At 73.5% G+C, this 56,426-nt stretch carries 50 protein-coding genes and 1 pseudogene (1 of these 51 running past the window's edge); 39 read left to right on the top strand and 12 right to left on the bottom strand.

Features of this window, described 5'->3' with window-relative positions; translation table 11 throughout:
• From ACFYXE_RS37140 to ACFYXE_RS37095, 10 genes are all read left to right on the top strand, one after another.
• Positions 1-231 carry the end of a histidinol-phosphate transaminase gene (locus ACFYXE_RS37140; RefSeq protein ID WP_361179651.1) on the top strand. 915 nt of this gene lie to the left of the window's left edge, so 231 of the gene's 1,146 nt are visible here — the last part of the coding sequence; the start codon falls outside the window, past its left edge; the stop codon is at positions 229-231.
• A complete protein-coding gene (gene hisB, locus ACFYXE_RS37135; RefSeq protein ID WP_362992372.1) occupies positions 228-821 on the top strand; it encodes an imidazoleglycerol-phosphate dehydratase HisB in 594 nt (197 codons plus the stop codon). The genes ACFYXE_RS37140 and hisB overlap by 4 nt, the downstream gene beginning before the upstream one ends.
• 3 nt (positions 822-824) lie before the next feature.
• Complete coding sequence (locus ACFYXE_RS37130) at positions 825-989, top strand: hypothetical protein (RefSeq protein ID WP_055563286.1); 165 nt, start codon at positions 825-827, stop codon at positions 987-989.
• 17 nt (positions 990-1,006) lie between these two features.
• Entirely contained in the window at positions 1,007-1,651 is a 645-nt protein-coding gene (gene hisH, locus ACFYXE_RS37125) for an imidazole glycerol phosphate synthase subunit HisH (protein ID WP_361179658.1), read from the top strand.
• On the top strand, positions 1,648-2,373 hold the full coding sequence (gene priA, locus ACFYXE_RS37120) for a bifunctional 1-(5-phosphoribosyl)-5-((5-phosphoribosylamino)methylideneamino)imidazole-4-carboxamide isomerase/phosphoribosylanthranilate isomerase PriA (protein WP_361179660.1): 726 nt from the start codon (positions 1,648-1,650) through the stop codon (positions 2,371-2,373). The genes hisH and priA overlap by 4 nt, the downstream gene beginning before the upstream one ends.
• Complete coding sequence (locus tag ACFYXE_RS37115) at positions 2,370-2,765, top strand: RidA family protein (RefSeq protein ID WP_389320625.1); 396 nt, start codon at positions 2,370-2,372, stop codon at positions 2,763-2,765. The genes priA and ACFYXE_RS37115 overlap by 4 nt, the downstream gene beginning before the upstream one ends.
• Positions 2,762-3,517 carry an imidazole glycerol phosphate synthase subunit HisF gene (gene hisF, locus ACFYXE_RS37110; RefSeq protein ID WP_361179665.1) on the top strand — a complete coding sequence of 252 codons (756 nt, stop codon included), beginning with the start codon at positions 2,762-2,764 and terminating at the stop codon, positions 3,515-3,517. The genes ACFYXE_RS37115 and hisF overlap by 4 nt, the downstream gene beginning before the upstream one ends.
• Before the next feature lie 253 nt (positions 3,518-3,770).
• Positions 3,771-4,646, top strand: coding sequence for an alpha/beta hydrolase family protein (locus ACFYXE_RS37105; RefSeq protein WP_389320654.1), 876 nt, complete (start codon positions 3,771-3,773; stop codon positions 4,644-4,646).
• An 866-nt stretch (positions 4,647-5,512) separates the two neighbouring features.
• On the top strand, positions 5,513-6,715 hold the full coding sequence (locus ACFYXE_RS37100; RefSeq protein ID WP_389320621.1) for a LuxR C-terminal-related transcriptional regulator: 1,203 nt from the start codon (positions 5,513-5,515) through the stop codon (positions 6,713-6,715).
• Positions 6,716-6,860: 145 nt separating this feature from the next.
• Positions 6,861-8,108 (top strand): PucR family transcriptional regulator, encoded by a 1,248-nt coding sequence (locus ACFYXE_RS37095; RefSeq protein WP_389320618.1) that lies wholly within the window; start codon positions 6,861-6,863, stop codon positions 8,106-8,108.
• 54 nt (positions 8,109-8,162) lie between these two features.
• Here ACFYXE_RS37095 and ACFYXE_RS37090 read toward each other — a convergent pair whose 3' ends face one another.
• Entirely contained in the window at positions 8,163-8,798 is a 636-nt protein-coding gene (locus tag ACFYXE_RS37090) for a TIGR03085 family metal-binding protein (protein WP_389320615.1), read from the bottom strand.
• 115 nt (positions 8,799-8,913) lie between these two features.
• Between ACFYXE_RS37090 and hisI the strand changes: the two genes are divergently transcribed.
• The 11 genes and pseudogenes from hisI to lgt form a co-directional block, all read left to right on the top strand.
• Positions 8,914-9,309, top strand: coding sequence for a phosphoribosyl-AMP cyclohydrolase (gene hisI / locus ACFYXE_RS37085; protein WP_361179571.1), 396 nt, complete (start codon positions 8,914-8,916; stop codon positions 9,307-9,309).
• An 11-nt stretch (positions 9,310-9,320) separates the two neighbouring features.
• A complete protein-coding gene (locus tag ACFYXE_RS37080) occupies positions 9,321-10,829 on the top strand; it encodes an anthranilate synthase component I (RefSeq protein ID WP_389320612.1) in 1,509 nt (502 codons plus the stop codon).
• Positions 10,830-10,836: 7 nt separating this feature from the next.
• Entirely contained in the window at positions 10,837-11,484 is a 648-nt protein-coding gene (locus ACFYXE_RS37075; RefSeq protein ID WP_389320609.1) for a TIGR02234 family membrane protein, read from the top strand.
• Positions 11,485-11,590: 106 nt separating this feature from the next.
• A complete protein-coding gene (locus ACFYXE_RS37070) occupies positions 11,591-11,812 on the top strand; it encodes an HGxxPAAW family protein (protein WP_361179578.1) in 222 nt (73 codons plus the stop codon).
• A gap of 153 nt (positions 11,813-11,965) precedes the next feature.
• Entirely contained in the window at positions 11,966-12,391 is a 426-nt protein-coding gene (locus ACFYXE_RS37065) for a DUF2752 domain-containing protein (protein WP_389320605.1), read from the top strand.
• A 140-nt stretch (positions 12,392-12,531) separates the two neighbouring features.
• On the top strand, positions 12,532-13,341 hold the full coding sequence (trpC, locus tag ACFYXE_RS37060; protein ID WP_361179582.1) for an indole-3-glycerol phosphate synthase TrpC: 810 nt from the start codon (positions 12,532-12,534) through the stop codon (positions 13,339-13,341).
• 8 nt (positions 13,342-13,349) lie between these two features.
• Entirely contained in the window at positions 13,350-13,508 is a 159-nt protein-coding gene (trpM, locus tag ACFYXE_RS37055) for a tryptophan biosynthesis modulator TrpM (RefSeq protein WP_389320601.1), read from the top strand.
• Positions 13,509-13,647: 139 nt separating this feature from the next.
• Positions 13,648-14,934, top strand: a complete 1,287-nt coding sequence (trpB, locus tag ACFYXE_RS37050; protein WP_389320598.1) for a tryptophan synthase subunit beta — start codon at positions 13,648-13,650, stop codon at positions 14,932-14,934.
• Positions 14,931-15,746 carry a tryptophan synthase subunit alpha gene (trpA, locus tag ACFYXE_RS37045; RefSeq protein ID WP_389320595.1) on the top strand — a complete coding sequence of 272 codons (816 nt, stop codon included), beginning with the start codon at positions 14,931-14,933 and terminating at the stop codon, positions 15,744-15,746. Before trpB ends, trpA begins: the two co-directional genes overlap by 4 nt.
• 63 nt (positions 15,747-15,809) lie before the next feature.
• Positions 15,810-16,589 carry a DsbA family protein gene (locus tag ACFYXE_RS37040; RefSeq protein ID WP_389320592.1) on the top strand — a complete coding sequence of 260 codons (780 nt, stop codon included), beginning with the start codon at positions 15,810-15,812 and terminating at the stop codon, positions 16,587-16,589.
• 87 nt (positions 16,590-16,676) lie between these two features.
• Positions 16,677-17,544, top strand: a pseudogene (gene lgt / locus ACFYXE_RS37035) (prolipoprotein diacylglyceryl transferase); the annotation flags it as partial.
• 219 nt (positions 17,545-17,763) lie between these two features.
• Here lgt and ACFYXE_RS37030 read toward each other — a convergent pair.
• The 7 genes from ACFYXE_RS37030 to ACFYXE_RS37000 are packed head-to-tail and all read right to left on the bottom strand — an operon-like array spanning position 17,764 to position 25,463.
• On the bottom strand, positions 17,764-18,597 hold the full coding sequence (locus tag ACFYXE_RS37030; RefSeq protein ID WP_389320589.1) for an HpcH/HpaI aldolase/citrate lyase family protein: 834 nt from the start codon (positions 18,595-18,597) through the stop codon (positions 17,764-17,766).
• A complete protein-coding gene (locus tag ACFYXE_RS37025; RefSeq protein WP_389320586.1) occupies positions 18,594-19,820 on the bottom strand; it encodes a CaiB/BaiF CoA transferase family protein in 1,227 nt (408 codons plus the stop codon). Before ACFYXE_RS37025 ends, ACFYXE_RS37030 begins: the two co-directional genes overlap by 4 nt.
• Positions 19,817-20,734: a ribokinase gene (gene rbsK, locus ACFYXE_RS37020; protein ID WP_389320583.1), complete on the bottom strand. Its 918-nt coding sequence runs from the start codon at positions 20,732-20,734 to the stop codon at positions 19,817-19,819. Before rbsK ends, ACFYXE_RS37025 begins: the two co-directional genes overlap by 4 nt.
• On the bottom strand, positions 20,731-22,068 hold the full coding sequence (locus tag ACFYXE_RS37015) for an ADP-ribosylglycohydrolase family protein (RefSeq protein WP_389320580.1): 1,338 nt from the start codon (positions 22,066-22,068) through the stop codon (positions 20,731-20,733). The genes rbsK and ACFYXE_RS37015 overlap by 4 nt, the downstream gene beginning before the upstream one ends.
• Positions 22,065-23,255 (bottom strand): ADP-ribosylglycohydrolase family protein, encoded by a 1,191-nt coding sequence (locus ACFYXE_RS37010; protein WP_389320577.1) that lies wholly within the window; start codon positions 23,253-23,255, stop codon positions 22,065-22,067. Before ACFYXE_RS37010 ends, ACFYXE_RS37015 begins: the two co-directional genes overlap by 4 nt.
• Complete coding sequence (locus ACFYXE_RS37005; RefSeq protein ID WP_389320651.1) at positions 23,230-24,531, bottom strand: ADP-ribosylglycohydrolase family protein; 1,302 nt, start codon at positions 24,529-24,531, stop codon at positions 23,230-23,232. The genes ACFYXE_RS37010 and ACFYXE_RS37005 overlap by 26 nt, the downstream gene beginning before the upstream one ends.
• Positions 24,438-25,463 carry an ADP-ribosylglycohydrolase family protein gene (locus tag ACFYXE_RS37000; RefSeq protein ID WP_389320574.1) on the bottom strand — a complete coding sequence of 342 codons (1,026 nt, stop codon included), beginning with the start codon at positions 25,461-25,463 and terminating at the stop codon, positions 24,438-24,440. The genes ACFYXE_RS37005 and ACFYXE_RS37000 overlap by 94 nt, the downstream gene beginning before the upstream one ends.
• A gap of 316 nt (positions 25,464-25,779) precedes the next feature.
• On the opposite strand from ACFYXE_RS37000, the gene ACFYXE_RS36995 reads away from it, so the two are divergent.
• From ACFYXE_RS36995 to ACFYXE_RS36955, 9 genes are all read left to right on the top strand, one after another.
• Entirely contained in the window at positions 25,780-26,511 is a 732-nt protein-coding gene (locus tag ACFYXE_RS36995; RefSeq protein ID WP_361180339.1) for a VIT1/CCC1 transporter family protein, read from the top strand.
• Between the two features lie 308 nt (positions 26,512-26,819).
• A complete protein-coding gene (gltB, locus tag ACFYXE_RS36990; protein WP_389320570.1) occupies positions 26,820-31,397 on the top strand; it encodes a glutamate synthase large subunit in 4,578 nt (1,525 codons plus the stop codon).
• A complete protein-coding gene (locus ACFYXE_RS36985) occupies positions 31,390-32,850 on the top strand; it encodes a glutamate synthase subunit beta (RefSeq protein ID WP_361180337.1) in 1,461 nt (486 codons plus the stop codon). The genes gltB and ACFYXE_RS36985 overlap by 8 nt, the downstream gene beginning before the upstream one ends.
• Positions 32,851-33,155: 305 nt before the next feature.
• Entirely contained in the window at positions 33,156-34,457 is a 1,302-nt protein-coding gene (locus ACFYXE_RS36980) for a sugar ABC transporter substrate-binding protein (RefSeq protein ID WP_361180336.1), read from the top strand.
• A 149-nt stretch (positions 34,458-34,606) separates the two neighbouring features.
• A complete protein-coding gene (locus tag ACFYXE_RS36975; RefSeq protein WP_389320565.1) occupies positions 34,607-35,599 on the top strand; it encodes a carbohydrate ABC transporter permease in 993 nt (330 codons plus the stop codon).
• Complete coding sequence (locus tag ACFYXE_RS36970) at positions 35,596-36,429, top strand: carbohydrate ABC transporter permease (RefSeq protein ID WP_389320562.1); 834 nt, start codon at positions 35,596-35,598, stop codon at positions 36,427-36,429. The genes ACFYXE_RS36975 and ACFYXE_RS36970 overlap by 4 nt, the downstream gene beginning before the upstream one ends.
• A gap of 149 nt (positions 36,430-36,578) precedes the next feature.
• Positions 36,579-36,806, top strand: coding sequence for a hypothetical protein (locus ACFYXE_RS36965; RefSeq protein ID WP_389320558.1), 228 nt, complete (start codon positions 36,579-36,581; stop codon positions 36,804-36,806).
• A 26-nt stretch (positions 36,807-36,832) separates the two neighbouring features.
• The gene (locus ACFYXE_RS36960) at positions 36,833-37,933 is read left to right on the top strand and encodes a hypothetical protein (RefSeq protein WP_389320555.1); all 1,101 of its coding nucleotides are present in this window, start codon (positions 36,833-36,835) and stop codon (positions 37,931-37,933) included.
• A gap of 282 nt (positions 37,934-38,215) precedes the next feature.
• Positions 38,216-38,575: a hypothetical protein gene (locus ACFYXE_RS36955; RefSeq protein ID WP_361181296.1), complete on the top strand. Its 360-nt coding sequence runs from the start codon at positions 38,216-38,218 to the stop codon at positions 38,573-38,575.
• A 21-nt stretch (positions 38,576-38,596) separates the two neighbouring features.
• On the opposite strand, the gene ACFYXE_RS36950 is transcribed toward ACFYXE_RS36955, so the two are convergent.
• Positions 38,597-39,340: an SDR family NAD(P)-dependent oxidoreductase gene (locus ACFYXE_RS36950; protein ID WP_389320551.1), complete on the bottom strand. Its 744-nt coding sequence runs from the start codon at positions 39,338-39,340 to the stop codon at positions 38,597-38,599.
• 169 nt (positions 39,341-39,509) lie between these two features.
• Here ACFYXE_RS36950 and ACFYXE_RS36945 point away from each other — a divergent pair, with 169 nt between their 5' ends.
• Complete coding sequence (locus ACFYXE_RS36945) at positions 39,510-40,232, top strand: VWA domain-containing protein (RefSeq protein WP_389320548.1); 723 nt, start codon at positions 39,510-39,512, stop codon at positions 40,230-40,232.
• A gap of 9 nt (positions 40,233-40,241) precedes the next feature.
• Here the strand turns inward: ACFYXE_RS36945 and ACFYXE_RS36940 are convergent, their stop codons facing one another.
• Complete coding sequence (locus tag ACFYXE_RS36940) at positions 40,242-41,189, bottom strand: tyrosine-protein phosphatase (RefSeq protein WP_389320545.1); 948 nt, start codon at positions 41,187-41,189, stop codon at positions 40,242-40,244.
• Positions 41,190-41,611: 422 nt separating this feature from the next.
• Here ACFYXE_RS36940 and ACFYXE_RS36935 point away from each other — a divergent pair, with 422 nt between their 5' ends.
• The 3 genes from ACFYXE_RS36935 (at position 41,612) to ACFYXE_RS36925 (ending at position 44,882) form a co-directional block, all read left to right on the top strand.
• Positions 41,612-41,815 (top strand): cold-shock protein, encoded by a 204-nt coding sequence (locus ACFYXE_RS36935; protein WP_030362889.1) that lies wholly within the window; start codon positions 41,612-41,614, stop codon positions 41,813-41,815.
• Positions 41,816-41,957: 142 nt separating this feature from the next.
• Entirely contained in the window at positions 41,958-43,616 is a 1,659-nt protein-coding gene (locus tag ACFYXE_RS36930; RefSeq protein ID WP_361181300.1) for a DEAD/DEAH box helicase, read from the top strand.
• A gap of 351 nt (positions 43,617-43,967) precedes the next feature.
• Positions 43,968-44,882 carry a pentapeptide repeat-containing protein gene (locus tag ACFYXE_RS36925; RefSeq protein WP_389320540.1) on the top strand — a complete coding sequence of 305 codons (915 nt, stop codon included), beginning with the start codon at positions 43,968-43,970 and terminating at the stop codon, positions 44,880-44,882.
• A 71-nt stretch (positions 44,883-44,953) separates the two neighbouring features.
• On the opposite strand, the gene ACFYXE_RS36920 is transcribed toward ACFYXE_RS36925, so the two are convergent.
• A complete protein-coding gene (locus tag ACFYXE_RS36920; RefSeq protein WP_389320537.1) occupies positions 44,954-45,868 on the bottom strand; it encodes a hypothetical protein in 915 nt (304 codons plus the stop codon).
• 226 nt (positions 45,869-46,094) lie between these two features.
• On the opposite strand from ACFYXE_RS36920, the gene ACFYXE_RS36915 reads away from it, so the two are divergent.
• A complete protein-coding gene (locus ACFYXE_RS36915) occupies positions 46,095-46,892 on the top strand; it encodes a serine protease (RefSeq protein ID WP_361181526.1) in 798 nt (265 codons plus the stop codon).
• Between the two features lie 275 nt (positions 46,893-47,167).
• Positions 47,168-50,263 (top strand): endo-alpha-N-acetylgalactosaminidase family protein, encoded by a 3,096-nt coding sequence (locus ACFYXE_RS36910; protein ID WP_389320532.1) that lies wholly within the window; start codon positions 47,168-47,170, stop codon positions 50,261-50,263.
• 64 nt (positions 50,264-50,327) lie between these two features.
• On the opposite strand, the gene ACFYXE_RS36905 is transcribed toward ACFYXE_RS36910, so the two are convergent.
• Positions 50,328-52,073 carry a glycoside hydrolase family 35 protein gene (locus ACFYXE_RS36905; RefSeq protein ID WP_389320529.1) on the bottom strand — a complete coding sequence of 582 codons (1,746 nt, stop codon included), beginning with the start codon at positions 52,071-52,073 and terminating at the stop codon, positions 50,328-50,330.
• Between the two features lie 172 nt (positions 52,074-52,245).
• Here ACFYXE_RS36905 and ACFYXE_RS36900 point away from each other — a divergent pair, with 172 nt between their 5' ends.
• The 3 genes from ACFYXE_RS36900 (at position 52,246) to pepN (ending at position 56,216) form a co-directional block, all read left to right on the top strand.
• Positions 52,246-53,154 carry a helix-turn-helix domain-containing protein gene (locus ACFYXE_RS36900; RefSeq protein ID WP_389320526.1) on the top strand — a complete coding sequence of 303 codons (909 nt, stop codon included), beginning with the start codon at positions 52,246-52,248 and terminating at the stop codon, positions 53,152-53,154.
• A gap of 11 nt (positions 53,155-53,165) precedes the next feature.
• Entirely contained in the window at positions 53,166-53,519 is a 354-nt protein-coding gene (locus tag ACFYXE_RS36895; RefSeq protein ID WP_361180946.1) for a chorismate mutase, read from the top strand.
• A gap of 111 nt (positions 53,520-53,630) precedes the next feature.
• Complete coding sequence (gene pepN, locus ACFYXE_RS36890; protein ID WP_389320522.1) at positions 53,631-56,216, top strand: aminopeptidase N; 2,586 nt, start codon at positions 53,631-53,633, stop codon at positions 56,214-56,216.
• Positions 56,217-56,426 lie beyond the last annotated feature (210 nt).

Here is a 56,426-nt window from a genome sequence, read left to right as displayed (position 1 = left end):
CTGCGCGCGATGGGCTACGAGGTGACCGACTCCGACGCCAACTTCGTGCAGTTCGGCCGATTCACCGGAGAGGGCGCCGCGCACGCCGTGTGGCAGCGGATCCTCGACCGGGGCGTCCTGGTCCGGGACAACGGAGTGCCGGGCTGGCTCCGGGTCTCCACCGGAACCCCCGCAGAAAACGACGCGTTCCTCGATGCGGTACGCGAACTGAAGAAGGAGCAGAGCGCATGAGCCGCGTAGGACGGGTCCAGAGAACGACCAAGGAGACGTCGGTCCTCGTCGAGATCGACCTCGACGGCACCGGCAAGGTCGACGTGTCGACCGGGGTCGGCTTCTACGACCACATGCTCGACCAGCTCGGCCGCCACGGCCTCTTCGACCTGACGGTCAAGACCGAGGGCGACCTGCACATCGACTCGCACCACACCATCGAGGACACCGCCCTCGCGCTCGGCGCCGCCTTCAAGCAGGCCCTCGGCGACAAGGTCGGCATCTACCGCTTCGGCAACTGCACCGTGCCGCTGGACGAGTCGCTGGCCCAGGTGACCGTCGACCTCTCCGGCCGCCCCTACCTCGTGCACACCGAGCCCGAGAAGATGGCGCCGATGATCGGCGAGTACGACACGACGATGACCCGGCACATCCTGGAGTCCTTCGTCGCGCAGGCGCAGATCGCCCTGCACGTGCACGTCCCCTACGGCCGCAACGCCCACCACATCGTGGAGTGCCAGTTCAAGGCGCTGGCCCGCGCGCTGCGCTACGCCAGCGAGCGCGACCCGCGCGCGGCCGGCATCCTGCCCTCCACGAAGGGCGCGCTGTAACCCATGACCGGCCTCAACACCATCCTCATCGTCGTCGGTCTCTTCCTGATCGGCGGCATCATCTCCTTCGTCAAGCAGGGCATGCCGAAGAGCCTGATCACGCTGCTCTCCATCGGCGCCGCGATGTGCCTGGCCGCGGGCATCCTGCGGCTCGACTACTGGAACTGACGGGAGGCGTACGCGAGATGAGCACCCCCCGCAAGAAGGTCGTCGTCTTCGACTACGGCTTCGGCAACATCCGCTCCGCCGAGCGCGCCCTGGCGCGCGCCGGGGCCGACGTCGAGACAACGCGCGACTACGACACCGCGATGAACGCCGACGGCCTGCTCGTGCCCGGCGTCGGCGCCTTCGCCGCCTGCATGCGCGGTCTGACCCAGGCGCGCGGCGACTGGATCGTCGGACGCCGCCTGGCCGGCGGCCGCCCGGTGATGGGCATCTGCGTCGGCATGCAGATCCTCTTCGCCCGCGGCATCGAGCACGGCGTGGAGACCGAGGGCCTGGACGAGTGGCCCGGCACGGTCGAGCCGCTGAAGGCCGACATCGTCCCGCACATGGGCTGGAACACGGTGCGGGCCTCGGCCGGGTCCCCGCTCTTCAAGGGCCTGGACGACGACGCGCGCTTCTACTTCGTGCACTCCTACGCCGTGCACGACTGGTCCCTCGAAGTCGTCAACCCGGTGATGCGCGCCCCGTACGTGCACTGGTCCACGCACGGCGAGCCCTTCGTGGCGGCCGTCGAGAACGGCGCGCTGAGCGCCACCCAGTTCCACCCCGAGAAGTCCGGCGACGCCGGCGCCCAGCTCCTCACCAACTGGATCGGAACCCTGTGAGCATCCTCGAACTCCTTCCCGCCGTCGACGTCCGCGACGGCCAGGCCGTACGCCTCGTCCACGGCGAGTCCGGCTCGGAGACCTCCTACGGCTCCCCGCTGGAGGCGGCCCTCTCCTGGCAGCGGTCCGGCGCCGAGTGGCTGCACCTGGTCGACCTGGACGCGGCGTTCGGCACCGGCGACAACCGCGCCCTGATCGCCGAGGTCGCGGGCGCCATGGACATCAAGGTCGAACTGTCCGGCGGCATCCGCGACGACGACACCCTCGCCGCGGCCCTCGCCACCGGCTGCACCCGCGTCAACCTCGGCACCGCGGCCCTGGAGACCCCGGAGTGGGTCGCCAAGGTCATCGCCGAGCACGGCGACAAGATCGCCGTCGGCCTCGACGTGCGCGGCACCACGCTGCGCGGCCGCGGCTGGACCCGCGACGGCGGCGACCTCTACGAGACCCTGGAGCGCCTCGACGCCGAGGGCTGCGCGCGCTACGTGGTCACCGACATCGCCAAGGACGGCACGCTGCAGGGCCCCAACCTGGAGCTCCTGAAGAACGTCTGCGCGGTCACCGACCGCCCCGTGGTCGCCTCCGGCGGCGTCAGCAGCCTGGACGACCTGCGGGCCATCGCCGAGCTCGTCCCGCAGGGCGTCGAGGGCTCGATCGTCGGCAAGGCGCTCTACGCCAAGGCGTTCACGCTGGAGGAAGCACTGGAGGCCGTGGCGCGATGAGCGGCGTACGACGAGTGCAGAGCGGCAGCCCCTGGGAGGAGGCCTTCGGCTTCGCCCGCGCGGTCGCCGCGGGCGACCGGGTCGTGGTCGGCGGCACCACGTCCTTCAAGGGCGACGTCCTGTACGGCGAGGGCGACCCCTACGAGCAGGCGCGGGTCGCCATGGCCAACGCCCTGGAGGCGATCGCCGGGTTCGGGCTCGGCGCCGACGCGGTGATCCGCACCCGGATGTTTTTGACCCACGCGCGGGACGCCGACGCGGTGGGCCGGGCGCACCAGGAGGTCTTCGGCGCCGCGCGCCCGGTGACGACCCTGGCCGTCGTCTCCGGCTTCGTCGACCCGCGCATCCTGGTCGAAGTGGAACTGGAAGCCTTCCGAGGAGCCGGCGCATGACGCTCGCGGTACGCGTGATCCCCTGCCTCGACGTGGACAACGGCCGCGTCGTGAAGGGCGTCAACTTCCAGAACCTGCGCGACGCGGGCGACCCCGTCGAGATGGCCAAGGTGTACGACGCCGAGGGCGCCGACGAGCTCACCTTCCTGGACATCACGGCGTCCTCCGGCAACCGCGAGACGACGTACGACGTGGTCCGCCGCACCGCCGAGCAGGTCTTCATCCCGCTCACGGTCGGCGGTGGCGTGCGCACCGCGGAGGACGTCGACAAGCTGCTGCGCGCGGGCGCGGACAAGGTCGGCGTGAACACCGCGGCCATCGCCCGCCCGGACCTGATCCGGGAGATCGCCGAGCGCTTCGGCCGCCAGGTCCTCGTGCTGTCCGTCGACGCGCGGCGCACCGAGGCGGGCTCGTTCGAGGTCACGACGCACGGCGGGCGCCGCTCCGCCGGGCTCGACGCGGTCGAGTGGGCGCACCGGGCCGCCGATCTCGGCGCGGGCGAGATCCTGCTCAACTCGATGGACGCGGACGGCACGAAGGACGGCTACGACATCGAGATGATCGAGGCCGTCCGCAAGCACGTGTCCGTGCCGGTGATCGCGTCGGGCGGCGCGGGCCGCCTGGAGCACTTCGCGCCGGCCGTCGCGGCGGGCGCGGACGCGGTGCTCGCCGCGTCCGTCTTCCACTTCGGCGATCTGCGGATCGGCGAGGTGAAGGGCTCGCTGCGCGGGGCGGGGTATCCGGTGCGGTAGCGCGTCCGCCGGGTCGGGCGGAGGGGGCTGCTCGGCCGGTGGGTTGCCGGGGGCGGGTCCTTCGCGGCCGGCCGCGCAGTTCCCCGCGCCCCTGAACGGCCGCGGCTTCGCCGCGGCCCCGGGTTTCTCGTGAGGCCGGTGATTTCGCCGATGCGCGGGGCCCCGGATGCCCGCACCGTGGTCGCTGTCAGCGACCACGGTGGCGCTCCGGGACGGGCGCCGCCCTCCCCGAGAGGAACGCATCGTGCTGAAGATGCGAACCCGCCTGATCCGTACGGGACTTGCCACGCTCCTGGCCGTCGGCGGCCTGGTGACCTCGCAGTCCGTGGCCGCGCGGGCCGCCGACAACCCCTACGAGCGCGGCCCCGCCCCGACGCAGTCGAGCATCGAGGCCGCACGCGGCCCGTACGCCGTCTCCCGGACCACCGTGTCCGCCCTGAGCGTGAGCGGGTTCGGCGGCGGCACCATCTACTACCCGACGTCCACGGCCGACGGCACGTTCGGCGCCGTCGCCATCTCCCCGGGCTACACCGCCTCCCAGTCGTCCATCGCCTGGCTCGGCCCGCGCCTGGCCTCGCAGGGCTTCGTCGTCTTCACCATCGACACCACCACGACACTGGACCAGCCGGACAGCCGGGGCCGTCAACTCCTCGCCGCCCTCGACCACCTGACGCAGCGCAGCGCCGTGCGCGGGCGTATCGACGCGAACCGGCTCGGTGTGATGGGGCACTCCATGGGCGGTGGCGGCACCCTCGAAGCGGCCAGGAGCAGGCCTTCGTTGCGGGCCGCGATCCCGCTCACCGGCTGGAACCTCGACAAGAGCTGGCCCGAGCTGAGGACGCCGACCCTGGTCGTCGGGGCCGACGGCGACACCGTCGCACCCGTCGCCACGCACTCCGAGCCGTTCTACGAGAGCCTGCCGGGCACGCTCGACAAGGCGTACCTGGAGCTGAACGGCGCCACGCACTTCACGCCGAACTCGTCCGACACGACGATCGCGAAGTACAGCCTGTCGTGGCTGAAGCGGTTCGTCGACGACGACACCCGCTACGAGCAGTTCCTGTGCCCGCTGCCCCGGCCGGGCCTGACCATCGAGGAGTACCGCGGCAACTGCCCGCACGGATCGTGACGTCGCCGCGTCGCGCGGCCGCTGTGCGGGGCCACAGAGTCCCGGGGCGCCGGCTGGGTTCCTGCCCAGTCGGCGCCCCGCACGCGGTGGTCCGCGCCTACCGTGACGCGGGTGACCGGGATGAGCGTCCTGCTGCTGACCGCCGCCGCGTACGAGAGCGACCCCGAGGGGCCGGGTCCGGCTGCCGGGCCCGTGCTGCGGGCCGCCGCGCGGGCCGGGCTCGGCGCGGCCGCCCTGGACCGTGCCGAGCGCGCGGGACTGGGCCGCGCCCCCGGTGGCGGCCTGCACCTGCCGGAGCGGCGGGCGGTCTACGCGGCGGCCCCGCCCGCCGTGCGCAGGGCGGCCCACCGGCTGCTCGCGGCGCAGGTGCCGGGCGGTCCCGCGCACCTGCTGCACCGGACGCTCGGGTCGGCCTGCCCGGGGGCGCGGGCCGGGGACGCACTGGCCGCCGCCGCGCAGGACCCGGCGGCCCCGCACGGCGAGCGCGGCGCGGCCCTCGCGCACGCGGCGGCGCTGAGCGCGGACCCGGCGGTGCGCGCCGGGCGGCTGGTGGCCGCGGCGGACCACGCCCGGCTCGCGGGCCGCCCGGAGCGGGCCCGCGAACTGCTGTCCCAGGCCCGGCAGGTGCCCCTTCCAGGGTCGGTGCGGGGCCGCGCCGAGCGCGTCCACGGCCTGCTGGCCCTGCGCGACGGGCCGGTCGCCGACGCGCGGGAGTCGCTCCTCCTGGCGGCCCGCCTGTGCGCGCCGGACGACGCGCCCGGCCTGCGCCTCGCGGCGGCGGAGGCCTGCTGGGCGCTGGGGGACGCACAGGCGTACCGGGAGGCGGTGGGGGAGGGGCCGACGCGGTCCGTGACTACGGCGCCGGGATGTCCGCCGCGCTCGGCGGCAGGACCGCGGCCGGGCGCGCCGCGCTGCTGCGGGTGGCCGCGGGCCCCGGCGGGGACGGGGAGCCGGACGCGCCGGCCAGGTCCTGTGCCGCCGCGCTGGTCGCCGGGGACCCGGCGGCCGCGTGCCGCCTGGGGAGCCGGGCCCTCGCCGCGGCCCGCGCCGGCGGGGTCGCCGCGCTGCCGCGCGCCCTGGAGCTGCTCGCGTACGGCGAGCTGCGGGCCGGTCGGCACGCGCGGGCCAGGGCGCACGCCGAGGAGGGCGTCCGGGCCGCGCACGCCGCGGGGCAGCGCAACCTGCTCGCCCACCACCACGCGGTCCTCGCCCTGGTCGCCTCCCTGGACCGCGACGCGGCCGCCGTCGCCTGCCACGCCGGGGCCGCACAGGAGATCGCCGACCGGCACGGCCTCGCCCAGGCGGCCACGCTCGCCCAGTGGGCGCTGGCCCGCGCCGACCTGGCGCGCGGCAGGCCGGCCGAGGCGGCGGCCCGGCTCGGCCCGCTCGTCGGCACCGGGCCCCGGCGCGGGCACTTCGCGGTGCGGATGCTCGCCGTGCCGTGCTTCGTGGAGGCGGCCGTGGGCGCGGGGGAGCCCGGGGCGGCCCGCGCCGCCGTCGCGGAGTTCGCCGAGTGGGCGGCGCGGGGGCTCGATCCGCAGGCACCGGCGCAACTCGCCCGCTGCCGGGCGATGCTGCTGTCCGCGGGGGACGACCGGCCCGCGGTGGAGGCGCGCTACGCCGAGGCGCTGGCCCGCCACGACCGCGCCGGCGGCGACTTCGAGCGGGCCCGCACGGCGGCCCTCTACGGCAGGTGGCTGCGCCGCGCCCGCAGGACGGCCGCCGCCCGCGCGCTGCTGCGCGACGCGCTGGTCGCCTTCGAGCGGTGCGGTGCCGCCGTCTGGGCCGCCCGGGCGGCGGCCGAGCTGCGCGCCACGGGGGCCGCCGGTACGGCCCTGCCCGGCGGTGTGCCGCCGGGCAGGCTGGCCGAGCTGACGCCGCAGCAACTGCGCATCGCGCGCTGCGTCGCCGAGGGCGCGACCAACCGCGAGGTCGCGAGCCGCCTCTCGGTCAGCCCCCGCACCGTCGACCACCACCTGCGCAACGTCTTCGCGCGGCTCGGCGTCCGCTCCCGGCTGGAGCTGGCCCGCCTGGTCGACCACGCGGAACGCACGCCGACGGCCTCCTGAACGGCCCCCGGTCCGCTCCTCCCCGCGCCCCGCCGCCCGCCCGGTTCTGCCCGAAGGCTGGAGACCGACCAGACGGTATGCCATTCTTCGGGCGCCGGGACGGGGAGCTCGCGTCCCGGCGGCAGCCGACCCGTGGAGGACCGTGATGTCCGCGCACCTGGTACGTCCCCGCTCCCGTTCCCGGACCGGCGGTGCCCCCGCGGGGCCCGACGCGGTCGCCGTCCTGCGCCGCGCCGCCCTGCCGCTCCTCGAACGGCTCCCCGAGCTCACCGACCGGCTGCTTGCGGAGCTGCGGGAGCAGGAGCCCGCCTACCGGGCCGCGATCGAGGCGGACTGCCCCGACGTGCGCCGGGAGGTCCAGCGGTCCCTGGGACACAGCGTCGCCTCCCTCCTGGACCCCGCGCGCTCCCGCGAGGCCGCCCGCGCCTGCTCGGCGCGGATCGGCGCCGAACGCGCGGCCCGCGGCACCCCGCTGGACGCCCTGCTGCACGCCTTCCGGCTCGGCGGCTCACTGGTCTGGCAGGCGCTCGTCGACGAGGTGACCGGCCGCAGCCCCGAGGACGCGCGGCTGCTCGTCCATCTGGCCGCCGACGTCTGGGACTTCGTCGACGAGCACTGCATCTGCGTGGCCGAGGCCTACCGGCGCGCCGAGCGCGAACTGACCTGGCGCCGCGAGAACCGGCGCCGCCTGCTCGCCGCGGCCCTCCTGGCCGGCGCGACCCGCATCGCCGAACTGCCCGACGTCGCCGCCGCGCTCGGGCTGCCCGAACGCGGCCGGTACGCCGTGGTGCTCGTCGCGGGCGGGCGCGGGGTCCCGCCCGCGCTGCCGGGCGGCCTGCGCGCCGTGTGGCACGGCGGCCCGCACGCCGAGCACGGCATCGTCGCGCTCGACGACCTGGGCGACCGCGACGGCCTCGGCATCGCCCACCTCGCCGCCGTGTTCCGGGACATGACGGACCGTACGGCGGGCGCACGCGTCGGCATCAGCCCCGCCGTCGACGGGCTTGCCGCGGTCGGCGGGGCCCGCGGGCTCGCCGAGACCGCCCTGCGCATCTGCCCCGCGCGCGGCGGCACCGTGCTCCTGGCGGAGGAACTGCCCGCGGCGCTCGTCGCGGCCGCCCCCGCGCTCGGCGGCCTGCTCGCCGACCGGGTCCTCGGCCCGCTGCTCGCCCTGCCGCCCGCCGACCGGGCCCTGCTGCTCGACACGCTCACGGCGTGGCTGGAGTGCGAAGGATCGGCGCAGCGGGCCGCCGCCCGCCTCTACTGCCACCGCAACACGGTGCTCAACCGCCTCCGCCGCTGCGAGCAGCTCACCGGCCGCGGCCTCACCCGCCCCACCGACCTCGTGGAACTGACCCTGGCCCTGACGGCCCACCGGCTCCAGCACGCCTGAGAAGAGGTGCCGCGGGCGCCGCGACGGCGCCCACGGCGGCGGGCCCCGCGCGCTCTACAGGCCGAGTTCCTTCGTCTCGTGCAGGCGGGCGATCGCCTCCTTGTCGCCGTCCAGCGTGACGTCGGCGACCTCCTGCCTGCCGTACGCGTACAGCAGCAGCTCGGACGGTTCGCCGGTCGCGGTGACCACCGGGGTGCCCCGGTGGGCCACCGCCGTCTGGCCGTCCGGGCGGCGCAGCACCAGGCCCACCGGCGCCTTGCGGCCCACCAGGCGCGCGGTGCGCTCCAGGCGGGACCACAGGGCGTCGGCGAAGACCGGGTCCAGCTCGCGGGGCGTCCAGCCGGGGCGCGCGCGGCGCACGTCCTCGGTGTGGACGTAGAACTCGACGGCGTTCGACGCCTCGTCGATCTGCTTCAGGGAGAAGGGCGAGAACCGCGGCGGGCCCGTCCGGATCAGCTGGACCAGTTCCTCGTAGGGCTTGGCGGCGAACTCGGCCTGCACCCGCTCCAGGCGCCCGGCGAGCTGCTTGATCAGGAGCCCGCCCGCCGCGTCCGCCCGGCGCTCGCGCACCACCACGTGGGCCGCGAGGTCCCGGGTCCGCCAGCCCTCGCACAGGGTCGGCGCCTCGGGGCCCTCCGCCTCCAACAGGTCGGCGAGAAGAAGTCGTTCACGCTTCGCATGGGTCGACATGCCTGCCAGCCTACGACCGCGGCCCCCGTCCGCCCACCCGTCGCCCGCCCGCGCCCCGGTTCTCATCCCCTGGACGCCCGTCGGGACGCCACCACCGGGGCGGCACAATGGGCCCATGACCAGCGTGCCCCCGCCCCGCAGCAACCTCGCCCCGGAGATCGCCGCGCGCCTCAAGCGCAGCGCCGACGGCCTCGTCCCCGCCATCGCCCAGCAGTACGACACCGGTGAGGTGCTGATGCTCGGCTGGATGGACGACGAGGCGCTGCACCGCACCCTCACCACCGGGCGCTGCACCTACTGGTCGCGCAGCCGCCAGGAGTACTGGGTCAAGGGCGACACGTCCGGGCACTTCCAGTACGTCAAGGAGGTCGCCCTCGACTGCGACGCGGACACCGTCCTCGTCCAGGTCGACCAGGTCGGCCCCGCCTGCCACACCGGCACCCGTACCTGCTTCGACACCGACGTGCTGCCCGTCCAGCCCCTGCCCGGCGCGCCCGCGCCCGGTCAGTAGGGTCTGCTGCCATGGACCTCGAGACCTTCCGCAAGCTGGCGGCCGACCGCCGCGTGCTCCCCGTCAGCCGCAGGCTCCTGGCGGACGGCGACACCCCCGTGGGCCTCTACCGCAAGCTGGCCGCCGAACGCCCGGGCACCTTCCTCCTGGAATCCGCGGAGAACGGCCGTTCTTGGTCCCGGTACTCCTTCGTCGGCGTCCGCAGCGAGGCCGCCCTCACCGTCCGCGACGGCGAGGCGCACTGGCTGGGCACCCCGCCCGTCGGCGTGCCCACCTCCGGCGACCCGCTCGCCGCGCTGCGCGCCACCATCGGCATACTGCACACCCCCCGCGACGTGGTCAGCGCCGACGGCCTGCCGCCCTTCACCGGCGGCATGGTCGGCTACCTCGGCTACGACATCGTGCGCCGCCTGGAGAAGATCGGCCCCGGCGAGCGCGACGACCTCGGCCTGCCCGAGCTGACCATGCTGCTCACCAGCGACCTCGCCGTCCTCGACCACTGGGACGGCTCGGTCCTGCTGATCGCCAACGCGATCAACCACAACGATCTCGACACCGGCGTCGACGAGGCCTACGCCGACGCGGTCGCCCGCCTCGACGCCATGGAGGCCGACCTCTCCCGGCCCGTCTCGCAGCCCCCGGCCGCCCTGCCGCCCTCCGAACTGCCGCCGTACACCGCCCTGTGGGGCGGCCCCCAGTACCAGGAGGCCGTCGAGGACATCAAGGAGCGCATCCGGGCCGGCGAGGCCTTCCAGGTCGTGCCCTCGCAGCGCTTCGAGACCCCCTGCACGGCGAGCGCCCTGGACGTCTACCGCGTGCTGCGGGCCACCAACCCCTCGCCGTACATGTACCTCTTCCGCTTCGACGGGTTCGACGTCGTCGGCTCCTCGCCCGAGGCGCTCGTCAAGGTCGAGGACGGGCGCGCCATGGTCCACCCCATCGCCGGGACCCGGCACCGCGGCGCCACCCCGCAGGAGGACCAGGCGCTCGCCGACGAGCTGCTCGCCGACCCCAAGGAGCGCGCCGAGCACCTGATGCTCGTCGACCTGGGCCGCAACGACCTGGGCCGGGTCTGCGAGCCGGGCTCCGTCGAGGTCGTCGACTTCATGTCCATCGAGAAGTACTCGCACGTCATGCACATCGTGTCCACGGTCACCGGCCAGGTCGCCGACGGACGCACCGCCTTCGACGTGCTCACCGCCTGCTTCCCCGCGGGCACCCTCTCCGGCGCCCCCAAGCCCCGCGCGATGCAGATCATCGACGAGCTGGAGCCGTCCCGGCGCGGCCTGTACGGCGGCTGCGTCGGCTACCTGGACTTCGCGGGCGACTCCGACACCGCCATCGCCATCCGCACCGCCCTGCTCCGCGACGGCACGGCGTACGTGCAGGCCGGGGCCGGTGTCGTCGCCGACTCCGACCCCGTCGCCGAGGACACCGAGTGCCGCAACAAGGCCGCCGCCGTGCTGCGCGCCATCCACACGGCGAACCGCCTGCACGACCCGGCCGGGCGTGAGGGATAGTGGACGGGTGACTTCTGCCGTACCTCCGCCCCGTACCGAGGCACCGTCCGAGAGCCGGGCCCAGCGCAGCAGCCGGCGCAGCATCGGCGTGGCGCTGCTGCTCGGCGCCGTGGGCGCGGCCCTCGCCCTGCTCGCGTCCCGCCAGGCCTGGGCCCACGGCGCCGCGTCGGTGGCCGGCGGCGAGCTGCCGCTGACCGCCAAGGGCAGCGACGTCACGGGCGTGCCCGCGGCGCTCGCGATAGTGGGCCTGGCCGCCCTCGTCGCCGTCTTCGCGGTCCGCCGCACCGGCCGCTTCCTGGTCTCGCTGCTGCTCACGCTCAGCGGCGCCGGGATCGTCGCCGCCGCCCTGCTCGGCGCGGACGACAGCGCCGCGCTGGACGAGAAGGCCGCCACGGCCGCCGGTGACAGCGCCGCCACCATCGGCGACCTGTCCCACACCGGCTGGCCCTACGCCGCGGCCGCCGCGGGCGTGCTGATCCTGCTCGCGGGCCTGCTGGCGCTCACCTACGGCCGCTCGTGGCCCGCGATGTCCGGCCGCTACGAGCGCGACGGCACGCCGACCCCGCGCAGGCCCCGCCGCGCGCCCGACCCGGACCGCCCCGAGGAGCTGTGGAAGGCCCTCGACCGCGGTGAGGACCCGACGCGCGAAACGTGACCCCGCGCTCACGGCACCCGCACCGGTCAGGGACAATGTCGGCGAGCGTCCGACGCGTGGCGGGCTCCCGCCCAGGACCACGCACAGAGCAACGAGGAGCAGAACAATGGCGGACCACGGACACACCCCGGCCGCGTGGACCGGTGTCATCATCGCCTTCATCGGCTTCTGCGTCGCCGGTGCCTTCATGGTGATGGCGAACGTCCCCGGGTTCTGGGCCGGCATGGCCATCATCGTCGTCGGTGGTCTCGTCGGCGGCGCCATGCGCCTCGCGGGCATGGGCCAGGCCAAGCGCCCGCAGCCCCAGGTCGCCCGCTCCGAGGGCTGATCTTCGCCGTACGAGCCGTACGAGCCGTACGAGCGAGTCGTACGCGCCGCACGGCGGGAGGCGGTCCGGCAGGTGCCGGGCCGCCTCTTCCGTTTCCCGGCCCACCGGCCGGGCCACCGGGCGACGCGCCCGGGCGCGCGGCAGAATGCACGGGTGACCGCCGAACCCCGGAGCGCCGCGCCCACCGTCCTGACCCGCCTGCTCGTCCCCGCGGGACTGCTCGCCTCGGTCGCCACCGCCTTCGCGTACGTCGGCGCCGTCGACCCGAACGAACCCGGCCACTACCCCGCCTGCCCGCTGCTGCGCCTGACCGGCGTCTACTGCCCCGGCTGCGGGGGCCTGCGCAGCGCGCACGCCGTTGTCCACGGGGACTTCGCCGCGGCCCTGGGCGCCAACGCGCTCGCCGTGGCGGGCTACGCACTCTTCGCGGTCCTGTGGACCGTCTGGGTGATCAGGGCGGTGCGCGGCCGGCCCGTGCGGATCGAGTTGGGGCCCGTCCCGCTGTGGGGTTTCGGGGTCCTGGTGGCGGTCTTCACCGTGGTCCGCAATCTGCCGTTCGGGTCATGGCTGCACCCCTGAAAGCGCAGGCGGCACGGTGTCCGGATGTCCAGTTCCTGGGACGGGCGTCAACCGGATGCGGGGCCTGCGCCCTCCTGCGGATACCATCGCAGTGACCAGCTTGAACGTCAGCTCAACCGTCAGGGAAGGGGGCCGCTCGCGTGAGTGTGCTCGACGAGATCATCGACGGAGTCCGTGCCGACCTCGCGGAGCGGCAGGCGCGCGTCAGCCTCGACGAGCTCAAGGAGCGCGCGGCCAAGGCTCCCGCGGCCAAGGACGGCGCCGCGGCCCTGCGCGGCGACGGCGTGAAGGTCATCTGCGAGGTGAAGCGCTCCAGCCCCTCCAAGGGCGCGCTCGCCGCGATCGCCGACCCGGCAGGACTCGCCGCCGACTACGAGGCGGGCGGCGCCGCCGTCATCTCCGTGCTCACCGAGGAGCGCCGCTTCGGCGGTTCGCTCGCCGACCTGGAGGCCGTCCGCGCCAAGGTCGAGATCCCGGTGCTGCGCAAGGACTTCATCGTCACCTCGTACCAGCTGTGGGAGGCCAGGGCGTACGGCGCCGACCTCGCGCTGCTGATCGTGGCCGCCCTGGAGCAGCCCGCCCTGGAGTCCCTCATCGAGCGCGCCGAGTCGATCGGCCTCACGCCGATCGTCGAGGTGCACGACGAGGACGAGGCCGAGCGGGCCGTGGACGCCGGGGCGCGGGTGATCGGCGTCAACAACCGCGACCTGAAGACCCTCAAGGTCGACCGCTCCACCTTCGAGCGCGTCGCGCCGGAGCTGCCGGACGGCGTCGTCAAGATCGCCGAGTCCGGTGTGCGCGGCCCGCACGACCTGATCGCCTTCGCCAACGCGGGCGCCGACGCGGTGCTCGTCGGCGAGTCCCTGGTCACCGGGCGCGACCCGAAGGGCGCGGTCTCCGACCTGGTCGCCGCGGGCGCGCACCCGGCCCTGCGCCACGGACGGAGCTGACCCTCCCCATGACCGCCTTCGCCCGCCTCGCCCCCGGCTGCCGCCCCCGCGGCTGCCGGGCGCCCGCGCGGCGCGTGCGGGGGCGCAGGGTGCGGTACCACATCGGTGCGGAGCCGGGGCAGATCCCCGGGATGCGATGGCGATGCGGCGCCTTGAGCGCCGCCTGAACTGAGGGACCTTCGCCGTTGCCGGTCAGGGTTCCATCGCGACTGCGGCCCGGCTCGGGCTGGTCGCGCAGTTCCCCGCGCCCCTGTCGGGGCGCGGCCAGCGTCCATCGCCATCGCCGTTCCTGACAAGGATTCCGCCATGCCCAGCCAGTTCTTCATCCCCGACCCGGAGGGTCAGGTCCCCACCGCCGAGGGCTACTTCGGCGCGTTCGGCGGCACGTTCATCCCCGAGGCCCTCGTCGCCGCCGTGGACGAGGTCGCCGTCGAGTACGACAAGGCCAAGAACGACCCCGGGTTCGCCCGCGAGCTCGACGACCTCCTGGTCCACTACACCGGCCGCCCCAGCAGCCTCACCGAGGTGCCCCGGTTCGCCGAACACGCCGGTGGCGCCCGGATCTTCCTCAAGCGCGAGGACCTGAACCACACCGGCTCGCACAAGATCAACAACGTGCTCGGCCAGGCCCTGCTCACCCGGCGGATGGGCAAGACCCGCGTCATCGCCGAGACCGGCGCCGGACAGCACGGCGTCGCCACGGCGACCGCCTGCGCGCTGTTCGGCCTCGAATGCACCATCTACATGGGTGAGATCGACACCGAGCGCCAGGCCCTGAACGTGGCCCGGATGCGCATGCTCGGCGCCGAGGTCGTCGCCGTGAAGTCCGGCAGCCGCACCCTCAAGGACGCCATCAACGAGGCGTTCCGCGACTGGGTCGCCAACGTGGACCGCACGCACTACCTGTTCGGCACCGTCGCGGGCCCGCACCCCTTCCCCGCCATGGTGCGCGACTTCCACCGCGTCATCGGCGTCGAGGCCCGCCGCCAGATCCTGGAGCGCGCCGGACGCCTGCCCGACGCCGCGATCGCCTGCGTGGGCGGCGGCTCCAACGCGATCGGCCTCTTCCACGCCTTCATCCCGGACGCGGACGTGCGCCTCATCGGCTGCGAGCCCGCCGGGCACGGCGTGGAGACCGGCGAGCACGCGGCCACGCTGACCGCGGGCGAGCCGGGCATCCTGCACGGCTCCCGCAGCTACGTCCTGCAGGACGAGGAGGGCCAGATCACCGAGCCCTACTCGATCTCCGCCGGACTCGACTACCCGGGCATCGGCCCCGAGCACGCCTACCTCAAGGACAGCGGCCGCGGCGAGTACCGCGCGGTCACCGACGACGCGGCCATGCAGGCCCTGCGCCTGCTCTCGCGCACGGAGGGCATCATCCCGGCCATCGAGAGCGCCCACGCGCTCGCCGGTGCCCTGGAGGTCGGCAAGGAGCTCGGCACGGACGGGCTGATCGTCGTCAACCTCTCCGGCCGCGGCGACAAGGACATGGACACGGCCGCACGCTACTTCGGCCTGTACGACACGGACGCCACCGTGGAGGCGGACGCCGCCGCCACCGGCGCGGAGATCGAGGGGGACGCCAAGTGAGCGGCAACATCCGGCTGTTGGACGACACCCTCGCGGCCGCCAGGGCCGAGGGGCGCTCCGCCCTCATCGCCTATCTGCCCGCGGGATTCCCCACCGTCGACGGCGGCATCGCGGCCGTCAAGGCCGTCTTCGACGGCGGCGCCGACGTGGTCGAGGTCGGCCTGCCGCACTCCGACCCGGTGCTCGACGGCCCGGTCATCCAGACCGCCGACGACATCGCGCTCAAGGCGGGCCTGAAGATCGCCGACGTGCTGCGCACGGTGCGCGAGGCCCACGAGGCCACCGGCAAGCCGGTGCTCGTCATGACGTACTGGAACCCGATCGACCGCTACGGCGTGGAGCGCTTCACCGCCGAGCTCGCCGCGGCGGGCGGCGCGGGCTGCATCCTGCCCGACCTGCCCGTCCAGGAGTCCGCGCTCTGGAGGGAGCACGCCGCCAAGCACGACCTGGCGACGATCTTCGTGGTCGCGCCGAGCAGCAAGGACGAGCGGCTCGCCACGATCACCGCGGCGGGCTCCGGCTTCGTCTACGCCGCCTCGCTGATGGGCGTCACCGGCACCCGCGTATCGGTCGGCGAGCAGGCGCAGGACCTGGTGCGCCGCACCAAGGCCACCACCGGACTGCCGGTCTGCGTCGGCCTCGGCGTCTCCAACGCCGACCAGGCCGCCGAGGTCGCGGGCTTCGCCGACGGCGTGATCGTCGGCTCCGCGTTCGTCCAGCGGATGCTGGACGCGCCGGACGAGGCCGCCGGCCTGGCCGCGGTGCGCGCGCTCGCCGCCGACCTCGCGAACGGCGTACGCGGCAAGGCGTAACCCGTACGGGTGGATGTGGGACCGGGGAGGCATGCTCGTGCCTCCCCGGTTCGTTGGCGGGGTGTGAGCGAGAAGAACCGTGAGGGAAAGCGATCGGCCCGCGAGCGGCTGGCGGAAGAGCGAGAGCGGCAGAAGGGCCGGGACAAGCAGCGCCGTGCGCTGGTGGTCGGCGCGGCGGTGGTCGGGGTCCTCGGCCTCGCCGCCGTGGTGGGGCTGCTCGCCGCCAATTCCGGCGACGACAAGAGCGACACATCGGGCCCGGTGTCCGTGCCGGCGGGCGCGGTCGGCAAGGACCAGCTGGCCCTGCCCGCGGGCAAGGAGAACGCCAAGGCGACCCTCACCATCTGGGAGGACTTCCGCTGCCCGGCCTGCAAGCAGTTCGAGGACACGTACCGCTCGACCATCCACGAGCTGACCGACAAGGGACAGCTCAAGGTCGAGTACCACCTCGCGACGCTCATCGACCGGAACCTCGGCGGCAGCGGCTCGCTGCGCGCGGCGAACGCCGCGGCCTGCGCCCAGGACGCCGGCACGTTCCCGCCGTACCACGACGTGCTCTACAAGAACCAGCCCGCCGAGACCGATGACGCCTTCGGCAAGAACGCCAAGCTGATCGAGCTGGCCGGCCAGGTCGACGGGCTGGACACCGACTCCTTCAAGAAGTGCGTGGAGGACGGCAAGCACGACAGCTGGGCCGACAAGTCCAACCAGGCGTTCCAGGACGCCAAGCTGCGGGGCACGCCCACCGTGCGGCTCGACGGCAAGGACATCTTCGGCGACCAGCAGAACCCGCTGACGCCCCAGAAGCTGAAGCAGATGGTCGAGGCCGCGAACCGCGGCTGAGGCCCCGGGGGGCGGCATTCCTGTTATGGACCCGTAGCCGGACCGGTTGCCGCCCCCGACGCCCGGCACGGTAGCGTCGGACGCGTCATGGACCTTGCCTTCATTCCCAGTCCGTCGCGCGGTGTGGTCGAACTCGGACCCATTCCGCTGCGCGGCTACGCGTTCTGCATCATCATCGGCGTCTTCGTAGCCGTCTGGCTCGGCAACAAGCGGTGGATCGACCGCGGCGGCCGGTCCGGCACCGTGGCCGACATCGCGGTGTGGGCCGTGCCGTTCGGCCTCGTCGGCGGGCGCCTCTACCACGTGATCACGGACTACCAGCTGTACTTCAGCGACGGCCGTGACTGGGTGGACGCCTTCAAGATCTGGGAGGGCGGCCTCGGCATCTGGGGCGCGATCGCGCTCGGCGCGGTCGGCGCGTGGATCGGCTGTCGCCGCCGGGGCATCCCCCTGCCGGCCTGGGCCGACGCGCTGGCCCCCGGCATCGCCCTGGCCCAGGCCATCGGCCGCTGGGGCAACTGGTTCAACCAGGAGCTGTACGGCAAGCCCACCGACCTGCCCTGGGCCCTGAAGATCACCTCGGCCGACGACGGCCGGATCCCCGGCACCTACCACCCGACGTTCCTCTACGAGTCGCTGTGGTGCATCGGCGTGGCCGTCCTGGTCATCTGGGCCGACCGCCGCTTCAAGCTCGGGCACGGCCGGGCGTTCGCGCTCTACGTCGCCTCGTACTGCGCCGGGCGCGGCTGGATCGAGTACATGCGCGTCGACGACGCGCACCACGTCCTGGGCCTCCGGCTGAACGTGTGGACCGCCATCGTGGTCTTCCTCCTCGCCGTCGTCTACTTCGTGGTGTCCGCGAAGACCCACCCCGGCCGTGAGGCCGTCGTCGAGCCGGGCGCCGCCGACGACGGGGACGGCGAAGGCACCTCCGGGTCCGCGAAGGACACGGACGACGCCAGGACCGACGCCCTGGTCCCGTCCGAGGAAGGCACCCAGGACAAGGTCGTTCAGGACAAGGCCGTTCAGGACAAGGTCGTCGAGGACAAGGCCGCCACGAAGGACGGGGCCAAGCCCGCCGAGAAGGGCTGACGCCCGGCCGTACGCCGAGGGGGCCGCGGGATCCGTCGATCCCGCGGCCCCCTCGCGTCGCCGCACCGCCCGCGCCGGGACCTCACTTCCTGCGGGCCAGCGCCAGCGTCCGCTGCGCGCCCTCCACCACCGCGCGGTCCACGAAGCGGCCGTCGGCCAGGGCCAGCGCGCCCGCGTCCGTCGCGGCCGCCTCGGTGATCTCCTCCGCCTCCTCGATCTCCGCGGAGGTGGGCAGGTAGGCCCGCTCGATCACCGGCAGTTGGCGCGGGTGGATCGCGGCCCGGCCGAGGAAGCCGAGCGCGCGGCCCCGGGCGCAGGACGCGGTGAGTCCGGCCAGGTCGCGGATGTCGGGGTGGACCGACTGGGCGGGCGGCGGCAGCCCGGCCGCCCGCGCGGCCACCACCAGACGGGAGCGCGCCCAGTCCAGGCCCGTCTCCTCCCGTACCCCCAGGTCCGCGCGGAGGTCGGCCTCGCCGAGCGAGATGCCGCGCAGGGCGGGGTGCGCGGTGGCGATGGCGAAGGCGTGCTCCAGGCCGAGCGCCGACTCGACCAGGGCGTGCAGGGCGGGCGCACCGCCGTCCGCGGGGGCCGCGCGTTCGGCGACCCGGATCACCTCGGCGCGGGAGGTCACCTTGGGCAGGCGCAGGCCCGCCACGCCGGGGAGCGCGGCCACCGCACGCAGGTCGGCCTCGGCCAGCGGCCCGTCCAGGGCGTTCACGCGGACGTGCACGGGGAGCGGCCAGGGGTCCGTAAGGAGTTCCGCGGTCGCCGCCCTCGCGTACTCCTTGCGGTCGGGGGCGACCGCGTCCTCCAGGTCGACGACGACCACGTCGGCGCCCGCGTGCAGCGCCTTGACGACGACCTCGGGCCGGTCCCCGGGCACGTACAGCCAGGTCAGCGGCGATGCGGCGGTCACAGTGCGCCCTCCGTGCGCAGGGCGGCGATCTCCCGTTCCGTCAGGCCGAGTTCGGCCAGGACCGCGTCCGTGTCGGCGCCGTGCGGGCGGCCCGCCCAGTGGATGGCGCCGGGCGTCGCGGAGAGCCGGAAGAGGACGTTCTGCATGCGCAGCGGGCCGAGTTCGGGGTCGTCGACCGTGGTGAGGGTGTCCAGGGCCGCGTACTGCGGGTCGGTCATGACGTCGCGTACGTCCTGCACGGGCGCGACCGCGGCCTCCGCCTTCTCGAACGCCGCGAGCACCTCGGCGCGGGTGTGCCGGGCGATCCAGCCGCCGACCGCCGCGTCCAGTTCGTCCGCGTGGGCGGCCCGGTCCGCGCCCGACGCGAACCACGGCTCGTCGACCAGGTCGGGGCGGCCGACCAGGTGCAGCAGCCGCTCCGCCACGGACTGGGCGGAGGTCGAGACGGCGACCCAGGTGCCGTCGGCGGTGCGGTAGGTGTTGCGGGGCGCGTTGTTCGTGGAGCGGTTGCCGGTGCGGGGCTGTACGTGGCCCAACTGGTCGTACCAGAGCGGCTGGGGGCCGAGGACGGTGAGGATCGGCTCGATGATCGCCATGTCCACCACCTGGCCCTCGCCGGTGCGTTCGCGGGCCGCGAGCGCCGTCATCACCGCGTACGCCGTGGCCAGTCCCGCGATCGAGTCGGCGAGCCCGAACGGCGGCAGTGTCGGGGGCCCTTCCGGGTCGCCGGTGATCGCGGCGAAGCCGCTCATCGCCTCGGCGAGGGTGCCGAAGCCGGGGCGCCGGGAGTACGGGCCGAACTGGCCGAAGCCGGTGACGCGGGCGAGGACGAGGCGGGGGTTGGCCGCGCTCAGCTCCGCCCAGCCCAGGTCCCACTTCTCCAGGGTGCCGGGGCGGAAGTTCTCGACGATCACGTCGGCGGTCGCGGCCAGCCGCAGCAGCGTGGCGCGGCCGCCCGGCGCCGACAGGTCGAGGGTCATCGTGCGCTTGTTGCGGCCGAGCAGCTTCCACCACAGGCCGACGCCGTCCTTCGACGGGCCGTGGCCGCGGGACGGGTCGGGGCGCGTGGGGTGTTCGACCTTGACGACCTCCGCGCCGAAATCGCCGAGCATCGTGGCGGCGAGGGGGCCCGCGAAGAGGGTGGCGAGGTCGAGGACGCGCAGGCCGGTGAGCGGGGCGGGGGAGCCGGTGGGGTGCGGCGGGGGCTCGTGGGCGGCCGTCATGATCGCGGACCCGCCGCGTCGATCTCCTTGCGGTACGGCATGGACTCCGACGCCCCGGACCGCTGGACGGAGAGCGCGGCCGCCGAGGAGGCCCAGGCCAGCGCGGTCCCGACGGAGCGGCCCTCGGCGAGGGCCACGGCGAGGGCGCCCGCGAAGGTGTCGCCCGCCCCCGTCGTGTCCAGGGCGGTGACCTGCTGGGCGGGCACGGTGACGGGGGCGGCGCCGCGTGCCGCGTACAGGCTGCCGCGCGAGCCGAGCGTGATGACGACCTCGGGGACCTGCTGGAGCAGGGAGCGGGCGGCGGCGTGCGGGTCGTCGGGGATGCCGGTGAGCGCCGCCGCCTCGTGCTCGTTGGGCAGCAGCAGGTCGACGGCGGCGAGCAGTTCGGGTGGCAGGGGCTGTGCGGGGGCCGGGGTGAGGACGGTGCGCACGCCGTGCCGCCGGGCGGCCCCCGCGGCGGCCAGCACGCCGTCCAGGGGGGTCTCCAGCTGGAGCAGCAGCGCGTCGGCGGAGGCGATCAGGCCCTCGTCGCCGGGGGCGAGGGAGGTGACGGTGCCGTTGGCGCCGGGGACGACGACGATGGAGTTGCCGCCGTCGTCGTCGACCACGATGTGCGCGGTGCCGGTCGGGGTCTCCACGGTGCGCAGCAGGTCCGTCTCGATGCCGGAGTGCTCCAGGGCGGCGCGCAGCCGGGTGCCGTGGGCGTCGGCGCCGACCGCGCCGATCATCGAGACGGTGGCGCCCGCACGGGCCGCCGCGACGGCCTGGTTGGCGCCCTTGCCGCCGGGGACCGTGCGGAACTCGCGGCCGGTGACGGTCTCGCCGCGCCGCGGCGCCCGGGCGACGTACGCGACGAGGTCCATGTTCGCGCTGCCGAGCACGGCGATGCGGGGCGTGCGGGTCGGTGCGGTCATGCGGGGGTCGCCTCCCGGGCGGTCAGTTCTGCGAGGGTGTCGAAGCCGATGCCGTCGAAGTCGGCGACGGTGGTGGTGAGCCGGTTCTTCAGGGGCGCCGTCCAGTGCGCGGGGATCCTGTCGGGGTGCCCGGCGAGCAGGCCCGCGACCGAGCCCGCGGTCGCGCCGTTGGAGTCGGTGTCCCAGCCGCCGGAGACGGCCCGGGTGATCGAGCCGGTGAAGTCGCCGTCGGCGTGCGTGAGGGCGGCGGCGAGCAGGGCGGCGTTGGGGACGACGTGCACCCAGTGGTGGTGCCCGTGGGCGGCGTGCAGGGCGTCCACCACGTCGTCGAAGTCCCGTGTGCGGGCGGCCAGTCGGATCGCGTCGGCGACGGCCCGGGCCAGCCGGGAGTCCGGCGGGACGGCGGCCAGGCCGGCGCGCAGGCAGTCGTGCACGTCGGTGCCGCCGCCCGCCGCGGCGGCGAGGGTGGCGGCGGCGAACCCGGCGCCGTGCACGCCGTTGGCGGTGTGGGTCAGGACGGCGTCGCGGCGGGCCTGTTCGGCGGCGGCAGCCGGGGCGCCGGGGTTGGTCCAGCCGTGCACGTCGGCGCGGATCAGGGCGCCGATCCACTCCCGGAACGGGTTGTGGTGGCAGGCGGTGTGCGGTGGTTCGATGCCGAGCAGCAGGTTGCGGTAGGCGACGCGCTCGGCGGTGAAGGTGCGGCCCGCGGGGAGCTCGTCCAGCCAGAGCCGCGCCACGTCGGCGGTGGTGAAGGACTTCCCGTGCCGCCGCAGCAGGAGCAGGTTGAGCAGCGGGTAGTCGAGGTCGTCGTCCTGCGGCATGCCGTCGATGTTCTCGGCGAGCGAGGTGGCCGCGGAGCGCCGGTTCCAGGGGTGGGCCGCGGTCAGCTCGGCCGGGACGCCGTGCGCGGTGAACCAGGTGGCCAGCGGCCAGTTCCCGGTGGCCCGGGCGAGGGCGCGGATGGCGTCGAGGGGCAGCTTCTCCACCGGCTTGCCGAGCAGGCAGCCCGCGGCCCGGCCCAGCCAGGCGGCATGCAGGCGCGCGCGCAGCGCGTCCCGGTCGCGGTCCCACCGCCCGCCGTCGTGGCCGGGCGCCGGGCGGTGGGGCCCGGCCTCCCAGGGGGGCGGCGCCAGTTCGTCCAGGAGCTGCCGGGCCAGTGCGCGCAGCCGGGCCGGGGCCGGGCCGGGGGAGGAGCCCGCGCGGTCCGGCGCCGGCCGGCCGCCGGCCGCGAGCCAGCGGGCGCGCACCGCCGTGACGTCGCGGCCCTCCTCCTGCGCCTGGCGCAGCTCGTGGCCGATCAGGTCCTCCGGCTGGACCCAGGTCAGCCGGATCACCGTGCCGTCTCCGTGCCCGCCGCCGCGCCGGTCAGCGCCGCGACGGCGGCCTCGTGGGCGCGGCGCCGCCGCACGTCCCGGGCGAAGACCTCCCCGGCGGCCTCCGTGAGGGCCGCCGCGGGACCGCGCAGGTCGAGGCGGCTGGCCTCGGCGACCTGCTTGGCCCACTCCGCGGGCACCGCCGCCTCGCCGTGCAGCGCCCCCACGATCGCGCCGCTCATCGTGGCGATGGAGTCGCAGTCCCGGCCGTAGTTGACCGAACCGAGCACCGTGCGGCGGTAGTCGCCCTCGCCGACCAGGAGCATCCCGAGGGCGACGGGCAGCTCCTCGATCGCGTGCAGGCGGGAGGGGCGGCGGGCGCCGAGGGAGGGGGCGCGGTAGTCGGGTCCGACGGTGTCGAAGGGGGCGACGGCGGCCCGCAGCGGGGCCAGCGCGGTCTCGAAGTCCCGGTGGCGCACGGCGACTTCGGCCACCGCCTCGATGGCCGCGCGCGTGCCGTCCTTGGCCAGGCCCAGGCACGCGTCGACCACCGAGCCGGGGCCCGCCCCGGGGACGCAGGCCGCCGCCACCGCCGCGGCGAAGACGCCCGCCGCCTCCCTGCCGTACGAGGACTGGTGGGCGCCCGCGACGTCGAGCGCCTCGGCGTACGCGGCCCGCGGGTCGGCCGCGTTGACCAGGCCGACCGGTGCCATGTACATCGCGGCCCCGCAGTTGACGATGTTGCCCGTGCCCGCCTCGCGCGGGTCGACGTGCCCGTAGTGCAGCCGGGCGACGAGCCACTTCTCGGCGAGGAAGATCCGCTGCAGGGGGATCGCCTCGGCCTCCAGCTCCGGGATCCAGCGCGGGACGCCCATCAGGTCGGGGACCAGGTGCTCGGCGACGGCGTACGCGTCGAGGTGGTCGCGGACGGTCGCGTACACGCGGACGAGCGCGTGGGTCATGAGGGTGTCGTCGGTGACGTGTCCGTCGCCCTTGTGGTACGGCGCGATGGGGCGTGCGGTGCGCCAGGCCCCGCCGTTCCAGGGGCCGACGACGCCCCGGACCCGGCCGCCGTGCCGCTCGGCGATCTGCTCGGGCGCGTACCCCTCGACGGGGCCGCCGAGCGCGTCGCCGACCGCGGCTCCGACAAGGCTGCCCGCGATGCGGTCGGCCAGGGGCACTTCAGTGCGCGGCACTGTGGGCGTCATGTCGGGATTGTCCATCCGGTGTGGTCCGTTCCGTGGCTGCCAGGTGTCCGGCGAGTTCGATCAGGTCGGTGCCCGCGAGGCGGGGGAGCGCGCAGCCCGACAGGGTGCGGCAGGCGTCGCGCCAGGCGCCGGGGACCGCGTCCGCCGTGCCGAGGACGCCGGTGAGGGCCCCGGCCAGCGCGGGTGCGGAGTCCGCGACGCGTGACAGGCAGGCGGCGGCGGGCACCGCGTCCCCGATCCGGCCGTGCGCGGCGGTGCTCAGGGCAAGGGCGACGGGGACGGTCTCGGCGGCGGCGATGCCGTAGCTGTAGACGTGGTCGACGATCTGGTGTTCCAGGAGCGGTACGAGGGCGAAGGCGCCGTCGTCCGGCTGCGCGCGGGCCATCTTGACGGCGTGCCGGGCGTTGCGGCCGATCTCGGTGTGCCCGGGGAGCTGGTCCAGCGCGGCGTCCACGGCCGCGGTGACGCCACCGCCGCCGAGGGCGGCCGCGACCGCCGCCGCCATCGCGCGGGCGCCGTGCACGCCGTCGCCGTCCTGCGTGTAGCGGGCGTCGAACTCGGCGAGGTCGGCGGCCCGTTCGGGCTCGCCCGGGTGGACCAGGGCGAGCACGCAGGCGCGTACGCAGGCCGCGTCGTCGAAGTAGTGCGGGTTGTCGTGGCCGGTGGCGGGCGGGCGCAGTCCCGCGGCGAGATTGCCGAGGCCCGCACGCACGGAGATGCGGGCGCGCAGCGGCAGGACCGCGGACTCGACCTCGGGGGCGCGGGCGGCCGCGGCGGCGACCTCGGCGGCGAGGGTGTTCCAGGCGAGGTCGAGCGCCGCGCGCACGCGCCGGTCCGGGCCCAGTGCGGCGCTGAGCGTCCCGTCGTACGCGCGGAGCACGGACTCGGCGGTGAAGGCCGCCCATTCGGCGTCGTCCGAGGGGCCGAGGCGCAGCGGCTCGGGCGGCTGGTTCAGGGCGATGGGGACGGGCAGCGTGGTCGTGGCGTTCTGCTCGGCGAAGGTGTCGAGCTCGCGGGTCAGGCGCCGGGTCCACTCGGGCATGCGGGCCGCCCGGTGCCGGGCCGCGGGCCAGCCGGCGGCGTCGCCCGCGGCGAGGCCCAGCAGGAGTCCTTCGGCGGGCGGCCGGGCGGGGGGCTCGTGCCGGGCCGCGGCAGCGGTCGCGGCCCCCGCCGGGTCGCCCGTCACGACGCCGCCCCGTCCGGTGCCGTGGGCCCGTCCGGCGTCAGCAGGTCCGCCACGTCCAGGACGTGGTGGCCCCGCATCGAGGGGAGGCAGCTGCCCCGGGCCGGGCCGATCGGGTCGGCCCAGGAGTCGGGGATCGCCGCGGCCCCGCAGGCCGCCCCCGACAGCGCCCCCGCCACCGCCGCCGTGGTGTCCGCGTCGCGGCCCATGTTGACCGCGGTCAGCACCGCCACGGAGAAGTCGCCGCGCGCCACCGCGTACGCCCCGAACGCCAGGCCCACCGCCTCCGGCGCGAGATCCGTCCAGGGGTAGCCGCCGATGACCACGGCGGAGCGCACCGCGCGCTCGCCGCGGTGCGCGACCGCCACCGCGCGGCGCAGCGAGCGGGACGTCCAGCAGTCCTCCGGGATGACGGACAGCGCCGCTGCCACGACGGCGTCCACCCGGGCGCCCGCCATCGCCGCGGCGACGCCCGCCGCGACCGCCTGGCCGCCGTAGATGCCCTCGCCGTCGTGGCTGACGCTGCCGTCGACGGCGACGAGCCGGGCCGCCTCCGCGGGGCGGCCCGCCGCGAACACGCCGAAGGGTGCGGCCCGCATGGCCAGGCCGTCGCTCCACGCGTGCCGGTGCTGCGCGGAGATGGGTGCGGCCAGGCCCCTGCGCAGGTTCTCCAGGGTGCCGCGTTCGCTGAAGCCCGCGCCCCGGAAGGGTCCTTCGTCCAGGTCGGCGATCCACTCGTGCCAGGCCGCCTCGACGTGCGCGACCGTCAGCGCGGAGCCGTGCCGGGCGAGCAGCAGCCCGGAGAAGATCGCGTACTCGGTGTCGTCGGTGCCGGCCGGGTGCTCGGCGACGTACCCGGTGATGCGGCCCCAGCGGCGGCGGATCTCGGACGGCTTCATGTTCTCGGCGGGGGCGCCGAGCGCGTCGCCGACCGCGAGGCCGAGCAGCGCGCCGCGCGCCCGCTCGCGGAGGTCGTCGGCGCCGCCGGGCGCCGGGACCGAGGGAACGCATGCGGTGGATGCCATGCCGTGCCTCCCTTGTGCGCGGGTGTGCGCGAACCGCTGGTGTGCGCGGGTGTGCGCGAACCGCTGGACGCGGTGCTTGGTGCATCTCTGCCACGCGCGGCGCTCACACGAGCACACCGGAGCTCAGATCACTCCTTCGCTCGCCGGGCGGCGCGGAGCCGAGGATGACGGGAGGGGGGTCCGGAGCGGTTCGCGGCGGTCGCGGGAGGGGCCGCGCGCGGCGCGTTTTCGCAGGTAAGTACGGCCTTCCTTGCTGGCGGGAGATTTTTTTCGCGCGTACTTTCGAGATCGTCCGACCACGCACGAGGGGGCTCCCATGGCGATCATCGAAACCGAAGCGACACTGCACGAGGCGCATCGCGACAACCACACCCACCGCGACGTGAACGGTGGCTGGCTGCGTCCGGCGGTGTTCGGCGCGATGGACGGCCTCGTCTCCAACCTCGCGCTGATGACCGGTGTGGCGGGCGGTGCCGTCTCGCGCGAGACCATCGTCATCACGGGCCTGGCCGGGCTCGCCGCCGGTGCCTTCTCGATGGCCGCGGGCGAGTACACCTCGGTGGCCTCCCAGCGCGAGCTCGTCCAGGCCGAACTGGACGTCGAGCGCCACGAACTGCGCAAGCACCCCGCGGACGAGGAGCGGGAGCTCGCCGAGCTCTACGCCTCGCGCGGCGTCGAGCCCGGCCTGGCCCGTGAGGTCGCCCGCCAGCTGTCGCAGGACCCCGAGCAGGCCCTGGAGATCCACGCCCGCGAGGAGCTCGGCATCGACCCGGGCGACCTGCCCTCGCCGACCGTCGCCGCGATCTCCTCCTTCGGCTCGTTCGCGCTCGGCGCCCTGCTGCCCCTGCTGCCCTACCTGCTGGGCGCCACCGTGCTGTGGCCCGCCCTGCTGCTCGCCCTCGTCGGCCTCTTCGCCTGCGGTGCGGTGGTGGCCAAGGTGACCGCGAGGTCCTGGTGGTTCAGCGGTCTGCGGCAGCTCGCGCTCGGTGGCGCGGCGGCCGGTGTGACGTACGCCCTGGGCAGCTTGTTCGGGACGGCCGTAGGATAAGGCGGTGCAGGCCTATGCGGGACCTTGCATAAGTAGCCGTTACTCGGCGGTTTCGAACCCTTAACCACCGGGCATGAGCCGTAAGCGCTGCGGGCAATGAGGCCTGTGTCGCTTCGGGCCTTCGGCCAATGATCTGTCCGCAAAGGTCCCCCTCCGAACCGCTCCCACCTCAGCGAGCGGTGTCCACATGGTGGAATGAGCTATCCGCTTTTCGAGAAGCGTTCCATCATGTAACCTGCACGAAATTTAGCCAGGGCCAACGTCGTCCCTCGCCACATGTAGTTGCCTCGACGACGACGGGAGTGCCGATGCGTACCCACGCCTGGTCGCCCATGGACGGTCGCCCCGCCCCCCAGGGGATGTACGACCCCCGCAACGAACACGACGCCTGCGGTGTCGGTTTCGTTGCCACCCTGACCGGTGTTGCCAGCCATGAACTGGTCGAACAGGCGCTGACCGTACTGCGCAATCTCGAGCACCGCGGCGCCACCGGCTCCGAGCCGGACTCGGGCGACGGTGCGGGCATCCTGCTCCAGGTCCCCGACGCCTTCCTGCGCGAAGTGGCCGGATTCGAACTGCCCGCGGCCGGTGCCTACGCCGTCGGCATCGCCTTCCTGCCGGTCGACACCGCCGGTACGACCGACGCGGCCGTCTCGCAGATCGAGACGATCGCCTCCCAGGAGGGCCTGACCGTACTCGGCTGGCGTGACGTCCCCGTCGCCCCCGAGCTGCTGGGCGCCACCGCCCGCTCGACGATGCCCGTCTTCCGGCAGATCTTCGTCGCCGACGGCGACACCGAGGGCCTGGAGCTGGACCGCAAGGCCTTCGTGCTGCGCAAGCGCGCCGAGCGCGAGGCCGGCACGTACTTCCCCTCGCTGTCCGCCCGCACGATCGTCTACAAGGGCATGCTGACCACCGGCCAGCTGGAGCCCTTCTTCCCCGACCTGTCCGACCGCCGCTTCGCCACGGCCGTCGCGCTCGTGCACTCCCGCTTCTCGACGAACACCTTCCCGAGCTGGCCGCTGGCGCACCCCTACCGCTTCGTCGCGCACAACGGCGAGATCAACACGGTCAAGGGCAACCGCAACTGGATGCGCGCCCGCGAGTCGCAGCTCGCCTCCGACCTGTTCGGACAGGAGAAGCTGGACCGGATCTTCCCGATCTGTACGCCCGACGCCTCCGACTCGGCGTCCTTCGACGAGGTCCTCGAACTCCTGCACCTCGGCGGCCGTTCGCTGCCGCACTCGGTCCTGATGATGATCCCGGAGGCCTGGGAGAACCACGCCTCCATGGAGCCGGCCCGGCGCGCCTTCTACCAGTACCACTCCGCGATGATGGAGCCCTGGGACGGCCCGGCCTGCGTCACCTTCACCGACGGCACCCAGGTCGGCGCGGTCCTCGACCGCAACGGCCTGCGCCCCGGCCGCTACTGGGTCACCGACGACGGCCTCGTCGTGCTCGGCTCCGAGGTCGGCGTCCTCGACATCGACCCCGCCAAGGTCGTCCGCAAGGGCCGCCTGCAGCCCGGCCGCATGTTCCTCGTCGACACCGCCGAGCACCGCATCGTCGAGGACGAGGAGATCAAGGCCGGGCTCGCCGCCGAGAAGCCGTACCAGGAGTGGCTGGAAGCCGGCGAGATCGAGCTGTCCGACCTGCCCGAGCGCGAGCACATCGTGCACACGCACGCCTCCGTCACGCGCCGCCAGCAGACCTTCGGCTACACCGAGGAAGAGCTGCGCATCATCCTCGCGCCGATGGCCAAGACCGGCGGCGAACCGCTCGGCTCCATGGGCACGGACACCCCCATCGCGGCCCTCTCCGCCCGCCCGCGGCTGATCTTCGACTACTTCACCCAGCTGTTCGCGCAGGTCACGAACCCGCCGCTGGACGCCATCCGTGAAGAGCTCGTCACCTCGCTGCACTCCTCGCTGGGCCCGCAGGGCAACCTGCTCGACCCGACCGCGGCCTCCTGCCGCTCGGTCACCCTGCCCTTCCCGGTGATCGACAACGACGAGCTGGCCAAGCTCATCCACATCAACGCCGACGGCGACATGCCCGGCATGAAGGCCGCCACGCTCTCCGGCCTCTACCGGGTCAACGGCGGCGGCGAGGCCCTCGCCGCCCGCATCGACGAGATCTGCGCCGAGACCGACGCCGCCATCGAGGCCGGCGCCCGCCTCATCGTGCTCTCCGACCGGCACTCCGACGCCGAGCACGCGCCGATCCCCTCGCTGCTGCTCACCGCGGCCGTCCACCACCACCTCATCCGCACCAAGCAGCGCACCGAGGTGGGCCTGCTCGTCGAGGCGGGCGACGTGCGCGAGGTCCACCACGTGGCCCTCCTCATCGGCTACGGCGCCGCGGCCGTCAACCCCTACCTGGCGATGGAGTCCGTCGAGGACCTCGTCCGCGCCGGCACCTTCCTGCCCGCCGACACCGAGGGCGGGGCCGAGCAGGCCATCCGCAACCTGATCTACGCGCTCGGCAAGGGCGTCCTGAAGGTCATGTCCAAGATGGGCATCTCGACCGTCGCCTCCTACCGCGGCGCCCAGGTCTTCGAGGCGGTCGGCCTGGAACAGTCCTTCGTGGAGCGGTACTTCAGCGGCACGACCACCAAGATCGGCGGTGCCGGTCTCGACGTCATCGCCCAGGAGGTCGCCGCCCGGCACGCCAAGGCCTACCCGGCCTCCGGCGTCCCCTCCGCACACCGCGCCCTGGACATAGGCGGCGAGTACCAGTGGCGCCGCGAGGGCGAGCCGCACCTGTTCGACCCGGACACGGTCTTCCGCCTCCAGCACTCCACGCGCAACCGCCGCTACGACATCTTCAAGCAGTACACGGGCCGCGTGAACGAGCAGTCCGAGCGCCTGATGACGCTGCGCGGACTCTTCGGCTTCAAGAGCGACCGCCCCGCGATCTCCGTGGACGAGGTCGAGCCGGTCGCCGACATCGTCAAGCGCTTCTCGACCGGCGCCATGTCGTACGGCTCGATCTCCCGCGAGGCGCACGAGACCCTCGCCATCGCCATGAACCAGCTGGGCGGCAAGTCCAACACCGGCGAGGGCGGCGAGGACCCGGAGCGCCTGTACGACCCGGCGCGCCGCTCCTCCATCAAGCAGGTCGCCTCCGGCCGCTTCGGCGTGACCTCCGAGTACCTGGTCAACGCCGACGACATCCAGATCAAGATGGCGCAGGGCGCCAAGCCCGGCGAGGGCGGCCAGCTGCCCGGCCACAAGGTCTACCCGTGGGTCGCCAAGACGCGTCACTCGACGCCCGGCGTCGGCCTCATCTCGCCGCCGCCGCACCACGACATCTACTCCATCGAGGACCTGGCCCAACTGATCCACGACCTGAAGAACGCGAATCCGCAGGCGCGGATCCACGTGAAGCTGGTCTCCGAGGTCGGCGTCGGCACGGTCGCCGCGGGTGTCTCCAAGGCGCACGCGGACGTCGTCCTCATCTCCGGCCACGACGGCGGCACCGGCGCCTCCCCGCTCACCTCGCTCAAGCACGCGGGCGGCCCCTGGGAGCTCGGCCTCGCCGAGACCCAGCAGACCCTGCTGCTCAACGGCCTGCGCGACCGCATCGTCGTGCAGACCGACGGCCAGCTCAAGACCGGCCGCGACGTCGTCATCGCCGCGCTGCTCGGCGCCGAGGAGTTCGGTTTCGCCACCGCGCCGCTCGTCGTCTCCGGCTGCGTCATGATGCGCGTCTGCCACCTGGACACCTGCCCGGTCGGCATCGCCACGCAGAACCCGGCGCTGCGCGAGCGGTTCTCCGGCAAGGCCGAGTACATCGTCAACTTCTTCGAGTTCATCGCCGAAGAGGTCCGCGAGCTCCTCGCCGAGCTGGGCTTCCGCTCCATCGAGGAGGCCGTCGGCCACGCCGAGCTCCTCGACACCGAGAAGGCCGTCGGCCACTGGAAGGCGCAGGGCCTGGACCTGGAGCCGCTGTTCCACGTGCCGGCGCTGCCCGCGGGCGCGGTCCGCCACCAGGTCACCGTCCAGGACCACGGCCTGGAGAAGGCGCTCGACAACGAGCTGATCAAGCTCGCCGCCGACGCCCTCGCCGCGCCCAGCGCGACGGACGCCCACCCGGTCCGCGCGCAGGTCGCCATCCGCAACATCAACCGCACGGTCGGCACCATGCTCGGCCACGAGGTGACCAAGAAGTTCGGCGGCGCGGGCCTGCCCGACGACACCGTCGACATCACCTTCACCGGCTCCGCGGGCCAGTCCTTCGGCGCCTTCGTGCCGCGCGGCGTGACGCTGCGCCTGGAGGGCGACGCCAACGACTACGTCGGCAAGGGCCTGTCCGGCGGCCGGATCATCGTCCGCCCGGACCGCGGCGCCGACCACCTCGCCGAGTACTCGACGATCGCGGGCAACACCATCGCGTACGGCGCGACCGGCGGCGAGCTGTTCCTGCGCGGCCGCACCGGCGAGCGGTTCTGTGTCCGCAACTCCGGCGCCACGGTGGTCTCCGAGGGCGTGGGCGACCACGGCTGCGAGTACATGACCGGCGGTCACGCGGTGGTCCTCGGCGAGACGGGCCGCAACTTCGCGGCCGGCATGTCGGGCGGCATCGCGTACGTCATCGACCTCGACCGCGACAACGTCAACGCCGGGAACCTGGCGGCCGTCGAGCCGCTGGACGACTCCGACAAGCAGTGGCTGCACGACGTCGTGCGCCGCCACCAGGAGGAGACCGGCTCGACCGTGGCCGGGAAGCTGCTCGCCGAGTGGGACACCGCAGTGGCGCGCTTCAGCAGGATCATCCCCAGCACGTACAAGGCAGTGCTCGCCGCCAAGGACGCCGCCGAGCGAGCCGGTCTCTCCGAGACCGAGATCACCGAGAAGATGATGGAGGCGGCGACCAATGGCTGATCCCAAGGGCTTTCTCAACCACGGCCGCGAGGTCGCGCAGACCCGCCCGGTCGGCGAGCGCGTCCAGGACTGGAACGAGGTCTACGTTCCCGGTTCGCTCCTCCCGATCATCTCCAAGCAGGCCTCGCGCTGCATGGACTGCGGCATCCCGTTCTGCCACAACGGCTGTCCGCTGGGGAACCTGATCCCGGAGTGGAACGACTACGCGTACCGCGAGGACTGGTCGGCGGCCTCCGAGCGCCTGCACGCCACGAACAACTTCCCGGAGTTCACCGGCCGGCTCTGCCCGGCGCCCTGCGAGTCGGCGTGCGTGCTCGGCATCAACCAGCCGGCCGTCACCATCAAGAACGTCGAAGTCTCCATCATCGACAAGGCGTGGGACGCCAACGACGTCAAGCCGCAGGCGCCCGAGCGCCTGTCCGGCAAGACCGTCGCCGTCATCGGCTCGGGCCCGGCGGGCCTCGCCGCCGCCCAGCAGCTGACCCGGGCGGGCCACACGGTCGCCGTCTACGAGCGCGCCGACCGCATCGGCGGCCTGCTGCGCTACGGCATCCCCGAGTTCAAGATGGAGAAGCGGCACATCAACCGCCGCATCGAGCAGATGCGCGCGGAGGGCACCAAGTTCCGTACCGGCGTGGAGATCGGCCGTGACATCGACGCGGCCAAGCTGCGCCGCCGCTACGACGCCGTGGTCATCGCCGCCGGGGCCACCACCGCCCGCGACCTGCCCGTGCCCGGCCGTGAGCTGGGCGGTGTCTACCAGGCGATGGAGTACCTGCCGCTGGCCAACAAGGTCCAGGAGGGCGACTACGTCACCACGCCCGTCTCCGCCGAGGGCAAGCACGTCGTCGTCATCGGCGGCGGCGACACCGGCGCGGACTGCGTGGGCACCGCCCACCGCCAGGGCGCGGCGTCCGTGACGCAGCTGGAGATCATGCCGCGGCCGGGCGAGGACCGTGCCCCGGGCCAGCCCTGGCCGACCTTCCCCATGCTCTACAAGGTCACCTCCGCGCACGAGGAGGGCGGCGAGCGGGTCTACTCCGTCTCGACCACCCACTTCGAGGGCGACGAGGACGGCAACGTCCAGTTCCTGCACCTCATCGAGGTGGAGTTCGTCGACGGCAAGCTCACCCAGAAGCCGGGCACCGAGCGGAAGATCCCCGCGCAGCTCGTCACCCTGGCGATGGGCTTCACCGGCACGGACCGCGACAACGGCCTCGTGGACCAGTTCTCCCTGGACCTGGACGAGCGCGGCAACGTCGCCAGGGACGCCGAGTTCCAGACGAACGTGCCCGGCGTGTTCGTCGCCGGTGACGCGGGCCGCGGCCAGTCGCTCATCGTCTGGGCGATCGCCGAGGGCCGTTCGGCGGCACGCGGCGTCGACCGTTTCCTCACCGGTGCGAGTGATCTTCCGGCCCCGATCCGGCCCACGGACCGCTCCCTGACGGTCTGATTCCGGCACGAACCGGCCCGCACACCGGTTCGTACCACCCCTCATACGTCCCGTACAACGGAGTGCGGAACTGACGCGGCGCCCGCTTTGTCCCCGACCGGACACAGGCGGGCGTCGTGGCGTTCGGGGCCGGTTGCCGGGCCGCTGCGTGACGCCTGCGTTGCATGGGGCGCAATGGCATGAGCGTATGTTGCGTCACCCGCAACCGTCATTACGGTTCGGCCGCTTATCCCAATGGGTCTAGACCGCCTCGGGCAGGTGTGACCACAATCGCTCCCACCAATCGGAACCTGGAGGGGGCCGGCATGAATCGACGTGTCATCGCCGCTGGTTGTATCGCCATGAGTCTCGGACTGACCGCCACGGCGTGCGGTGGGGATGACGGCGACTCGGGCGACAAGGCCACCGACGGCAAGGGCAAGACCCTGACCGTATGGATCATGGAGGGGACCAACCCCGACGCCCGCCCGTTCTTCGCGGAGGCCGAGAAGGCCTTCACCAAGAAGACCGGCGCCAAGATCAAGGTCGAGTACCAGCAGTGGGCCACCGCCCAGAAGAAGTTCACGACCGCCATCGAGGGCGGCGCGGACCAGGTGCCCGACGTCGCGGAGGTCGGCACCACCTGGGTCCCGCAGTTCGCCGAGACCGACGCGCTGGTCGACGTCACCGACGAGGTGAAGAAGTCCGGGCTCAACGACGACCTCGTCGAGGGCCTCAAGGACGCGGGCACGCTCGACGGCAAGCAGTACGGCATGCCCTGGTACGCGGGCGTGCGCTCGATCGTCTACCGCAAGGACGTCTTCGACAAGCACGGCATCAAGGCCCCGACCACCTGGAAGGAGCTGGAGTCGGCGGCGCGGACGCTCAAGGAGAAGGAGCCGAAGATGGTCTCCTTCCCGGTCGCGGGCGGCGCGGAGATGTTCGCGGCCCCCTTCGTGTGGGGCGCGGGCGGCGAGCTGGCCACCGAGTCCGGCGGCAAGTGGAAGTCCGGCATCAACTCGCCCGAGGCCCTCAAGGGCATCGAGTTCTACACCGGCCTCGCCACCAAGGACAAGGTCTCCCCGGCCAAGGTGAACACCTGGACGGAGAAGGAGGTCGGCGACGCCTGGAACAAGGGCGAGATCGCGATGTCGGTGGGCGGCAACTGGACCCCGAAGGCGATCGTCGACAACAACCCGGACCTCAAGGGCAAGCTCGGCGCGGTTCCGATCCCGGGGCAGAACGGCGGCATGAGCAAGTCCTTCCTCGGCGGCTCCTACCTGTCCACCTTCAACACGGACAAGAAGGACCTCGCCTGGGAGTTCGTGAAGATGCTGACCACCGGTGAGTTCGCCGCCAAGTGGGCCGAGGAGACCAACTACTTCCCCGGCCAGAACTCCGAGCTGAAGAAGATCGAGGCGAAGAAGGACCCGCTGGTGGAGCCCTTCGCCAAGCAGATGCTGGAGGCCGGCGCGACCGTCCCCAAGACCAAGGCGTACGGCGAGATCCAGGCCTCCAAGGTCATTCCCGGCATGGTCCAGTCGATCCTCACCGGCAAGGCGTCCGTCAAGGAGGCGGCCGACAAGGCGGCCAAGGACATGGACGCGATCTTCGCCAAGGACGAGTAGGCAGGGGCGGGTCCACCGCCGTGCAGGTCGCGCCCCCGAGCACGGGGGACGCGACTCCGTGACCGTGCGAGTCACGACTCCGTGCGAGACACGATTCCGTGCGCGACACGACTCCATGAGAGACCCGACTCCGTGAGAGACACGACACCGTGAAAGACACGCTCGTCAGCAGCGGACCGGAGGCCCCGGTCCGCACCGGCTCCCGGCAGCCGGACGGCGCGGCCGAGGCGGCCCGCCGTCGGAAGAAACTCATCGCCCTCACCCGGCCCTGGCTCCTGCTCGCCCCTTCCCTCGTGGTCCTCGCGGGCCTGCTGCTCTGGCCGCTGATCCAGGTCGGCAAGCTCTCGCTGCAGGACTACGAGGTCAAGTTCGGCGGCGGGGTCGGGACGTTCACCGGCTTCGACCACTACAGCGACCTGCTCTCCAGCGGCCTGCTGTGGAAGACGGTCCTGCCCAACACCATCTTCTTCGCCGTCGCCTGCGTCGGCCTCACCGTCGCGCTCGGCACCCTGGTGGCGCTGCTGCTCAACCGCCTCGGCCCGACCTGGCGGATGATCTGCTCGATCGCGATCCTCGCCGCCTGGGCGATGCCCGCCGTCACCGGCACGTACGTGTGGATCTGGCTCTTCCAGCCGCAGGACGGCATGGCCAGCCAGATCGCCGGCTCGATCGGCCTGATCGACCCGGAGACCACCAACTGGTTCACCGAGCGCGGCCCGTTCTACGCGATCGCCACGCTCAACGTCGTCCACCACGGCTTCCCGTTCGTCGCCATCACCGTCCTCGCGGGGCTCATGACGATCCCCAAGGAGCTGTACGAGGCGGGGGAGCTGGACGGCGCGGGCGCCTGGCAGCGGTTCTGGAACATCACGGTGCCGACGATCAAGCCGGTCTTCCTCGTGGTGACCATCCTCTCCACCATCTGGGACTTCAAGGTCTTCACCCAGGTGTACCTGCAACCCGGCGGCGACGGCTCCAACGAGGAGGTCTACAACCTCGGAGTCTTCTCCTACATCCAGGCCTTCGCCAAGAACGACTACGGCGCGGGAGCGGCCGCGGCGGTCCTGCTGACCGTGCTGCTGCTCGTCATCACCGTCGTCTACATCCGTACGCTGTTCCGCCAGGGGGAGGAGGACCTGTGAGCGCCCGCCGCACCACGCTCGCCTCGCGCATCGGGCTGCCGGCCGCCGTCGCCGCGCTGCTCGTCTTCACGCTCTTCCCCGTCTACTGGATGATCTCCACGGCACTCGACCCGAAGGCCGCCCTGCGCGGCTCGGACGTGCTGCCCAGCGGAATCAGCCTGAAGCACTTCGAGTTCGTCTTCGACAAGGGCAACTTCGGCACCTACCTGCTGAACTCGGCGCTCGTCGGGCTTGCCACGATCGTCGCGGCCGCGCTGCTGTCGCTCTTCGCGGCCATCGCGGTGGCCCGGTTCAAGTTCCGCTTCCGCACCTCCGTGCTGATCATGATCCTGGTCGTGCAGATGGTGCCGCTGGAGGCGCTGGTCATCCCGCTGTTCATCCAGATGCGGGACTACGACATGCTCAACTCCCTGCTCGGGCTGAGCATCGTCTACATCGCGCTCTCCCTGCCCTTCGCCATCTGGACGCTGCGCGGCTTCGTCGCCACCGTGCCCAAGGAGGTCGAGGAGGCCGCCTACATCGACGGGGCGTCCTGGTTCCGGATGTTCCGGTCGGTGCTGCTGCCGCTGGTCGGACCCGGGCTCGTCGCCACCTCGATCTTCGCCTTCATCACGGCGTGGAACGAGTTCGTCTTCGCGTACACCTTCATGAAGGGCAGCGACAAGTACACGGCGGCCGTGGGCATCTACCAGTTCTTCGGTGAGAACTCCACGGCCTGGGGCCCGGTCATGGCCAGCTCCACGCTGGTCACGCTCCCGGTGATGGTCTTCTTCGTGATCGTCCACCGCAAGCTGGGCTCGGGTCTCGCGGCGGGTGCCGTCAAGGGCTGAGACCGCCGCTCTCCGAACGAGCCGGGACCGCCGGGGGCCGAGACCCCGGCGGTCCCGGCTCTTTCGCGTCCCGCGCTATTGACTAAAAGTCAAACCGGCGCCAGTCTCTGGTCCCGTATCCAGCCGTGGGACCGGCCCAGGGAGGCGACGTGACCACCGACGCACGGGATCAGCGCGAACGGCTCGGCACCGCACTGCGGGACCGGCCGCCGGAATCCTTCGGGCAGTTGACGCCCGCACGGCTCGCCGTCCTGGCGGACGCGCTGGAGCGGCAGCGCGAGAGCCGGGCCGCGGGCCTGAACGAGGCCGCCGAGGAGGCCCTCAAACTCGTGCCCGCCCTCGCCCGCGGCCCCGTCCGCCGCATCCTCTTCCGCTAGTCGGCCGACAGGAGCGATGACCCACCATGGACCCACTGCGCGGCAGGGCCGAGACCCTCAAGATCGCCCACCTGCTCGACGTCCCCCCGGACACGCTCGCATTCCTGCGGGACCTGCCCGTCGAGGACGTACGCCGCTTCCGCACCCAGAGCGTCGCGGCACTCTTCGACCGGGCGCCCGACATGCTCGACCGGATCGCCTCCGCCACCAGGCTGGTGCCGGCCGGGGTCGCGGCGGCCATCTCCCAGAAGGCCCTCGGCCCCCGGCTGGCCGCCGCCGTCGCCGGACGGCTCGAACCGGCCCGGGCCGCCGACATCATCGAGAAGCTCCCGGTGTCCTTCACCGCCGAGTCCTGCGCGCACCTGGACCCGCGCCGCATCCGGGGCATCGTCGAGCGGCTCGACGAGAACCTCGTCGTCCGCGTCGCCGTGGCGCTGGCCGAGCGCGGCGACCACCTCACCATGGGCCGGTTCGTCGGCCACCTGCCCGACCCGGCGCTGCGCCGCATCCTGCCGCAGGTCGACGACGCGGCCGTGCTGCGCACCGGCTTCGCGATCGACGACCCCGAACGGCTCGGCCACCTCATCGAACTCCTCGGCGCCGACCGGCTCGCGTCCGTCATCGGCTCCGCGTCCGCCGAGGGGCTGTGGCCCGAAGCGCTGGCCGTCGCCGGGATGGTCACCGGCGAACAGCGCGGCAGGATCGCCTCGCTCGCCGCGGGCCAGCCGCAGGACCGGCTCGACGCGCTGGTGGTGACGGTGGCGGAGCAGGACCTGTGGGAGGCCCTGCTGCCGCTGGTCGCGCTCCTGGACGCGGCGGAGCGGCGCGCGGTGGCCGAACTCCCGTCGCTGCGCGGCGCGGACGTGCTCGGCGGGGTCGTCCGCGCGGTCGTGGCCACCGGCCTGTGGGCGGAGTTCCTGCCCCTGGTGGGCGTCCTGCCCGACGCCTCCCGCAAGGTCGTCGCCGACACGGCGGGCGCGCTGCCCGAGCGGGACCTGGACGCCCTGGCCCGCGAGGTCGACAAGCAGGACCTGTGGGAACTGGTCATGCCGCTGGTCGAGTTGATGGACGACGCGGCGAAGACACGCATCTTCGCGCTCCCGGCGTTCCAGGACCAGGCGGGGTAGGGCGCGAGGTCGGTTCGGGGCCGGCGCGGGGCCGGTGCCGGGCCGGTACCGGGCCGGTGCGCCCGGGGGCGGAACCTGGGCGCCGGGTACCTCACATGGCCTACGCAGGATCGTTGCGGCTGGTCCGCACGGGTGAGGGCGCGCATTCGGGCGGTGTGGGCGGGGCAGGGCCGTGCCGGGCCCGCCGACTCCCGGGCGGGCCCGGCCGGCCCCGTGCGGGACGCCTCGCCTGCGTCCGGCGCGCCGGACGGACCCAGACGGAAACAGTCAGAAACGGACCTCATGCGCCTTCGCCACTCGGTCGCCGCCGCCCTCGGCGCCCTCGCCCTCGTCGTCACCCTGCCGACCTCCGCGAGCGCCGCCACCGGCGACTTCTCGTACTCCTTCGTGGGCCTGGACGGCTCGCACCGCACGGTCACGCTGCACGACCCGCTGAGCCCCGGCTGCACCACGCTCGCCGAGGTCGCCGACCCGGCCGCCTCCGGGCCCGCCGTCGCCCCGCACAACGACACCGACACCTGGGCGATCGTGTTCACCGAGCCCGACTGCACCGGCGACTCCTGGACCCTGCGCCCGCACGGCCGTCCCACCTCGGACCGGCTGACGCTGCGCTCGGTGTACCTGACCGACCACCGCAGCTGAGCCCCTCACCGGCCGCCGTGCTCAGCCCGTCGTCGCCCCGCCGTCCACGGTGAACTCCGCGCCGGTCACGTACGACGAGGCGTCCGACACCAGGAACAGCACCAGCTCGCCGACCTCCTCCGGGCGGCCCATCCTGCCCAGCGGCAGATGCGACCAGTCCCGCCCGGCGGAGGCCGCCGCGATCATCGGGGTGTCGATCACGCCCGGATGGACGGAGTTGACCCGCACCCGGTACCCGGCCAGGTCGAGCGCCGCGGAGCGGGTCAGCCCGCGCAGGCCGAACTTCGTCGAGCCGTACGCCGCGTGCCCCGGGATGCCGACGAGTCCCGCCGTCGAGGACACGTTCACCACCGACCCGCCGCCCGCCTCCTTCAGCGCGGGCAGCACCGCCTGGATGCCCAGGAACGGTCCGAGCAGGTTGACCCGGACCAGCGCCTCGAAGTTCTCGTACGTCTCGTCCTCCACGGACGCCGTGCGCCACAGCGCCGCGTTGTTCACCAGCGCGTCGAGCCGCCCGAACCTGTCGAGCGCGCCCGCCACGGCCGACGCCCACCCGCGCGCGTCGGTGACGTCGTGCCGTACGAACAAGCCCTGTCCGCCCAGGGAGTCCGCGACCTCCCGGCCCTCCTCCTCCCGCACGTCCGTGACCACCACCCGCGCCCCCGCCCCGGCGAACAGCCGGGCCTGGGCCGCGCCCTGGCCGCGGCCCGCGCCGGTGATGAGCACGGTCTTGCCGTCCAGGCCGCGGGAGCCCCGTCCGTCCATGCCCTGCCTCCACCCCGCCGCGTACGCACACTTTCTGACTGACCGTCATATGTCTAGCAGTCATACGCACCGGACAGAAGGCCTCGCGCACGCCGGGGCACGGGCGGCTATCCTCGGCCGCTGACGGGCCGGCGCCACGGCGGCCCGGGGTCGAGGAACGGAGCGGCGCATGGACGCGGCCATCAGTCTGCGCACGGTGGAGGACTCGGCGCCCGCGCTGGTCAGCCTCTACAAGAGCGCCGGGGTGTCCCTGCGCAAACACGGCCTGGAGGGCGCGCGGGCGGCGGTCTACCTCGTCCTCGACCACTCCGGGTCCATGCGGCCGTACTACAAGGACGGCAGCGTCCAGGTCCTCGCCGACCGGGTGCTCGGGCTCTCCGCGCACCTCGACGACGACGGGGTCGTGCCGACCGTCTTCTTCTCCACGGACATCGACGCGGTGACGGACATCGCGCTCGACGCCCACCGCGGCCGGATCGACGCCGTCGTCGCCGGGCTCGGGCACATGGGGAAGACCAACTACCACGTGGCGATGGACGCGGTCATCGACCACTACGTCGACAGCGGCTCGACCGCGCCCGCCCTCGTCGTCTTCCAGACCGACGGCGGGCCCGTCGACAGGGTCGCCGCCGAGCGGTATCTGTGCAAGGCGGCGAAGCTGCCGCTGTTCTGGCAGTTCATCGGCTTCGGCGACCCCGCGAGCAAGCAGTTCGACTACCTCAGGAAGCTCGACGAGCTCGCCGTCCCCGCCCGGCGGCCGGTCGACAACGCGGGCTTCTTCCACGCCGGGAACGACCCCCTGGCGGTGCCGGACGACGAGCTGTACGACCGGCTCGTGGGGGAGTTCCCGGCGTGGCTCGCGGCGGCGCGCGACCGGGGGATCGTGGCGTAGCGGCGGGGCCTAGTCGACCAGGCGCTCGCGCAGCTTCAGGATGGTGCGGGCGTCGAGGCCGAGCCCCTTGGTCAGATAGCCCTGGAACCCGCCGTACCGCTGCGTCGCCTCGCCCAGCGCCGTGTCGAGGTAGTCGGTGCGCACCTCCTGCAGCGGGATGATCAGGTCCGGGTTCTGCATCAGCCCGCCCTGCTTCAGCGACTCGCGCAGCCGTGCGTCGTACGCGGCCCGGTAGGTGTTGGACGCCAGGTAGTCGCCGACCGCCGTGCGGTCCGGCACGCCGACCAGGCGCAGCAGCAGATACGTCGTCCAGCCGGTGCGGTCCTTGCCGGACGTGCAGTGGTAGAGCAGCGGTGAGCGGCTGTCCGCGATGTCGCGCAGGGTGGCGGCGAACTGCGCGCGGTTGGTCGCGTCGGTCACGAACGTGCGGTAGACGTCCCGCATGAACGCCGCCGCCCTGCCGTTGCCCAGCATCTCCTCCTGCTTGACCGGGTCCCTGGAACCGATCGCGGTGAGGAGCTGGGTGAACAGGCCGTTGTCGGTGATCGGCCGGGAGACCGGGACGAGCCCGCCGGGCAGCCGGTCCGCCCCGTCGTAGCTCACCTCGGCGGGCACGCGGAAGTCGATGACCTTCTTCAGGCCGAGTCTGCCGAGCGTGACCAGGTCGGCGTCGGTGAGCTTGCCGAGCGCGTCGGCGCGGAAGACCCGGCCGTCGCGGACCTGCTCGCCGTCGTAGGTCCGGTAGCCGCCCACGTCCCGTACGTTGACCGCGCCCTGCAGCGGGATCTGCCGGACGGCGTCGGCGGGAGCGGGCCGGGCGGCGGCGACGGCCCTCGCGGGCGCGGCGGGCGCGGCGGATGCGGCGGATTCCGAGGGGGCGGCCCAGGCGGGCAGGGTGCCCAGGGCGAGCGCGGAGATGACCAGTCCGGTCGCGGTACGGGTACGGGAGATGCGCATCGGTCCGCCTTTCGCTTCGGCCCAACCAAGCGATTGTTTGGTAGAGGGAAGGTAGCGACGCGCCCGTGCGGGAGGAAGGGCCGCACGCGAGAAGCTGACGAATAGTCAAAAATGTAGAGACGGGTCCGCGGCGGCGCGCGGGGGCGGCCTGCGGCGGCTCGCGGGGGGCCGTGGGGGCGGTGTGGTGGCCGGGGAGCGTGGGGCGGGAGTGGCCGGTTCCCGGGTCCGGGAACAACGGGTCGCGAGGACGTGTTAAAGTTATGTGTTGCAGTTTTGGTACCCATGAACTTTATGTGCGCCTGACGGGAATGCTCCGAGGGCGCATTATTGTTTTTCCGGTTCTCTCCGGATGGGGTCATTGCAGCGCTGGAGATTCACAATTCGGTGATTCTCCATACTCTGCCCCTGTTGAGGAGATTGACATGGCAACCGGCACCGTTAAGTGGTTCAACTCGGAAAAGGGCTTCGGCTTCATCGAGCAGGACGGCGGCGGCCCCGACGTCTTCGCCCACTACTCGAACATCGCGTCCTCCGGCTTCCGTGAGCTCCTCGAGGGCCAGAAGGTCTCCTTCGAGGTCACCCAGGGCCAGAAGGGCCTGCAGGCCGAGAACATCGTTCCTGCCTGATCGCCGCAGCGCGCGTACCTCAGAGCCGAGGCCCGCACCGGAAGGTGCGGGCCTCGGCTTGCGCTGTCATCGGGCCCGACCGGGCCCAGAGCCGCACCGGCTCAGAGGTCCGGAAGTCCAGCGACCAGGAAGGCATTACTGCATGAACAACCGCTCCGAACGACCGGCACGTCCCGCCCGCAAGCGTCCCGCCAACGCAGCAGGAAAGGGCCGGCCGTACGGCCAGGCGAAGGGTTCCGCGCATTCCTCGCATTCCGCGAAGAAGTCCGGGGGCCGTAAGCCGAGGCCGGTCCAGGGCGGAGAGTTCGCACTGCCCGAGAGCATCACGCCGGCGCTGCCGTCGGTCGAGGCCTTCGGCGAGCTCGACATGCCCGAGGCCCTCCTGAAGACGTTGGCCGCCCAGGGCGTCACCGACCCCTTCCCGATCCAGGCCGCCACCCTCCCGAACTCGCTGGCCGGGCGCGACATCCTCGGCCGCGGGCGCACCGGCTCCGGCAAGACCCTCGCCTTCGGCCTCGCCCTGCTGGCCCGCACGGCCGGGCGGCGCGCCGAGCCCCGCTCCCCGCTGGCCATGGTCCTGGTGCCCACGCGCGAGCTGGCCCAGCAGGTCACGGACGCCCTCACGCCGTACGCGACGTCGGTCAACCTCCGGCTCGCCACGGTCGTCGGCGGCCTGTCGATCGGCCGCCAGGCGGGCACGCTCCGCCGCGGCGCCGAGGTCATCGTGGCCACCCCCGGCCGCCTCAAGGACCTGATCGAGCGCGGCGACTGCGATCTGTCGCAGGTGCGCACCACGGTCCTCGACGAGGCCGACCAGATGGCCGACATGGGCTTCATGCCGCAGGTCACGGCCCTGCTCAAGCAAGTCGAGCAGGGCGGCCAGACCATGCTCTTCTCGGCGACGCTCGACAAGAACATCGACCGGCTCGTCCGGATGTTCCTGACCGACCCCGTCGTGCACTCCGTCGACCCGTCGGCGGGCGCGGTGACGACGATGGAGCACCACGTGCTCTACGTCGCCGACGAGACGGACAAGAAGGCCGTCGCCCTGCGCATCGCCGCCCGCGAGGGCCGCGTGATCATGTTCCTGGACACCAAGCGGGCGGTGGACCGCTTCACCAAGCGGCTCCTGGCCAACGGGGTGCGCGCCTCCGGACTGCACGGCGGCCGCTCGCAGCCGCAGCGCAACCGCACGCTCGACCAGTTCAAGAACGGCCAGGTCACCGCCCTGATCGCGACGAACGTCGCGGCGCGCGGCATCCACGTCGACGACCTCGACCTGGTCGTGAACGTCGACCCGCCCACCGACCACAAGGACTACCTCCACCGTGGCGGGCGCACCGCGCGGGCGGGGGAGTCGGGCAGCGTCGTGACCCTGGTCCTCCCCGACGAGAAGCGTGAGATGACGCGGCTCATGTCGGACGCCGAGATCAGCCCGAACACGGCGCGGGTCTCCTCCTCCGACGAGGAGCTGACGCGGATCACCGGCGCGCGCGAGCCGTCCGGGGTGCCGGTCGTCATCGAGACGCCGCAGCCGGTCCAGCAGCCGAGCGCCGCACGCTCCTCCTCGCAGCGCCGCAGGCGCCCGCGCGGCGGCGGCAGCGGTGCGGGCGGCACGGGCGGCACGGGCCAGGGCCAGCGGTCGGTGCCGCGCCAGGGCCAGGGCCAGGGTCGTCAGGGCGGCCAGGCCGCGGGCGGTCAAGGCCGTGGCGGCGCCGCCGGGACCGGTGGCGGTGGCGGGCGTGCCCGCCGTGGCCGCTCCGGTGGCGGGGCCCAGGGAGGCCGCCGCTCCGCGGCGTGACGTGACCTCGGCCGCGGCGCCGGACCCGGGCGGACTCCGCCCCGGCCCGGCGCCGCGGTGTATCCGGGGGCGGACACGGGGGGCGTACGGCGAGGGCGTACGGGCGAGGGCGGCGTACGGGCACGGCGTACCGCAGGCGCGTACGAGCCCCTCGGACCCGCGAGGCGGGTGCAGCCGACGTGCGGGCGTGCCCCCGTCCGGAGCCCGCCCGGGGCCGCCGCATCGGCCCCACCTCGCCCCGCCCCGGCCCGACCTCCGCCCCGCACCGGCCCCGCGCCCGGCGGCCCGTACCCGGTCGTGCGGGACAATGGCCCGTCGTACCGCCGCACCACCCTCAGAGGAGCCCGTTCGATGGCACCGGAGTCCGACCGCGTCGCCCTGCCCCTGCTCGACGACGACCGGGCCGCGCTGCGCGCCGACTGCGGGAACTGCTTCGGGCTGTGCTGTGTCGCCCTGACCTTCTCCGCCTCCTCCGACTTCGCCGTCGACAAGGACGCGGGCACGCCCTGCACCCACCTCCGCGAGGACTCCCGATGCGGAATCCACCGGGATCTGCGGGACAAGGGCTACCGCGGCTGCACCGTGTACGACTGCTTCGGGGCGGGCCAGCACGTCTCGCAGGGGACCTTCGAGGGGCGTGACTGGCGTCGGGATCCGGCCACCGCGCGCCGGATGTTCGAGGTGTTCCCGGTCATGCGCCAGCTCCACGAACTGCTCTGGTACGTGACCGAGGCGCTCGCCCTCCCGCAGACCCGGCCGATCACCGCCGATCTGGAGCGGGCCCTCGCCGCCACGGAGCGGCTGACCCGCGGTTCCGCCGACGCCGTCGCCGGGACCGATGTGGTCGCCCACCGCCAGGAGGTCAACGTCCTGCTCCTGCGCGCCAGCGAACTCGTCCGTGCCGCGCACCTGGGCGCGGAGCCCCGGGGCGCCAAGGGGGGCAGGGGCGGCAGGAAGGGGCGGGGCGGCAAGGGCGGCGCGAAGAAGGACCGGCGCGGCGCGGACCTCATCGGCGCCCGGCTGACCGGCGCCGACCTCAGGGGCGCCGACCTGCGCGGGGCGTACCTCATCGGCGCGGACCTGCGCGACGCGGACCTCCGCGCGGCCGACCTGATCGGCACCGACCTGCGCGACGCGGATCTGCGCGGCGCCGACCTCACCGACGCGCTCTTCCTCACCCAGACGCAGGTGAACGCCGCCAGGGGCGACGAGCGCACCCGGCTCTCCGCCTCCCTCGACCGGCCCGGCCACTGGACGACCGCCTGACGGCCCGACCGCCTGACGGCCCGACCGCCCGACCGCCGGGCCGGACCGCGGCTCCGGCCCGGCGCGCATCGCTAGGTGTCGCACTCCAGCACCGTGCGGCACAGCGTGCACCGCGCTCGCACCCGCCCCCGCGCCGGCACCCGGATCCGCTGGTGGCAGGTGGGGCAGGGGAACGTCACGCGCAGGGTGCGCCCGTCCAGCGAGAAGGAGTAGGCGCCGCCCGCCGCGACCGCGCCGCCGTGGTCCTGCGCGTACCGCCGGTCCTTCGCGTACCGCCGCCGTCCCGCCCACCCGGCGGCCGTCAGCGGCGGCTGCTGCTCGTCGCGGCGGGCCTGGGCCAGGCCCTTGGTGTACGCGGTGTACGCCTGCGCGCTGGTGAACCACGTCTCCGGCGACTCGCCGAACGCCAGCGCCCGCTTGGCCAGGACGTAGCCGAACTCCTCCGGGGTGAGGTAGCCGAGCTTCTGCGAGGACGCGCCGTCCTCGCGGTAGGCGTCGAGCAGCAGCCAGCCCGCGCCGAGGTAGGTGGTGGCGGTGTCGGTGAGGATCTCGTTGTCGCGGGTGCCGGGGAACGACAGGTCCAGGCGGTGCAGGTAGACGTGCATGACCTCGTGGGCGAGGGCGGCGCCGATGTCCCTGCGGTGCGTACGGAAGCGGTCGTTCAGCTCGATGAAGTACTCGGGCCCGGCGGCGAGTTCGACATACGCCGCGTGTTCCATCTCGCGGAACCCCACGATCATCCGGGCGTCCGGCAGGCGCAGATGGCGCACCATCTCGCGGGCGACCCGCTGCACGCCGAGGTAGAGGTCGTCCTGGTCGCCGAAGGCCACGTCGGCGGGGGCGACGCTGGTCTCGAAGGTGTGCACGGTGTCGTACGAGAGGCGCCGGTAGAGCGCCGTGACGGCGGCCCGCACGGTCTCCAGATGGGGATAGCCGTGTACGACAGGACCACCGCCGACCGTCACGTCCGCACCCCCTGAGGTCACCCACCGGACCGTGCAACTGCCCTCCACTGTACGGCGGCACCCGCCCCGCAGGCGGGCCCGTCCGCCACGGCTTGGCCGGAAACCGCCCCTTGTCCTGAGCGGACACCGATCTCCATAATCCGCAACAACGCTTTGGCGGGCTCATGCCATCCACGCGCATCCTGCGCGGACGGCCGGGGCCCGCCGCGCGTGATCCCCCCACGAACCCCCCACGAAGGGAAGTCAGTTGAAGACCAAGCTGCGTGGAGTGAAGAGAGCCGCCACCCTCGGCGCGATCGCTCTGGCCACCGTCAGCCTTCAGCCCGTGGCCGCGCAGGCGGCTCCCCACCCGGGCCCCCACCCCGGCGAGCGCGTCGTCGGCGGCACCCCCGCCGAGCAGGGCGAATTCCCGTTCATGGTCCGCCTGTCGATGGGCTGTGGCGGCGCCCTGTACGCCCAGGACGTCGTGCTGACCGCCGCGCACTGCGTGGACGGCTCCGGCGACGACACGAGCATCACCGCGACCGGCGGTGTCGTGGACCTGGAGAGCCCCGACGCGATCAGCGTGAAGTCCACCAAGGTCCTGCAGGCCCCCGGCTACAACGGCAAGGGCAAGGACTGGGCGCTCATCAAGCTCGCGAAGAAGATCGACCAGCCCACCCTGAAGATCGCCAAGGACACCTCGTTCAACGAGGGCGACTTCACCATCGCGGGCTGGGGCGCCGACAAGGAAGGCGGCGCCCAGCAGCGCCACCTCCTCAAGGCCACCGTCCCGTTCGTCAGCGACGCCGACTGCGAGGCCGCGTACGGCGACGACCTGACGCCCGGCGAGGAGCTCTGCGCGGGCAAGCTCGCCGAGGGCGGCACGGACACCTGCCAGGGCGACTCCGGCGGCCCGATGTTCCGCAAGGACGAGGCCGGCGAGTACGTCCAGGTCGGCATCGTCAGCTGGGGCAACGGCTGCGCCCGGCCGAAGTTCCCCGGCGTCTACACCGAGGTGTCGACCTTCGCGGGCGACATAGAGAAGGCGGCGTCGGAGCTCTGACGACACCCGCCGAAACCCGTACCTGACCATCCGTGCCCGCGGCCTGCCGCGCGCACCTCCGCACGGCCCCGGCGCGGGGCGTCCGCCCACCGCGGACGCCCCGCGTCGCCGTGCCCGCCGCGGCCGGACCGCGCGCGGTAAGGCGGTAAGGGCGGTAAGGCGGTAAGGCGGTAAGGCGGTAAGTCCAAGACCTGTCCCTCCTTTGTCCATGGGCGACCTCGTCCCGCCCGGCGCATCGTGAGCGGCACGAATTCCGTCCCACGGAGGGGTGCCCCATGCTGCCGTCAGACACGTCCGGACCGAGCCGCAGAGCCGTGGTCGCGACGGGCGCGATCGCCGGAACGGCCGCCGCCGTCGGCGCGGGCGGCAGCGCGTTCGCCGCGCCCGCCGCCGCACGGCCCGCGGCCGCCGAGGCGGTCCTGCGCTCGGCCGACCTGGACGTGCGCGTCGCCACCGCCTTCCCGAGCGTCGTCTCCTACACCGACCGGGCGAGCGGCGCCGTGCTGCACGGGCGCACGGACCCGGTCACCACGGTCCTGGTCGACGAGCGCGCGCACACCCCCGAGGTCACCGTCACCACGGGCCGGGACCGCGCCGCGTACGTCCTCGCCTTCGACGGCGGCACCCGCATCGACGTCGAGATCGCCGTCAAGGGGCGGCAGGTCCACTGGCGCGTCACGAGGATCGCCGACACGGCCGCGCTGCGCGTGGGCACCCTGCGCATCCCCGGGCTGACCCTGCTGGCCGTGCGCAGCGACCAGCCCGGCGCGGCCCTGCTCGCCGCCAAGGTGCAGCTGGACAAGGCCAAGAGCGGCGACACCCTCGTCACCCCGGCCGCCGACAGCCCCGCGCAGGCCGCGACCGGCTGCGCGTACGCCGTCGTCGCGCACGACCGGCTCGGCGGCGCGATCGAGACCAACACCGTCTACGACAAGCCCACCAGCGAGGCCGGCACCACCTGGGAGAACGGCCGCCTGTGGCGCGAGACGGTGCGGACCGGCGACCACACGGAGGCCCGCCTGGCGCCCGGCCAGTGGACGCACCGCGCCGCCACCGCGCCCGTCGGCGCCACCGAACCCCTGCCGTACGCCACCGTCGTGATCACCGGTGACCGCAACGGCGACGGCACGGTCGACTGGCAGGACGCCGCCATCGCCTTCCGCGACATCATGGTCGACCCGCTCGGCGCCGACCGCACGCACCTGCGGGTCGTCCCGCACATCCCCTTCAACTTCGCCTCGCAGGCCACCAACCCGTTCCTCGCCACGCTCGACAACGTCAAGCGGATCCACCTGGCGACCGACGGGCTCGGCCAGTACACGCTCCTCAAGGGCTACCAGTCCGAGGGCCACGACTCCGCCCACCCCGACTACGCGGACAACTACAACACGCGCGCGGGCGGCCTCGACGACCTCAACACCCTCCTGCGCGAGGGCAAGAAGTGGAACAGCGACTTCAGCGTGCACGTCAACGCGACCGAGTCCTACCCCGTCGCGAACGCCTTCTCCGACCAGCTCGTCGACAAGAACGACGAACAGTGGGACTGGCTCGACCAGAGCTACCGCATCGACCAGCGCCGCGACCTGGTCTCCGGCGACATCGTCCGGCGCTTCGCCGCCCTGCGCGCCCAGACCGACCCGGGCCTGGGCGCCCTCTACATCGACGTGTTCCGCGAGTCCGGCTGGACCTCCGACCGCCTCCAGCGGGCCTTCCGCGAACAGGGCTGGACGGTCACCACCGAGTGGGGCCACGGCTTCGAGCGCTCCGCGATCTGGTCGCACTGGGCCACCGAGCCCGACTACGGCGGCGATACCTCGCGCGGCATCAACTCCCGGCTGATCCGCTTCGTCCGCCACCACCAGAAGGACGTCTTCGCCGACAAGTGGCCCACCCTCCTGGGCATCGCCCGCATGGGCAACTTCGAGGGCTGGGTCGGCAAGACCGACTGGCACGCCTTCTACGACCTGATCTGGACCCACTCGCTGCCCGCCAAATACCTCCAGGCACACCCCGTCAAGAGCTGGGGCGAGCACGAGATCGCCTTCTTCGGGGAGGGCGGCACGACCGTCTCCGACACCACCGGCAAACGGCGCATCACCACCGACGGACACACCGTCTACGAGGACGGCCGCTACCTGCTGCCCTGGGAGCCCCGCAGGGCCCACGACCCCGCCAAGCTGTACCACTACAACCCGGCCGGGGGCACCAGCACCTGGCGGCTCCCGCGCGCCTGGGCGCGCCGCTCCAAGGTCGCGCTGTACCGGCTCACCGACCAGGGCAGGGTCTTCGACTCGTACGTCTCCGTGGCGGGCGGCAGGATCAGCCTCACGGCCGACCCGAAGCAGCCCTACGTCCTCTACCGCGATCGGGCCGCCGCCCTGCCCGACCCGAAGTGGGGCCAGGGCACCCCGCTGCACGACCCGGGCTTCCACTCCGGCTCCCTCAAGGGCTGGCGGGTCAGCGGCCCCGCCTCCGTCGAGCTCAGCGACCTCGGCGACCACGAACTGGTCATCGGCGCCGGCGCCGCCGCGTCCGTCGGCCAGCGCCTGGCCCGCCTCAAGGCCGGCACGTACACCGCCTCCGTCCAGGTCGAGGTCGGCGCGAAGCCGGGGGAGCGGCGCAAGGCCTCCCTGGAGGTCCGCACCGCCGACGGCGTCACCGCCGTCAACTTCACCGAGACCTCCACCGCGGGCAACTACGTCGCCGCCGACCGCAAGCACGGCACCCGCTTCCAGCGCATGTTCACCCGCTTCACCGTCCCCGAGGGCGGCGGCACCGCCGAACTGACGCTGCGCGCGGCGGCGGGCGAGGCACGCGTGCGCTTCGACAACGTCCGCGTCGTCGCCACCGCGCGCCCCGCCGCCCGCCCCCGCACCACCCTCGTCCACGAGGACTTCGAACACGTCCCGCAGGGCTGGGGCCCCTTCGTGAAGGGCGACGCGGGCGACGTCACCGACCCGCGCACCCACATCGCCCAGCGCCACGCCCCGTACACCCAGCGCGGCTGGAACGGCAAAGCCGTCGACGACGTCATCGACGGCACCAACTCCCTCAAGTCCCGCGGCGAGAACACCGGCCTGGTCTACCGCACGGTCCCGCACACCACCCGCTTCGAGCCCGGCAAGCGCTACCGCGTCTCCTTCCGCTACGAGAACGAGAAGGCCGGCCAGTACGCCTGGATCACCGCCACCGACACCCCCACCCCCCGGGAGACCGACCGCACACCCCTCCCGGTCGCCACCGAACCCGCCACCCTCGCCTACGAGTTCACCGCCCCCGCCGACGGCGAGGCCTGGGTCGGCCTGCGCAAGACCGGCGAGGACGGCACGGCGGAGTTCGTCCTCGACGCGTTCGAGGTCACCGAGGTCTGACACCCGCCGCACACCACGCAGCCCGCCCCGGCCGGGGGCGGGCTCCGTCGTCGCGGCGGCCGGCTCAGGCGAGCCCGACCTCCTCGCCGCCCTCCTCCAGCTCCAGGACCCACACCTCGTTCGTGCCGCTCCGCAGCACGGGGCCGGGGACGTACAGCGTCGTCTGGGGGCCCGCCGACCAGTAGCGGCCCAGGTTGAAGCCGTTCACCCAGACGAAGCCACGGGTCCAGCCGGGCAGGGCGAGGGAGGCGTCGCCGGGGGAGTCCGTGCCGAACGTGCCCCGGTACAGACCCGGACGGCCCTCCGCGGCCCCCGACGTGGGCAGCGCGTCGACCGCCGGCCGGGTGTCGAACGCGTCCAGGCGCAACGGGCGCGCCCGCACCCCGTGCAGATACTGCCGCTCGTGCAGCACCCCGCCCGTGACCCCCTTCGGCTCACCCGTGCGCGGCCCGTAGTTGACCCGGCCCAGGGACTCCACCCACAGCTCCACCCGCGCCGGGCCCGCGACGGGATCCAGGAGCGTCGGCGTGCCCTCGGTGAGGACACCCGCCGGGACGCCGTCGACGTACACCACCGCCCGGTCCCGCAGACCCCGCACACTCAGCGGATACGGCTCGCGCGGGCCCGGCACCGTCAGGCGGTAGCGGACCAGGCCGCGGTCCACGTCCAGCTCCTCGAACGTGGGCGGGACCGCGTGCTCCGACTCCGGGCCGCCGAGCCCCTCCAGGACCGCCTCCAGCGACGTCCAGTCCGTGAGCGGCACCGTGACCGGGGCGCCGAGCGCGGGCAGCGGCGCGGGCGGCTCCGGCGGCGGAGCGGACGCGTACGGGGCGAGCACCGCACGGAACGCCCAGAACTTGGGCGTGGCCCGGCCGAACTCGTCGATCGGCGCGTCGTAGTCGTAGGACGTCACGTCCGGCTGCAGCTCCCCGTCGTGCAGCGCGCCGCCGCCCCGGTTCGCACCCGCCCAGCCCGCGAAGTTCGTCCCGCCGTGCGCCATGTACAGGTTCACCGACGCACCGCACTCCAGGATCTCCCGCAGCGCCGCCGCCGCGTCGTCGGCGTCCCGCACCACGTGCTCCGCACCCCAGTGGTCGAACCAGCCGCACCAGAACTCCATGCACATCAGCGGGCCCTTCGGCCGGTGCCTGCGCAGCGTCCCGAAGCCCGCCCGCGCCCCCGAACCGAAGTTGGCCGTGGCCAGCACGCCCGGGATCGACCCGCCCGTCAGCATGTGGTCCTCGGGACCGTCGGACGTGAACAGCGGCACGGTCACGCCCTCGGCACGCAACAGGTCGGCGAGGCGACGCAGATACACCTGGTCCGAGCCGTAGCTGCCGTACTCGTTCTCGACCTGCACCATGATCACCGGGCCGCCCCGGTCGTGCTGGCGCGCCACCACCTGCGGCAGCAGCCGCCGGAACCAGCCCCCCACCCGGTCCAGGTACGCCGCGTCCCTGGTCCGCGCCCGCGCCCCCACCGCGCCCGTCAGCCAGTGCGGAAGCCCGCCGTTCTCCCACTCCGCACAGATGTAGGGCCCCGGCCGCACGATCGCCCACAGCCCCGCCGCCCGCGCCGCGTCCAGGAACCGGCCCAGCGCCTGAACGTCCCGGAACTCCCCGGGCCGCGGCTCGTGCAGGTTCCACGGAACGTACGTCTCCACGCAGTTGAGCCCCATCGCGCGCAGCATCGCGAGCCGGTGACCCCACTGCGCCTCGTGCACCCGGAAATAGTGCAGCGCACCGGACAGCAGCCGCACCGGCCGCCCGTCCAGCTCGAAATCGTCCTCGCCGACCCTGAACCCGTTCATCGCGTCCTCCCGCTCACGTCCCGCCCACGATCACCTCTGGCGGGCGGCAGGGTCCATGGACAAAGATCGGGTCCGGTTGGACGCAGCGTTGCACGCAGCGCGGGAACGAAACGCACCGAGGAACGCGGCAAGCGGGGCAGGGCCCGGCCCGCACCGGAAGGGACGCACGCCGATGTACCACACGTGGATGCGGTATTTCACCCCGAGCCCGGCCCACCACCGGCTCGGACTCGCCTGCCTGGGCGTCGGACTGCAGCACGGCCTGCTGCCGACCGTCGGCCCACGCACCCTCGACCACCACGTCGCCGTCGTCATCAGCGCCGGCGGCGGCTGGTTCCGCTCCGCCGACGGGCGCCGCACCACCGTCACCGCGCCCGCCCTGATCTGGCTCACCCCCGGCGTACGCCACCACTACGGGCCCGACCCCGACACCGGCTGGGACGAGTGCTTCGTCGACTTCACCGGGCCCGCCACCACCACGTACACCGAACTCGGCTACATCGAACCCGGCCGCCCCGTCGTCCCGCTCTCCGACGCGGCCGGCGCCCGCGCCGCCGTCGCCCGCATCGCCCGCGCCGCCCGCCGCGGCAACCCCCTCCTGGAGGTGGAGACCGGCGCCGCCGTCCACGAGCTCCTCGTCGCACTGCGCCGCGCCCGCGCCGACATCGCCCCCGACGGCGACCCCGTCCTGCAGGCACTGGCCCGCGACGCCTTCCAGCCCCTGTCCGTCGCCGAGCACGCGGCCCGGCACGGCATGACGCCCGCCGAACTGCGCACCGCCGTGCGCCGCGGCGCCGGGTGCAGCCCCAAGGACTACCTCCTCGGCATCCGCCTGGGCCGCGCCAAGGAACTCCTCGCCGCCACCGAGCTGCCCGTCGCCGCCGTCGCCCGCCGCGTCGGCTACGACGACCCGGCGTACTTTTCACGCCTCTTCACCCGCCGCGTCGGCCTGGCCCCCGTACGCTTCCGCGACCAGCAGGGAAGGGCCGTACCGGGCGGCTGGTCGCACCAGATACCCGACCCCGACGACCCACCCATTTTGCGCTCTTCCGCCGGTGGCGGCCCCGGAGCGGCAACGTAGGCTCGTGGACCATGACCACCAGCCACACCAGTGACGACAACAGCGCGAACGGCGCCGCCGCCCCCGCGGCCACGGACGAGACCGTGCGCGCCGAGCTGTCCCGGCTGCGCGACAGCATCGACAACATCGACGCCGCCGTCGTCCACATGCTCGCCGAACGCTTCAAGTGCACCCAGCAGGTCGGCCACCTCAAGGCCCAGCACCACCTGCCGCCCGCCGACCCCGGCCGCGAGGCCCGCCAGATCGCCCGCCTGCGCGAACTCGCCGAGAACGCCAAGCTCGACCCGGCCTTCGCCGAGAAGCTGCTCACCTTCATCATCGCCGAGGTGATCCGCCACCACGAGACGATCGCCAAGTCCGCCTGACCCGGGCCCCACCACCGGTCGCGGGGCGCCGCCCCTCCCGGCGCGCCCCGCCTGCGCCGCCCCCCGATCCCCGTATCCCCGTACTGCACCCGCGCCGGACCATCGGGCAGCATGGGGCCCATGCCCGTACTGACGCGCGACGAAGCGCAGACCCGAGCCCGGCTCATCGACGTCCACCGGTACACGGTCGAGCTGGATCTGACCCGGGCGGCCGACACCGCCCGCGACACCTTCGACTCCCGGACCGTCATCCGGTTCAGCGCCCGCACCGACGGCGCCACCTTCGTCGAGCTCAAGCCCGCCGAGCTGCGCTCCGTCACCCTCGACGGGCGCCCCCTCGACCCGGCGGACCTCACCGACAACCGCCTCGCCCTCGACGGCCTCACCGCCGGCGAGCACGAGCTGCGCGTCGACGCCGCGATGCGCTACTCCCGCACCGGCGAGGGCATGCACCGCTTCACCGACCCCACCGACGGCGAGACGTACGCCTACACCCAGCTCTTCATGGAGGACGTCCAGCGCGTCTTCGCCGCCTTCGACCAGCCCGACCTGAAGGCCGTCTTCGCCCTCACCGTCACCGCCCCCGACGGCTGGACCGTCCTCGCCAACGGCGTCACCGAACACACCGGAGACGGCACCTGGCGCGCCGCCGCCACCCCGCTCATCTCCACCTACCTCGTCGCCGTCGCCGCCGGCCCCTGGCACTCCGTGCGCACCGAGCACCGCGGACTGCCCTTCGGCATCCACTGCCGCCGCTCACTGGCCCCCCACCTGGACGCCGACGCCGAGGAGATCCTCGACATCACCCGCTCCTGCTACGACCGCTACCACGAGAAGTTCGAGGAGCCCTACCCCTTCGACTCCTACGACCAGGCGTTCGTCCCCGAATTCAACGCGGGCGCGATGGAGAACCCCGGCCTCGTCACCTTCCGCGACGAATTCGTCTACCGCTCCGCCGTCACCGACACCGAGCGGCAGACCCGCGCCATGGTCATCGCCCACGAGATGGCCCACATGTGGTTCGGCGACCTCGTCACCCTCCGCTGGTGGGACGACATCTGGCTGAACGAGTCCTTCGCCGAGTACATGGGCTTCCAGACCACCGCCGAGGCCACCCGCTTCAAGGACCCCTGGACGGACTTCGCCGTCTCCCGCAAGTCCTGGGGGTACGACGCCGACCAGCGGCCCTCCACCCACCCCGTCGCCCCCGACCCCGACGCCGTGCCCGACACCGCGTCCGCGATGCTCAACTTCGACGGCATCTCCTACGCCAAGGGCGCGAGCGCCCTGCGCCAGCTCGTCGCCTGGCTCGGCGAGAAGGACTTCCTCGCGGGCATCAACACCCACTTCGCCCGCCACAAGTTCGCCAACGCCACCCTCGCCGACTTCATCGACTCCCTCGCCCACGCCACCGACCGCGACGTGCACGGCTGGGCCGAGGCATGGCTGCGCACCACCGGCGTCGACACCCTCACCTCCGAGGTCGCGCACACCGGCCGCGAGTGGAGCCTGACCGTGGACCGCAGCGGCGGCAGCCGCCCGCACCGCATCGCCGTCGGCGTCTACGACCGCGACCTCTCCGGCGGCCGCGGGCTCGCCCTGCGCGAACGCTTCGAGACGGACGTCCCCGCGGACCGGGCCGCGCCCGGCACCGGGACCGCGGGCCGGGCCGGGGACGCACCCGAAGCCGACGCGACCGCCCCCACCCGCGACGGCGGCCGCCCCGCCCTGATCGTCCCCAACGACCAGGACCTCAGCTACGCCAAGATCCGCCTGGACGACGTCTCCCTGGACACCGCCCTGCGCGACCTGTCCGGCGTCCCCGACGCCCTCACCCGCGCCGTCCTGTGGAACAGCCTGCGCGACATGGTCCGCGACGGGGACCTCGAAGGCGCCGCCTACCTCGACGCCGCCCGCGCCCACCTCCCCGGCGAGAGCGACCTCGCCATCGTCCAGGGCGTCCTCACCTTCGCCCTCACCCACGTCGCCGACCGCTACGCGACCCCCGAGGTGCGGCCCGCCGCCCTCGCCGTCCTCGGCGACCTCTGCCAGGACCTGATCCGCCGCACCGAGGACGGCTCCCACCCCGGCCTGCGCCTGATCGCCGTCCGCGGCTCCATCGACGTCGCCACCCGGGCGGCGCCCCTGCAGGCCTGGCTCGCCGAGGGCACCGTGCCCGGCGGCCCCGAACTCGACCCCGAACTGCGCTGGCGCGTCCTCGGCCGGCTCGCCGTCCTCGACGCGACCGACGAGGCGGCGATCGCCGCCGAACTGGCCCGCGACCCCAGCGCCACCGGCCGGGAAGGCGCGGCACGCTGCCGGGCCTCGCTGCCCGACGCCGCCGCCAAACGGACCGCGTGGGAGGAGATGTTCGCCACCGACGACCTGTCCAACTACCTCTTCACCGCCACCGCACAGGGCTTCTGGCAACCCGAACAGGCCGAGCTCGTCCACGAGTACGTCCCCCGCTACTTCGAGGACGCCATCGCCCTGGCCGCCCGGCGCGGCCCCGCCATGGCCGAGGCCGCCGGACGGTACGCCTTCCCGCTGCCGTTCGTCGACGCCGAGACGCTCCGCCTGGGCGAACAGTGCCTGCGCGACGCCGACCCCACCCCCGCCCTGCGCCGCAAGCTCGCCGACCAACTCGACGACCTGGCCCGGGCATTGCGCGTACGAGAGGGACGGCGCCAGGACTGACGGGGGAGCGGGGGCGCGGGGCGCGGCCCCGTACAGGGGCCAGGGCTGGGCACCGTACGGGGGGCCAGGGCGCGGCACCGTACGGAGAGAGCGAAGACCCGGCACCGGACACGCCCTAGGGGGCGTCTCTCCGATCTTCGCGGGTCCGCGACGCCTGGCACGGCACCTCGCCGCACGGCCGGGCCGCCCTCGTACCACCAGTACGAGGGC

This window comes from Streptomyces sp. NPDC002564, assembly GCF_042889645.1.
Classification (GTDB): Bacteria; Actinomycetota; Actinomycetes; order Streptomycetales; family Streptomycetaceae; genus Streptomyces.
This window is presented reverse-complemented; position numbering and strand designations above follow the sequence as displayed.

Excerpts from the sequence above, each read along its gene's own strand:
- hisB (WP_362992372.1), top strand. The coding sequence starts at position 228 with ATGAGCCGCGTAGGACGGGTCCAGAGAACGACCAAGGAGACGTCGGTC.
- ACFYXE_RS37130 (WP_055563286.1), top strand. The coding sequence starts at position 825 with ATGACCGGCCTCAACACCATCCTCATCGTCGTCGGTCTCTTCCTGATC.
- hisH (WP_361179658.1), top strand. The coding sequence starts at position 1,007 with ATGAGCACCCCCCGCAAGAAGGTCGTCGTCTTCGACTACGGCTTCGGC.
- ACFYXE_RS37115 (WP_389320625.1), top strand. The coding sequence starts at position 2,370 with ATGAGCGGCGTACGACGAGTGCAGAGCGGCAGCCCCTGGGAGGAGGCC.
- hisF (WP_361179665.1), top strand. The coding sequence starts at position 2,762 with ATGACGCTCGCGGTACGCGTGATCCCCTGCCTCGACGTGGACAACGGC.
- ACFYXE_RS37105 (WP_389320654.1), top strand. The coding sequence starts at position 3,771 with ATGCGAACCCGCCTGATCCGTACGGGACTTGCCACGCTCCTGGCCGTC.
- ACFYXE_RS37100 (WP_389320621.1), top strand. The coding sequence starts at position 5,513 with ATGTCCGCCGCGCTCGGCGGCAGGACCGCGGCCGGGCGCGCCGCGCTG.
- ACFYXE_RS37095 (WP_389320618.1), top strand. The coding sequence starts at position 6,861 with ATGTCCGCGCACCTGGTACGTCCCCGCTCCCGTTCCCGGACCGGCGGT.
- ACFYXE_RS37090 (WP_389320615.1), bottom strand. The coding sequence starts at position 8,798 with ATGTCGACCCATGCGAAGCGTGAACGACTTCTTCTCGCCGACCTGTTG.
- hisI (WP_361179571.1), top strand. The coding sequence starts at position 8,914 with ATGACCAGCGTGCCCCCGCCCCGCAGCAACCTCGCCCCGGAGATCGCC.
- ACFYXE_RS37080 (WP_389320612.1), top strand. The coding sequence starts at position 9,321 with ATGGACCTCGAGACCTTCCGCAAGCTGGCGGCCGACCGCCGCGTGCTC.
- ACFYXE_RS37070 (WP_361179578.1), top strand. The coding sequence starts at position 11,591 with ATGGCGGACCACGGACACACCCCGGCCGCGTGGACCGGTGTCATCATC.
- trpM (WP_389320601.1), top strand. The coding sequence starts at position 13,350 with ATGACCGCCTTCGCCCGCCTCGCCCCCGGCTGCCGCCCCCGCGGCTGC.
- trpB (WP_389320598.1), top strand. The coding sequence starts at position 13,648 with ATGCCCAGCCAGTTCTTCATCCCCGACCCGGAGGGTCAGGTCCCCACC.
- ACFYXE_RS37025 (WP_389320586.1), bottom strand. The coding sequence starts at position 19,820 with ATGACGGCCGCCCACGAGCCCCCGCCGCACCCCACCGGCTCCCCCGCC.
- rbsK (WP_389320583.1), bottom strand. The coding sequence starts at position 20,734 with ATGACCGCACCGACCCGCACGCCCCGCATCGCCGTGCTCGGCAGCGCG.
- ACFYXE_RS37010 (WP_389320577.1), bottom strand. The coding sequence starts at position 23,255 with ATGACGCCCACAGTGCCGCGCACTGAAGTGCCCCTGGCCGACCGCATC.
- ACFYXE_RS37000 (WP_389320574.1), bottom strand. The coding sequence starts at position 25,463 with ATGGCATCCACCGCATGCGTTCCCTCGGTCCCGGCGCCCGGCGGCGCC.
- ACFYXE_RS36995 (WP_361180339.1), top strand. The coding sequence starts at position 25,780 with ATGGCGATCATCGAAACCGAAGCGACACTGCACGAGGCGCATCGCGAC.
- gltB (WP_389320570.1), top strand. The coding sequence starts at position 26,820 with ATGCGTACCCACGCCTGGTCGCCCATGGACGGTCGCCCCGCCCCCCAG.
- ACFYXE_RS36985 (WP_361180337.1), top strand. The coding sequence starts at position 31,390 with ATGGCTGATCCCAAGGGCTTTCTCAACCACGGCCGCGAGGTCGCGCAG.
- ACFYXE_RS36980 (WP_361180336.1), top strand. The coding sequence starts at position 33,156 with ATGAATCGACGTGTCATCGCCGCTGGTTGTATCGCCATGAGTCTCGGA.
- ACFYXE_RS36960 (WP_389320555.1), top strand. The coding sequence starts at position 36,833 with ATGGACCCACTGCGCGGCAGGGCCGAGACCCTCAAGATCGCCCACCTG.
- ACFYXE_RS36955 (WP_361181296.1), top strand. The coding sequence starts at position 38,216 with ATGCGCCTTCGCCACTCGGTCGCCGCCGCCCTCGGCGCCCTCGCCCTC.
- ACFYXE_RS36950 (WP_389320551.1), bottom strand. The coding sequence starts at position 39,340 with ATGGACGGACGGGGCTCCCGCGGCCTGGACGGCAAGACCGTGCTCATC.
- ACFYXE_RS36945 (WP_389320548.1), top strand. The coding sequence starts at position 39,510 with ATGGACGCGGCCATCAGTCTGCGCACGGTGGAGGACTCGGCGCCCGCG.
- ACFYXE_RS36940 (WP_389320545.1), bottom strand. The coding sequence starts at position 41,189 with ATGCGCATCTCCCGTACCCGTACCGCGACCGGACTGGTCATCTCCGCG.
- ACFYXE_RS36935 (WP_030362889.1), top strand. The coding sequence starts at position 41,612 with ATGGCAACCGGCACCGTTAAGTGGTTCAACTCGGAAAAGGGCTTCGGC.
- ACFYXE_RS36930 (WP_361181300.1), top strand. The coding sequence starts at position 41,958 with ATGAACAACCGCTCCGAACGACCGGCACGTCCCGCCCGCAAGCGTCCC.
- ACFYXE_RS36925 (WP_389320540.1), top strand. The coding sequence starts at position 43,968 with ATGGCACCGGAGTCCGACCGCGTCGCCCTGCCCCTGCTCGACGACGAC.
- ACFYXE_RS36910 (WP_389320532.1), top strand. The coding sequence starts at position 47,168 with ATGCTGCCGTCAGACACGTCCGGACCGAGCCGCAGAGCCGTGGTCGCG.
- ACFYXE_RS36905 (WP_389320529.1), bottom strand. The coding sequence starts at position 52,073 with ATGAACGGGTTCAGGGTCGGCGAGGACGATTTCGAGCTGGACGGGCGG.
- ACFYXE_RS36900 (WP_389320526.1), top strand. The coding sequence starts at position 52,246 with ATGTACCACACGTGGATGCGGTATTTCACCCCGAGCCCGGCCCACCAC.
- ACFYXE_RS36895 (WP_361180946.1), top strand. The coding sequence starts at position 53,166 with ATGACCACCAGCCACACCAGTGACGACAACAGCGCGAACGGCGCCGCC.
- pepN (WP_389320522.1), top strand. The coding sequence starts at position 53,631 with ATGGGGCCCATGCCCGTACTGACGCGCGACGAAGCGCAGACCCGAGCC.